The sequence below is a fragment of the Paenibacillus sp. SYP-B3998 genome, from assembly GCF_010820665.1.
In the GTDB taxonomy this organism is placed as follows: Bacteria; Bacillota; Bacilli; order Paenibacillales; family NBRC-103111; genus Paenibacillus_E.
Window position 1 is genome coordinate 1,631,187 of record NZ_JAAIKC010000001.1, and the last position, 56,876, is coordinate 1,688,062.

Consider the following 56,876-nt stretch of genomic DNA (forward strand, 5'->3'; position numbering starts at 1 on the left):
TTGTCCCCATAATGGAATAACGCTTATTTGGGCCAATTGGGACAAAACTTCTATCAAAGGTCTTACATGTTCCTTGTAAAATGAATAGAGTACTTTCTTACACCAAGCATCACGGTCCATGTTCGGAATTTCGATAAACCGCACTTCGTTGATTTTAAATGAAAACAAGGGGTACTGAGCACCGGCATATAGTTGTACGGATAAATTCCATAATGACAAATCCAAAATTACCCCATCACCGCGAAATAACATGTTCTGCATCGCCCCGCACACTCCCGCAAACCAACTGCAGAAAAATGCTGCAGTTGTAGATCGTTCACCTGCTTTGATGAGAGGGCTGTACGTGTCGATCAAGCGCATCATATTTTCTACTTGAATTAGATCGAATGCAGGCATGGTAAGCACGGTATTGTATGGTTCATACAAAGTCAGAAAAAACTTCTCTTCCAATTGTTTAAAGTCCACCGTGTCCATCGCATGTCACCCCATTACTTTCCTTTCTTTTCAAAGGCATGAAGTACATCATCAACGGCATTGCTGTCTGCTAAAGGAGACATGCCCAAACTAAACCATTCTTTGCCTCCCATAATATAAACCTGATTTCTCTTTACTGCCGTCATATTCTTCCACAACGAACTATCTATCATTTCTTTATACCTCTTTTGAACCTCTTCGCTGGCTTCATCATCGAGCTGTAAAATGATATGGTCAGGATTATATTCAGGTATTTTCTCTAAAGAAATCGAAACGCTCAATTCATTCTGCGGATAATCTTTAACTAGTTTCAAGCCTAACTCCTTATGGATGAAGCTGCCCCGATCGATATTTTCTCCGTAAATAACCAGTCCCTTTCCCATAACCATCATATACATCACTGTCTCGTCTCCAACAAGAGCATGGAGCTTTTCCTTGGCTTCAGCTTTTTTATGTTGCAAATCTTGAATGACCTTTTCAGCCTGATCCTTCTTACTGAAAACCTCACCAATATCACGCAATTCATCACGCCAATCATCCCGCTGTGGCAAAAGCACGGTTGGCGCGATTTTGGAAAGCTGATCATAATCCTTATCGGCCCACCATGAGGGAGCAATAATGAGATCCGGCTCAGCGGCTAAAATCGCTTCAAAATTAGGTGTTTTGGCAAGCCCCGTCTTCACCGTATTTTTAAACGCTTCTTTTAGATAGGAAGGGAATTCCTGATGATAGTTTTGTACCACAACTGGCGTCACGCCAAGTGCATACAAAAACTCCGGATAAACCACAGAAAGCCCAATGACCCTTTTGGGGTCGGATGGAATGCTGATGTCTCCTTTTAGACTTTTTACTACACGCTGCTTATTGGATACACTTGTTTCGGATATACCGGAATCTCCAGATGCCGTTCCAGTCTTGTTCGGCTCAGTGTTCTTGTCTGAACAGGCAGTACTCAACATGAGTAACAATACGATAACTATTCCCACAATCAAACGTCCGTTTCGCTTCATTTTCCGATGCCCCTCTTGAAAAATATTACAATAAGATTGATTATCATTATCATATAAAAGGAGTATAAATGATTTTACGATTTCGGAATATTGACGATACTGACAAATTTCTATGCACGATTCCGCCAAAGCTTCAGTGCTTCATCAAGTATCAGCTCATGAGTAAATGCCGTATATTCTACCCAAGGATACGGGGGAAGGAAGTCAACCCGGCCATTTCTGACTGCTTTCAAACCGCGCCATGGCTCAGAGTGCATGAGCGTTTGCCAACTAGATTTTGATAGGGCATCTTCGTCCAAAATGAGCAATAACCGATCCGCATCGAAATCTGCCAGTTGAGCAGGTGTTACCTGCTGATCCGGTTTCATGCGATCGACACCACGCGCGGGCACAATGTGCAAATCGTCGTAAAACACCGTGTCTAAGCTTCTACAGCCCAAAACGTTGTACCGATCTCCAGTGATTCTCAGGATGAGGAGACTGTCATCTTTGACGGTGTATTTTACCTGTTCACTTACAAAACGGGCCTTTCGCTCATAATTTTCAAGCCAGGTTTCTGCTACTGTTGTTTTGTCCAGAAACTGGGCAATTAAGCGTAAATGCTTGCGCCAATCGTTCTCCATCCAAGGCACAAAAAATGTGGGCGCGATTTCCTTGATCTTTGCCTGTTCCTCGGCAGACACTAAGATGTCGATTCCGATAATAAAATCGGGATCAGCAAGCCGAAGTTCTTCCCTCTTTATCAAATCATCTGAACTTAACGGTAGTACCGAATCCGTTTGATACTTTCTCTGGTAATAATCGGTCCAGGGGTGATCAGCTGGTGCGGCACAAGGAGTGATTTGGAGCGGAATCAGTTGTCCGATGTTAAACATATGGTAAGCGACGATTTTTTGCCTATTGTTTCTCATAAATGTCGCTGGAGGTATACCTGATATCTGTTTAAATTTACGTCGAAAATAAATATCATCCTGATAACCTACATGCCGGGCGATATCCTGGAGACGATATTCTCCTCCCGTCCTCATAAGCTGTTGCGCCTGCTTGATCCGGAAAACTGTCAAATAGTCGATCGCGCTGCGGCCATACCTTTTCTTAAATAACCGCATAAAATGACGGGAGCTGATTCCCGCTACCTTAGCCAAATGTTCTATCGTCAGTTCTTGTTGATAATGCTGCTCTATATAGGCTTTCACACCTTCAAGTACCGCTTCCAAGTCATTCCCTTGTACAAGAAGAGCATCTTGCAAGATGTTATACAGAACTTCTTGAAAGAGAATTTGACTGCGAAATCGTTTCAATCGGTCCTCGCCCTGGAAGCAGTCACAAATGGTTTCGCACAAAGCGTTAACGGAAACCGGAGAAGAAACGATAACTTCTCCTTTTACCGGGAACCGACTATCTCGCTTGACAATCTGTATAGGATTGTTTGATGATTCGACATCTCCAATAACATCGAATCGCAAATGATAGAACCCACGTTCATCAAATGAGTACGCTGCGGCTTCGATAAGTTGACCGGGTGTACAAACATAAACACTGCCTTCTCGCAACTCGATGAATTGCCCATCAACGGTTATCCAACCTTGACCGCTTGCTGCGACAATAAGCATGTGCGATTCGATGAACTGAAGTCTTATTTCCCATTCATTCAGATTGTTCTTGATATGACTGATCTCCCGAAGCTTAAACCACATGTCTTCGAGCGAAATATATGTGGTATTTTCAATGTTTCTATCTATTTCAATCATGTAAAATCACCGTCCTTTTACTAAGGAACATTCTAGCTCACAATCGTTCTCCTCGCAATTGTGTATGTGTGCTTTATTCACCAAGTTGCTGGATGAATTTGAAGCAGGGGGACTGAGAAGTGAAGTCAAAGTTGATCAGCGACTGGTCCAGCCTACCGAGTCTCTTATCGAGCCATGGATTGGGCGGGAGTTAGTAGTTCTGCACTTTATTGCCCTAGGACTATCGAATCGTGAGATTAGCGAGCGACTTTTTCTCGTGCTCAGCACGGTTAAAGGGCATAACCGGAGGAGGAAACCCATGAGAGCGATTGTATGCACAAAATACGGTTCACCAGATGTCCTGGAGCTCAAAGAGGTAGACAAATCTAATCCGAAGAACAATGAAGTACTGGTGAAAGTTTATGCGACAACAGTTACATCAGGGGACTGTAGAATTCGAAATTTCGTAAGTCCTATGTTGTACTGGATTCCTATGCGAATAATAATAGGTCTCAGAAAACCAAGAAAGTCTATTCTGGGTGTGGAGTTAGCCGGGAAAATTGAAGCAATAGGAAAAGATGTGAAACGGTTCAAGAAAGGTGACCAGGTTTATGCTTTAACGGGGATGCGATTTGGTGCTCATGCCGAGTACACATGTCTACCAGAAGACGGAGTAGTGGCACTAAAACCAGCGAATCTGACCTATGAGGAAGCCGCTGCCGTTCCTTTTGGGGGAACTTCAGCATTGTATTTTCTAAAAAAGGGAAATATTCAGAACGGACAGAAAGTTCTTATCTATGGAGCGTCTGGAGCGGTAGGGACCTCCGCGGTTCAGCTTGCCAAGTGCTTTGGGGCAGAAGTTACCGGGGTATGCAGTACCACGAATTTAGAATTGGTGAGATCTCTGGGAGCCGATAAGGTAATGGATTACACGAGAGATGATTTTACGAGAAGAGGAGAGCTTTATGATATCATCTTTGATGCAGTTGGGAAAAACTCGAAATCAAATTGCTAGAAAGCACTATCACCGAATGGGACATACGTGTCAGTTGAAGGGCAGGGGATAGCAAAGGTACGTACGGAAGATTTAATTTTCCTCAAAGAACTTTTGGAGGCGGGTCAGATAAAATCGGTCATAGATAGATGCTATACGCTGGAACAAATTCCTGAGGCTCACAGATATGTGGAAAAAGGGCGCAAAAAAGGTAATGTAGTCATCACGGTGGAACCCCATGGGTGGTAGTGCGGAGAAATGGCGAGAAAACGGCAGAGATGCCGTTTTTTTCATTTATTTGTCCATTTCAAATGACGTTTCAAAACATGGAGGTCCCATACATATGTTCTTGACCTCCGACATGTAGCAATGACTATGACTGGATAATTCGAGGCAAAACAACGCGCTGATAAGCAAGCACGTAAGCAGTTGCGGCGTAATGTACAAGTCGTTTTTCAGGATTGTTACTCAGCAGTAAATCCACGATTTTCAATCAAACATATTATCTCAGAGCCACTTCGAAATTATGAACGTTTGTCTCCGCAGGAAGAGATTCGTAAAGTATCGGAACTGCTTGAAGTTGTCGGTCTCCGTTCTGACGATATGAATAAGAAGCCTCAACAACTGAGCGGCGGTCAGCTGCAACGGGTTAATATCGCTAGAGCTATTGCGCTAGAGCCGAAGCTAATTGTGTTGGATGAACCGGTAAGTAGTCTAGATATGGTTGTTCAGAAACAAATTCTGCTCCATCTCAAGGATTTGAAAGAGAAGAAAGGTCTATCCTATCTGTTTATTTCACATGATGTATTGCCTGTCAGTTTACTGGCCGATCAAGTGGCTATTCTTGACGAAGGCCAGATTGTAGAGAAGATGGAAGTTTCTCAAATGCTTTCATGTTCGCATCCTGCTTCCCGTCGTCTTATGGGGGACATGATATTACAAAAGAAATTAATAACGTAATAATGGATAGGAATACAAAAGCTGAGGAAGTATTCATTCACCTAAATCCATGGTACGAGAAATCGGTGATTGGCAAGTGATGACTATCCATCGGAAATCAAATGTTTAATATCGGGGCTGCCATGTGGTAGCCTTTTTTCACGTTGAAGGGATGAGCGGGGGAGGTAGAGCCTGCCATCACACGAAACCAGTATTTATCTCGTTAAATTGCAGGTAAACGGATAAAGACGGACTATACGGGTAAGGGGTGCTATCTGTTATTTCGAATACACTTCGCCACTTGTGTTGGTGCCTATGTCAAACACCTATAAACATTCATAGTGTGTAGTAAACTGGGTAAAGGAGTTATTAAATGAAAAAGATACCTGTTACTGGGCTTGTATTTCACTCAAACGACTCATTATCAGATCATTCGCATGGATTGTATATTACTTCTTGGGATGGCATGCCCTACCCACACCAGCACATGTTTTCGGGCACCACGTCAATTAATAATGGGCATGTACATGAATACATTGGCGTTACTGAACCAGCCCCGACAGGTGTCCCTCACTTTCATCGTTACCATACGGTTACTTCCATGAATGACGGTCACACTCACATTATTGATGGGGTAACAGGTCCAGCAATTGATCTTCCCATAGGAGGGCATGTTCATTATTTTGAAGGATATTCAACTGTAAATGGTATGCATCCACATTCTCATCATTACAAAGGAAACACAGGAAATGAGGTTGGTTAAGCATACATTGGCTTTTATGCTGTATTCATTTGTAGAATGATGAAAAAACCGATTTGCAAGAATTGTTAACTTATAGCAGGTGAAAGGAGAGGCACTAAAATTCTCTTCCTAGTAACTGGTGAACTGTCGAGAGCAATCTCGGCAGTTGTTTTTACCTTCATATTCCATTAAATTACAATATAAAATAGCTAATTCACTGCGCGAGGTGTTCTATACTCTCAAAATAGGCTTTTATAAACTGGCATTTGTCCACGCATTTCAAATGCCATTGAAATATAATAAACCATCTGATAGCAGAAGGGAGCGAGATGGAATGGGTTATGCTGCAGGAGGTTGTTATAGCGGTGGTTTGGGTACAAGTACGGCTGTTGTCTTGGTTCTCTTCATTCTTTTGGTTATTATTACCAGCACATTTGTGTGGTAATTCGTAACACACCTCAAGCTTTTTAAGAGAAAGCAACAATCGGAGGCTATTGGAGCGCCAATCAACAAAAATTGGCTAAAATCTCTCATGGACTCACATGTATACCTGATGAAATTACGATGAAAGGAGTGACTGAATATGGGTTATCCAACAGTAGCAACAGCAGGAGGCTATAGCGGCGGTACTAGTTCAGCAGCTGTATTGGTTCTCTTTATTTTATTGGTTATTATTACAATGACTTTTGCAATATGATACGCAGCAATAGGTAATATATTATATTGAGATCCACAGCACGTTGCTGTGGATCTCTTTCTGTGATTGGAACGTATCTTAGGATGAGCTTTTGGGAAACTTTTCAAAGTTTCAATGTACCAAAGGGAAGATCGGCTAAGTCGGCTCGAGCAACTTTGCGAGACGTGATCTGGTGAAAGCGTAATATGAAGCTAAGCCCGTGATCTTCTTGGTTTTGTCATGATTGGGGGATTGTAAGAAGACAAGAAAATATATCATTTGCCAAGCATGTGATTAAGCCCTTTATCATTGGAAGAAAAAATTGGCTATTTGCAAACACGTCACGAGGGGCTTGTAGTACAGACTGGAGCGATTTAGGCTTAGCAGCTCCACTTGTACGAGGATAGAGTGTTCGGAGTAATCTCATTTCAACAAGACCATTTAATTTGACGGTAGAGCGCAGGATGGATACACCGATCGATGTCATTTTCGGAGCATGGACGAAGCAATTTGATCTTTGATTTCGGCAGCAGGGAGCGTAATAATGTGACTTATTGCCCCAAATTTTAGAGAGGACAAGAACATTATCTCTTGCCCGATATAGTCATGGTAAATACAAAAAGGTTGCTTCTCAAGGCATCCCTTCGCTCAGCTAACGGGAATGTTATGCGTGTTGTGTTTACGATTGTAAGAACCATATGATATCATGAATTGATGGGATAAATTCCCATATAGTGGATAGCCCACTTATTTTACCTGGAGCTGAGCTGTCGTTATCATCGTAAATGAATAATGAAATAATGTTACAACACAGACAGGATGGACGGTGGGGTTTACCTGGTTGACTAATGGATTTAGGGGAATCTCAAGCTGAAACTGCTGTAGGGAAGTTTTTGAGGAAATGGGATTATGATTAACAATAAGGAACTTGAAGTTATTGGATATTCTTTCTGAACGAGATTATTTTTATAAAATAGCTAACGGTGACGAGTTTTACTCGGTTACAGCATATACCTAAAGGCAAGTAAAATTTTATTCGAATCTGCGGAGTGCATTTTCAAGGAAAGGAGGATACCATGCAGCCGATTCAAGTTTTCGTGTGCGATGATGATCCGTTATTTCGTGAGTTAATCGTCGATTATTTGTCTCGTGAGCCCGACCTGTTTATATCCGGATCAGCCGCCTATAAGGACCAACTGCTCAAAGCAATTGAAGAAACCTCTATTGACATCTTGCTCCTAGACATCAATTTGACGGGAAAAAATTATGACGGACTGGAAGTTGCCATCGAATTACAATCAACGGAGCCTGACCTGAAGATTATCGTTCTCTCCTCACTGGATGATGAGGAGGTCATGACTCATGCCATCGCATACGGACGTGTTAGCAATTATATTACAAAGGCACATTACCGAGATATACCGGATGCCATTCGTGGCATTGCAGCAGGTAAGGGAAACCTGCATCACTCTTCTGCTGGCAAATTAATGAGACGGGTGGCTTCTTCCTATGAAGAGGAGCTTAAAAGGAAATTAACCCCGCTCCAAAAAGAGATTTTACGCTATCTTCAACAAGGCAAAAGCAGTAGCCAAATTGCGGAACTCTTGTTCTACAATGAACAGTCCGTAAACAACGAGCTATGCAAGATTACCAAGCTAATCAAAGGTAAGTTCCCCTATTTGGAGTGGCTTCGAATCAAAAAACACAATCGCCAACACCTCTTGGAGATAACGATTCAGCTGCGGTTGTTGGAATAGAGAAATAAACCAGACGCAAAACGTCCGGTTTATTTCTCTAAACCAAGCCTGGAGGATCTGGCTGCGGATTGAAGGCAAGTAAGGCGGAAGGGGGTAATGTGATTCCCGGGGGATCGGGCTGTGGATTAAATGATGGCGAAAGCATGACCCCTGCAGCAGCAACTAGTAAGGTACACAGAAAAGTGATTTTTTTCATCGGGTTAACCTACAGGCTGAACGATGACTGTATAATAGCCCCACATTCCAGTACTATTTGTAATTTTCACAGTTACCGTTGTTTTGGCCCCGTCAGATCTGAACAAGATTTTGGATCCGAAATTAGTAATTTGTGCATGAACGAATTGGCTCAATGGACCCGTGATTTGAATGGATTGCACATCATACTTAAAGTTTGTTGGCAAATCCTTTTCAACTGGACCGCTAGCACCTGGGTGCAGATACACCGTACCCAAGTTATGGATGTAAATGGGTGGCAACTGCCGGATCACCGTTGTTTGCGGAGTTGTGGACAAGAACTCCTTTGGCGAAGAAGTTTGGGCACTCGCCGCTACCGGTAAAGCCAAGATAGCAGAAGCTACAGCACCTAGTAAACCTAATTTGATTGTCTTATTCATTATAAAACGCCTCCTGATTTTTTTCCCTTTGGGGGTTCTTTGCAACAAATTCATCATAAGCAATTTCCAAGAGGAAAAATATACTCATAAATCAGAGTATAAGAGTCAACGATCGATATGATAGGGAAGGGTTGGACGTGGCGCTTGACGGCGGCATCTAACCCAGTACCCCGAATTACTTTCGAATAAGTCGGAAATTCACCATTCCTTAGCGAACAAGATGGTTCTTGCGGAAAAGCTGTTTGATACGGAACAATAGGTCAGGTAGTTGAGGGTGGGAAATCAATGATCATTTCAGCCATTATTGATCTTTTATTCGCTGTACTGCTTTATTTTTACGGACGTAAACAGGAAGCGACGAAGTGGATGATATTATTTTTTATTTTCGCAGGTTTGGGCAGCCTTTCCGATGTAGTTGTTGAACCTGTTTGGCACAGCATTTTTTTCTTTTTACTCCAAGCATGTACCCCTTACGGATTCCTCATGTTCTCGATCGTGTATTCCGTAACCACAACTCGACGAGTCAAAAATGCGCTCGCTTGCGCGCTTGTTCTGCCGATTATCATTACACTCCTTATTACTCCGATGAAGCATGGCATTCAGATAGATTTTCTCATTTTGTTCTTCTGGGCGGTTCCCTATTATCTTATTGGATGTTTATTGGTTATTTATTCTTATAGAAGGGAAACAAATTGGGTAAGAAGAAGAAATCGTCTTATTACAGTCTTTTTTGTTGTTCCTCCTGTCCTCGGTATTGTTGTGATAAACCATATGGAAAGAGCGATTCGTACATTTGACGGATATGGGTACATCAGTATGTTCGTAGGGATGGCTTTTGTTATTTTTATTGTATCAGCGATCCGATTCGGGGCGCTTGGCGTGAGAATTAAATTTGAAAAGCAGTTGTACGATCAGACGATAAAAGGGATTGTATCGGGTGCGGCAATGCTTAATCATGCGATGAAAAATCACATTACCAACATTGATATGCTGACGGGCCGAATGAAGGAAAACATACAATTCCGACGACATGAACAAGCGGAGCAAGACATTGCGCATATCCAGGCGGAGACGAGACAAATGATGTACATGGTAAATCGGATCAAGAAGCATATCGAAGATATAGAGATTGTAGAAGGCCCCGTCAACTTGACCGATATTGTGGCTCAGGCGATTCAATCCAATCACTATTTGCTTGACGATAAAGGAATTTCCGTTGTTACAGATTATACCCCAACTTACCATTTGATGTGCGATAAGCTTCACATGCAGGAAGTGTTCGCTAACTTGATTCGCAATGCGATCGATGCTGTGGAATCTGAAAACGGAACGATTGGGATAAGAATTCACGAGAACAAGAAAGATATTTTGATTGAGTTCTCCAACAATGGAAAGGGAATTGATAAGGAGACTGCCGGCCAGCTATTCGAGCCGTTCTTTACCACTAAACAGCAGGAGGATAATTTCGGGCTGGGGCTGACTTATTGTTATCTGATCCTGCAGAAGCATGGTGGAAGTATTGAAGTAGTAAGCGAACAGACCGGCGTGACTTTCACCATTCATTTGCCGAAAAGTCGCAAAATACTATGTAATAACAGCTTAGATATAGGTCAAAGAGATCAAAAACATTCTATATAAAAGTCCGAAGTGGAGTAACCACTAGGACTTTTTTTGTTTATAAATCATTTCTAATATGAGCTGTCAATCATCATTATTTCAAGTATATTTCTGCGAGTAGAATTCGATTACGATAAGGATCGAACCAACCAAATGAGGGAGGTATACAATAATGAATGTGAATGGAAAGTTACACGAAATCACGAATATACCACTATTTATTTCCAGCTACTTAGCGAATCCCGCACATCCGAATCCGGCATCGTTCAAACCTATGTCTGAGGCTCAGATATATCTGGGAACCGACTTTCCCGCGGGCTTTACAAACAGTTTTATACCGGGATTTTCCTTTCAAGCGAAAACCGATGCAACCGGCGCATTCACAATATTCGTACCAGATGGATTCCCTGCTACGATCAAGGCTTTCTTATTGGCAACGCATATGATCATGAAAGTGCTCCCGCCATTAAACGTTCCCATCTTTGCGCCGGTGTACCGGTCACAAACCTTCCAATTCAGTCAAATCAATTCCAAAGTGCAGGATATTTTTGTTATTCGAACGGAAGGAACGACGCAGCAAAGCTTCTCGCAAGCACAGATTAACGAAATGACTACCAACATCCGGCAACAAATGCATCTGGATAGTCTTTCCGCTTTTATTAACGACGGGTTTATCGGCATCACTGGTCAAGACCAAGGAGCAACACTCAAAGCTGACCTATTTCTAAGTCCGTTTACAGGACCAGATCTGAATAGTTTTATCAGCGAAAAGGTCGATAATATCGATATCGATCTGCCCGGACCTGATTTTATCGTCGGACTCTTCGTAAGTAAGGACGAAATAGCGAAACAATTCCGGCAAGGCATTCATAATATGATGCCTTCGTTGAACACACAAATTATAGACAGAATTCAAAAGGACTTCGGCATGTTGATCACCCAGCTTGAAAAGAGTACAAACAGCAAAGTGACTATGACGTTCGAAAAACTGCGGTTCCCTGTAGTAGAAACCAGAATAATCGGTCCTTTCACCATAAAAACCCGAGCTATTGTACCAGATCTTTTCGTTGGCATATCTCGAAAACTGTTCAGTTAGAAGTTTATTAGGATAGACGGCCAAAATCTTGTATGAGAAAATTGTTGAATCAAGAATTTTTATACCAAATCCCAAAAAAGCGCACACTCGTGATCGAGCGTGCGCTTTTTTTCCAGACAATGATGGATGATTTGTCATGTGCTCAATGGTTATAAACGAGACAAAAATGGAGGTTAAATCAATTGTATGAATGATACAAGTAGCCTTGTCATGGCCTATAACGATTGGCTCGAGGACACTTGGTTCGGCAAGCGTATAGATTTAAACATTCACAATCTTGGATATTACAAATCGTAGAACTCTTTCCAATGTTCTATTTATGTGAGGAACCTAAAAATGATTAAATCCCTCGACCAATTGGTTAAGGGATTTTGTTATTCTATTGCAAAAATCAAAGGTGGGGACAATTAGTCATTAGTGAAAGTTTACGTTAGTGCTTAGCCTAGGTAAATGCCGTGTGCAACCAAGGTGCTTCATCATAGACTGTTGTTGTGAGCCAAAAATCACAAAAAATGTAGATAAGTGAGATCCTACCTCTTACCAATGGAAGCACTTGAGAAAAAGAAGAAAGGCTCTAATCCGTATTAATCTAGTCGGGATTAAGAGTGCGCCTCTCTGGTTTCAAAAGAAATGAAAAAGGTAATTCAACAAATGAACAAAGGAGAGAGATGAATGTCTAAAGAATTCCATTTAACTACAGCTCGAAGAGTGCCTTTGAATACACAAAAAAGGATAAAAAATATTTCCCCTGGTTTGATTGGTAGAGTTGTTGTTGTTCGAACACTATTTAATACTTTTACAGGATGTTTATTAAGTGTTGGGCGAAACACTATCCGTTTACGGATTTTTAGCGGGATTGACAGATTATTTATAACGATTCGAATTCCAATTGGCATCATCATTGATATTTTCCGTTTTCCATGCCCGTGACAAGGCAAATTTAAATCGAAAAAAGGAGCCAATGTGGCTCCTTTCCCATTTCTAAGTTGAAAGCATACCATTCTGGTAGCAAGAACTTGTTAGCCACTGAAGGATTAAAGTGAATGTTCTACATACATTTTGTGACAATACATCAAAAACTGAAATAATTGAAATACGGAAGGACCATCGAAAAAGAAGGGGTGATAAAAAAATATGAGGTTTGAACAATAAAAAGGCTCCTTGGCATGATGTTAAGGGGTTCCTGCTGCTGGCTAGCGACTGATCCAACACGTTAATATATCGGTATTTTATTTGAACTTGGATGGTTGAAGTCGTATAAAAGTGGATGGTTACTTAGCAGCTATAAATCGGTATGATGATATCAATTAGCAATGCTAGAAGTCGAAAATGGATGGACTACGAAAAACTGGGGCATAGGCTACAATTAAGTCCTCCCTAAGCTCAATCTAGTCTGTGGGTTTTTAAATTCAGTTCTTTGTTTGAATCAAAGGGGGATTCGTTTAGAAATGGAAAAATTAGAAGGCAAAAAAATCGTTATTGCTGGGTCCAGAAAAACAGAGGAAATGTGCTTATTAATTGCGAAGCAGGGAGGCACCCCAATTGTACGTCCTTTACAAGGTCTAGTCTACTTTGATGAGACGGCGATTGAGAAAGAATTATTGTTTTGCACAAATAACAAGGTGGATTGGTTTGTGCTCACAACAGGCACTGGAACAGACGCGCTACTAGGTGCAGCCGAGCAGTTGGGCATTCGTTCAGTCTTAATTCAAAAAATGAAGGAATCAAAAGTAGCGGCACGCGGATATAAGACGTACGCCTTGCTTAAAAGTTTGGATATACAGCCAGATGTCATCGATGAAGACGGGACTACTCAAGGATTAATTAGAAGTTTGTCATCTTACTATTTCTCAAATGAAACCGTTGTCGTCCAGTTGCACGGAGAACCACAGCCGACGTTGATTCAATTCTTGGTGGAGCGAGGAGCTAATGTCATCCAGTTGCTACCATATCGGCATATAGAACCGGAATCTTCAACTCTTGAAACATTATCTCATGAACTTATGAACGGTTTAATTGATGCGGTTTGTTTTACAACTGCGGTGCAGGTGAGATATTTATTTGAATATGCGAGACGTCAAGGGATTCTAGATCATGTTCAAAAAGCGTTTTCCACGAATGTAAAAGCAGTTGCAGTTGGCAAAGTAACAGTTGGGGCATTGAAAGATGAAGGTGTGAATCATATCATCGCGCCTGAAAAAGAAAGGATGGGAGCTATGATTATAGAGTTAGTGAAGTACTATACCAAGATTCAATCAGAAATAAAAACGCAATAGGGGAAATCTATATGGATGAAGTATAAAGTTCTATACTTTTCTATTGGAGGTACTATTTTTTTGTGAATACTCAAAATATTATGAGCGGAATCATGTCTGCATTGTTGGCATGCAGCGGTGGAGCCTTGCTGGTTATCCATGTTGCAGAAAGTGTAGGGTTAAATCGAAGTGAAACTGTTACATGGATGTTTGCTGTTTACTTTCTTGGTGGTTTACTTAACCTCGTATTGACGATCTGGTACAAGATTCCCTTTGGTGGAGCTCATTCTATCACGGCAGTCGCTTTTTTGACTTCAACAGCCGCTCAGTATTCACTTAGTGAATTAGCTGGCGGCTTTATTATGTCGGGATTGATAATAACTTTTCTTGGTTTTACTGGATTGTTCAATAAGGTCCTGAATGTTATACCAAAGCCTTTCATAGATGCACTGCTTGCAGGGATAATCTTAAATTATGTTGTAAAAATAGTTCCAGCAGCAAAGGACATGCCATTTGTGGGATTACTAGCTTTTTTTGGATTCTGTATTACGTTCAAAATCTCAAAAAGAATCCCACCCTTTATAGGTGCGCTTGTTTTTGCGATAGTAGGTTTATTAATTAGCTATGATTTTCCAATTATGCAATTTACAAAGTTTGTTTTACCTCATACAGTTTTACCTTCTTTTTCTATGGGAGCTTTAGTGTCCATTGCCATTCCTATTTCCATATTAATTCTGAGTAATGATATTGCTGTCGCTTTAGCTGCTTTGAAAAATAATGGGTATGATCCACCAGTGAATAAAACACTCATTTTTTCAGGTTTGTTTTCAGCTACTGCTGGACTATTTTCTGGCCATGCTGCCAATATAGGAGGAATGATGAGTGCGCTTTGTAGCGGAGAAGATGCGGGCACTAAAGATCATCGATTCTGGGCGGCAATCGTTTCAGGAACACTAGTTATGTTATTTGGTATTTTCGCTTGGAAAATCATTGATCCCATAGAGTTACTTCCTTCTTCGTTCGTCACATTAATTACAGGATTTTCTCTAGTAGGCGTATTGTTGAATAGCTTACAATCCACATTTTCTGCAACAAATTTCAGATTCTCAACGATGTTTACGTTTATTATTTCGGTTTCAAATATTTCAATATTGGGTATATCTTCTCCTGTTTGGGCATTAGTCATAGGCGTTGTTACTGCGAAGCTCTTTGGAGAAAGGACAGAAACTCTATAAAAGGTAAGGGAATGCAATGAAACAAATAAATATGGTGATCTGGCTTAGAAATTGATGAGATAAAAAATAAGCACGATTCACAATAAAAGGAATTGAAGATGAACTAGTATAAAATTCAACCTAGCATTGACAAAGTATGTCCAGAAAGCTATGATATCTCTTGTTGATTTATGCAATGAACAGGAGGTGTTTTGAATATGGCTGTTCCTCAAAGAAGAACGTCCAAAACACGTCGCGATAAGCGCCGTACTCACTTTAAACTGGTTCTGCCAGGAATGGTGAAGTGTGAACAATGTGCAGAATTAAAAATGGCACATCATGTTTGCAAAAACTGCGGTTCATATAAGGGTAGAAAGATCGTAAAAGATCAATAATAATATGAACTGCATCTTAAATGACACTTCTAAACAATTAGAGTGTCATTTTTGTACTTTAAAGAATATAAAAAGACTGGAAAGACTGCTTTCACCTAAGGAGGAAATGGTGATTGTAGTCTTTTTTTTGAGCTTAGTAGTAAGGTCATCCTTGCGGTTCGTCGTCTTCATAGAGGCTACAAATGTAGCTTCGCAAGAGACTTTCCAAAAATCTTTATCCACTGAAGCAATATCTAAAAAAATCTGTAACAACAGCAAAGGAGAGGAGACATACAATGTACTCATTTATTTCAAAAGACGGCACCAAAATCGTCTATGACAAAATTAGTCAAGTGCCGGCACTTATACTGGCAGGGGGGTGCGTTCAACACAGTATTCACGCTGCGGTCGCTCCGCTCCGCGCGCCGATTGCGCAACCCGCTCTATGAGTGCGCGAGCCACCCCATGCCCCCGGGCAGCCTCGTTGACAAATAGATCTTGCAGGTAGCAGGCATCTTTCATCCAGATAGTGCGATGGAATAGGTAGTGAGCTATACCAACCGTTTGTCTTGTCAAAAAAGAAAAGAACCATCCACGAAGGGATGGCTCTCAGAACTGGATATCGGATTATTGTTCGTAAATGACGACAGATTGAGTTTCGGACTCCCATTTAACAGCTGCTTTCAAAGCTTCGCTGACAAAACGAACCGGCACAACCGTGCTGCCCTTTTCAATCGATGCTGGAACCTCAAGGGTCACTTCTTTCCCGTTGACAGTAGCTGTCTTACTATCAATAAAGAGTTTCACAGTAATGCCATCGCGTGTAACAGTAACTGAACGCTCTTCTTCGTTCCATGTAACTGTTGCTTTCAAAGCCTCAGAGATAGCGCGGAATGGGACTAATGTATTGCCTTCGCGGATAAATGGAGCTACTTCGAAGGTAGGCTCTGCACCGTTAACGTATAATTTTATTCCCTTTTTCCCTAGCTTATCATACAATTTACCGAGTTTTTTGTAAGAATCAAGATTTGAAACGTTGGCGATAATAGCTTCTTTTTGAACATACACCGCGTCGGTTACGCTACCGTTTTTATCCAACAGATCGGCAGCCGCCGACAAAGCTGCGTCCTTATCTTTGATAGCCTCAAGCTGCGCTTTCATTTCAGCCGTAAGATGGGTCTCGTATTTTGTCAAAAGAAGATCTGCGATAACAACTCCTGCAGGCTTGTCCTTCACATTGTTGATCGCGTTAAGCAGTCCCTTGTATCCATTATGACCTTGGTTGCCATAGGTATCGGATGTGACAGTCTGTTCTGAACCAGATTTTACCTTAAGATCAAGGTTAACTTTCACAGTATCTGACTTGCCCTTATTAGAATCACCTTCTGATTTTGCATATACCGATCCTGCCATCAGACTCGTTGCCAGGACACATGAGGCAAGTACCATCCATCTTTTTTTCATCTCTGTATTCCTCCTCGAATTTATCACTAATTATATTCGGTTTCTCTATCGGATTTTGTGAGGGTAGACTCATAATTTAATGAATTGGAATGGCTTAAAGCATCGTATGACAAGAAGAAAAACCGTTCCTTCGAACTTGGAGTAAATACCAATAGAAAGAACAAAGAACTTCACAATCATTTTCTAAAACATAGTACTACAAAGGTTTATAAACCATTGAAAAGGTTTCATAAGCCCTTAAATGATGATCTGGAGGCATTCAAGCACATAAAACAGGATCGTGACGTGGACCGAGTTAGACAGCGGTATATGCAAATGACCAAACCAGAACTGGTTGACTTGACCAAGCAAGAGAAGAATTAATGATCAAATTCGAATATTATAGATTAAACACAGTAGTTGTACCGACCGTAGACACAACATCCACAACATCATTGTTGGTTTGAACTAACGCAGAACAAAAGTTCAATAAACAAGGAAGGCAGCCGATGTTTGGACGGCTGCCTTTTCCTGCTCAGGCAGGAGGTCGTGCAAAAGTAAATATAATAAACAGTAACTACCTAATAATCAACTTCAGTAAAGGGTAGGAATTGGGGGGCACGCAACGACATCAATAATTCTTGGATCAATGCCATAAAACATCCAAAACGCTCCATTCCACCTATAACCTGAAACTTCACCGTACTCTACACGAGTAGGATAAAACCAGAAATTTTCTCCATTCAGAAGCCAGACATATGTGTATTCATATAAACAGTCTACCACATAGGATACCTCAGGTTTTGGAGGGATGAATGCAGGTGGAGGAGATTGCGGTTGCCTCATGTACACCTGCGGTTGTGGGATAAAAAACATTGAGTTCCACTTCCTTTTAAAAAAGTTTAAATTTAATCGTATTTCATGCTATGTGGGTTAATAACAATTTGACTGTACAAGTGCCTAAGACGATGAAGAAGTCAGTCGATCAACAAACAACACATCTGATCTAAATAATCCACCCGCTGTCGGGCCTCTACATATTGTTTTGTTAGCCCCCAAGTGTCGGGTGACAAGAACATTATCTCATTCCCGACGAATCGCTGCGAAATGGATCATATAGGCAGTCTTCCTGAGATTTTGCAGGAGTGAGGTAATAATGTTAATAGGACGTAGACAAGGTTATAAAGTTACAGTTACAGCAGAATATCTTTTGGTGAAACGATGTTGTTACGCGACGGGTACGATAGTTGAGGGGCCTTGCTTCGCGGCAGCTCCTCTTTATTATTAAAGTAACGGGCTGTTATGAGTAACCTACACTTATGGTATTTGGTATGTTATGGATATACAATAAGACCAGAAAGAGTCTCCATAAATTAAGGGTATTGACAGTATGGCCGAATCATTATTGGAGGTTATGTCTTGAAAAACATTATCGATACGTCAGTCCAAATTGAACTTGATCGACACTAGCAAAAGCAGCTCAAGTCATTCGCAATTGGTTACAAAAATAAAAGGTAACGCCATTCCTCTTTAAAAAGATACCCCTAGATCCAGTGCAGCAATCTGCCGGTTCTAGGGGTATTTAGTATAGTAGAACAAGATGGCGCTCGTTGTGCCACATACAGTGCTCCGAAATGGAATTAAATATCCACTGAAGAAATTTTAGATACATTTTGTTTACAATCTAGAGTGCTTTTATTAACATCTTTGTTTTATAACTAATAGGTACAAATGAATTTATGATGAGAGTCTCGATGTGGCGAAACTGATTCAGAATCGGGTTACAACTTATTTGAATGAATAGCAATAGTGGGAGATAACGCCATAGGCGAAATCAAGATTGGCATGTATGCTCTAGAAGAAATTCCAACGGTAGGCTCCTAGTAACGAGATTAAGTAACTTCGCAGAACGGAACTCCCCATTGTCAACAGACGCTAGTAACTTAACATTAGAATATGCTAACATGAGTTTAGAATGAGGTGGGCTTGTGAAGAAGACTAAAATTCTGATTATTGAAGATGAGAAGGCCATTGCGGATTTGCTTGTTTATGGCTTGAATAAAGAAGGATTTCACACGATTGCTGCCAATAATGGGGCAGATGGACTGAGAGAGGTGGAGCAATTCAAGCCGGATTTACTCTTGCTCGATTGGATGCTGCCTGATCTAAGCGGTCTTGAAATTTGCAAAAAAGTAACAGCCTCCACTCATATACCGATTATCATGATCACCGCAAAATCGGATATAACGGACAAAATTGTTGGCTTGGAGTTCGGTGCAGATGATTATATTACCAAACCGTTTGATTTGCGGGAGGTCATTGCCAGAATTCGCACGATACTTAGAAGAATGGTACAGGTCAATAAACCGGATGAGGAATCAACAGAAAATAAACTGTATTTTAAAAATATTGAAATCATCAAAAATGAAAGAGTGGTCAAAAAAAATGATGAAATCATCGATCTGACCCCAAAAGAATTCGACCTCCTGATCACTTTATACAGCTACAGAGGTAAAATTTTTACCAGAACAGAATTACTGGATTTTGTATGGGGGTACGATTATTTCGGAGATACAAGAACAGTAGATATTCATATTCAACGCTTGCGCAAGAAGCTGGATGCCAATGATCTGATTATCACTGTATTCGGAGTGGGATATAAATTTGAAAAACAGGTGGATTAACGGAATTGATCCTAAACATTAAAGGATTTATTATTTGATTTACTTTAAGCAAATTGCCAATGAAATAGTGTCGATGAGAACTTTTGATAATCCAACAGATGAAAATAAAGCGTTTCGTAATTACGTAGATCAATATGTAAACAGACTGACAATATAAATCCAAAAGCTGTAACACGATAAAAAAACATCGCCCCTAAATTCACTGGTATCCATAGACTGGACGCTTTGAAAAAGTGTTCAGTCTGTGGATACCTTTTTTGTATACTAGAGTCAAAGGAATTTACGTAGAAAAGATATTCCTGAAACCAAATTTATAGGGGGGGAATCTGTTTTCTGTGCACAAAAGCTCCATGTTGGACATTATCATGATACTCAAATCACCCTTCAAGAAATATATGATTTTGTTAAGGAACAAGGGTATAAAGTAAAGGGGAAACACACTGTATTTTTAATACGAATAATCCAGTTGGCTTTTGTGAATGATACCCATGAAAAATTTGTAATGGAGTTGATGTCATGCCAACAACGAATGTAACACTTTATGAGAAGCTGGGCGGGGAGGAAGCGATCGCCCAAGTAGTTGATTATTTTTATTCTTTGGTTTTAGCGGATAAAACCGTGGAGACGTTTTTCCTTAATACCGATATGGAGAAACAACGAAAGCACCAGACCAAATTTATTAGTTTTGCTTTGGGGGGTCCCAATCAATATTCAGGTTCGTCCATGATGAGAGCGCATGAAGGGATGAATATTCAACCTGAGCACTTTGAAGCCATTGTGAAACATCTTCATGATGCTCTGGCTCATTTTCATGTAAGTGAAGCAGATATTAAAGAAGCATTGAGCCATGTTGCGCCTTTAAGAGATGATATTCTTTATAAATGAACAAACAAGGAATGGAGAGGGAATGTAACCTCCATTCCCTTATTTTTATGAGGTGAGCGAATCTTTTATATAATGTGATTTTTTCCAAATATAAATCCTTTCCTGCAAGCTACAATAAAAACATAAAGGAAAAAAGAAATGGTTCAGATGATGAAGTGGTTAGGAGAGAATAATTACTCGGCAATGTTACTTACAATTATTCGATTATATGTAGGATGAGAATGGATGGTTGCCGGATGGCCCAAAATTACAGGTGAAAAAGCATTTGACGCTACTGGATTCCTGAAAGGCGCTTTTGCTAAGCCATCTTTTTATACACCAAGTCAAGAGATGAATATAATTTAGAAGAAAGATTTACTCGTGTAGTCAATTATATGCGCCAAACGATTTGATAACCTGGAACAGGAAGCAGAAACGGATCCGCTTACAGGACTTGCTAATCGAAGAACACTGGAAACAGTATTTGCAAATATGAAGGAGACAAGTGATCGTTTTTCTATATTGATGATAGATATTGATCACTTCAAAGTAGTCAATGACACGTTTGGACATGGGTTAGGTGATTGAAGTATTATATTTCATTGTACAAATGATGAAGAGCGCTTCGCGTGAAGAAGATTTGTGTTGTAGATTTGGAGGGGAGGAATTCATACTGTTATTGGAAGAAACGGAGGTAAGACTTTCGAACACCATTGCAGAAAGACTTCGTGAAAAGATTGCTTCAATGCGAAGTCCTACTGGGAAATCTATAACCATTTCAATTGGAGTGGCAGATAATTCAGATCATCCTGGTCGAAACCGAACAGTTATTGCGCCTGCACCTGTAACCGATTAATTCGGCAGGTGCAGTTTTTACATTCTGCAAATGTCTTTAGGGCAATTCTCGCAATGGCAAATATCTCGGAGATACTGAAGATCTTCTACAATAATGTGACCATTTTCAATTTTTATTGCATTAGCTTTACGAAGTTCACTTAGCATACGGTTTACACTCTCCCTAGTAGCGCCAATCATATCAGCGAGTTCGGTGTTCGTGTGTACTTTTGAAATACATATATGATTTACTTGTTCAATGCCATAAGTGTTGGCCAGCCTAATGAGCAATGAACATAGCGCACCATGCTTGCCAAACATCATCAAGTCACGGAATTTAGTCTGCGTCATCCGATGAATAAGCCCCATCCATTTCATGAACTCAACAGCTAAATCTCCGTTCTGCCAAAGTAATACTTCCAGATCCTTCTGAAGAATAACCCCGACGACACTATCCTCGATAATTTCCGCGTTAAAAACATGAAAGGACTTACGAAAAGGATCCACTTGGCCAAACATATCGCCTTCCTGATACATGTATAAGATGAATTGTCTGCCTTCGTCCGAAGACTTTGTAATTTTTACACGGCCGCTTTTGATGAAATACAACTTGTCAGTGGTGTCGCCTTCCCAGAATAGATGCGAACCACTGGCAACTTTGGTTTCATACATAATTTGCTGGAGTTTAACTAAGTTATCGGCGGAGAAGCACTCTGTATTGCGGACATTACATACATTTGAAGAATTTATTGTACTCATTCGTGCGATCACTCCATTCTCAAGACTTCATCAGTTTATATAGTATATCCATCTTTCAAACAGTTCGATGTGATTTATGTCACCAAAGCACTTACGGGGAGTGTGACATTATTCACTTACAGACCAAGTTATTTTGTCTAATGTGGAACTATATAAAAATTTGAAAAGGAGAAGTGATGGTCATGCTTTCAGGAGTTATTTTGGCAGGTGGAGCAAATCGTCGAATGAAGGGAGAACTGAAGGCATTACTTCCATTTGGCGGAAAGCCTTTAATAGCTCGACAAATTGACCGTATGAGGGAATTATGCGATGAGTTGATTGTTGTCACTAATGATCCCAAACCCTATTTAAATATAGTTGATCGTTCAGTTCGCATTATAACCGACTTTTTTGAAGGCCATGGCCCTCTTGGAGGGATGCACGCAGCATTGTCTCTGGCGAAGCATTCATCTGTGTGGGTAGTCGGATGCGATATGCCTTTTATATCCAGTAAAGCCGCTAAGTTATTGCTGAACAGAAAGTTGGATGGCTTTGAAGCAGTTGTACCTTTGGTGGCTGGTGAGATTCATCTATTGCACGGCATCTATGATCGGGCTTGCGCCCCCCACATCGTACCACTTTTAAAACAAGGGGAGACTCACATTTCGGCTTTGCTTAAGCATGCTTTCTGGAGTGAACTAGGTGATCAGTTCTTATATGAGAATGGTGTGGATTTGAATTTTGTTTCCAGTATCAAAACGTTGGAGGATTACGAGGCTATGCTTCTTACGGAGAATTTGCATAAGTAACGTAATGTTCAGGATTGGAACCGTTTAATGTGAGGGAAATCACTCGAACAAAGCATTCGCAGGCATCTGAACTCAACATGAGAGACCAAGAGCCTTTATTGAATGGAACGTTTGCCGCTGTATTGCTGTTGGGACTCTTTTGGGCTGTAAGTTGGGTTGCGGTAAATATGCATATTCATAAACTTGAGAAACTCTGGTTGATGATTGGAGTCGCCATGCTGTTTGTGTTTCTGGGCGTACTTGGGGTCTCCGCATTTGCGATGGGGGTAAAGCCACCTAGCGAGCACCATCACCAAATCGATCCGTCCAAGGTAAAGGATACTGCACCTTTTGACAAGCCCGGACTTCATCAAAAATTTGACCTCAAGGATGGCATCGGTGAGATCGTGCATATCGATGAGCAGAGAATTAAGGATATTGAGAAGCATTCCATCTTTCCTAACTTTTTGAATCTAAAAACAAAGTAGTGCCGGAATGAATCCGACACTATTTTTTTTGTTCTTTTAAAGAATAACTCACAGTAAGTACTCCTCCTGAAGGCCGATTTTATGCAAATAGTCCAAGGTAGTTACAATGTCTACTTCGATTTCATTTTGCGGGTTTGTAGCTTCTTCAACCTGAGCAGGTAAACCACAGACCTGTTCAGCGAATACTTGACCATACTCGCAGCAGAAGTCATCACGTAAAGTTTCAAGATCCTTGTTTTGCAGGGTTGTCATAGAAATCACTCCTTCTCTTCTTATGATTTCAGTATATACTCTTAATGTGTATAAGTATGTGATATATTTCACGTACTTTTCTGCTAAATGTGAGCATTTAATGGCACGATCAGAAAAACAAAAAGAGGTAAACATGGCACTGCACCATTGTCTACCTCTGAATCATTCTATTGGATGATTTGATCCGCAATATCCAAATATAACTTTCCTACCGTGCTGTCTGCCTTGTAGATGGATGGCGAATAATCTGGCTCCGATGGATGATTGTCTGGCGCGCCCAATGGGATTTGGGCAAGCAGCTTTGTCTGTAATTGGTCAGCAAGGGCTGTCCCACCGCCGCGGCCAAAAACATAATCTTTGGTTCCACATGTATGGCAAGCTAAGTAGGACATATTCTCGATGATGCCCATAATTTCGTGGTTTGTTTGCTTGGCCATTGAGCCTGCTCTTGCTGCCACATAGGAGGCGGTTGGATGAGGTGTGGTGACAATAATTTCTTTGCACTCAGGCAGCATTTGATGCACGTCCAGTGCGATATCGCCAGTGCCCGGCGGCAAGTCCAACAGCAGATAATCAATTTCCCCCCAAGCTACATCGGTAAAAAACTGCCCTAGCATTTTACCGAGCATAGGCCCTCGCCAAATAACCGGTGAATTGTCTTCTACGAAGAATCCCATTGAAATGACCTTGACGCCCTGATGTTCTACGGGAAGTATTGTGTTGTTCATAATCTTTGGCTTCGTTTCGATTCCCATCATATCTGGGATACTGAATCCATAGATGTCAGCATCGATGATGCCTACTTTTTTACCCCGTCTAGCAAGAGCTACAGCAAGGTTTACCGTTACAGTGGATTTACCGACCCCGCCTTTGCCGCTGGCAATCGCAATAAAGGTAACGTCGGTTCGTTTAAGAAGTGGAGTAGCTTCATTATTTAAGCTAGCCGCTGAATAGTCTTGGCTGCTGCTTTTTTCCATTCTCGTTTCGATTTCCGTTCTCTCATATGAAGTCATTGTACGGAAGCGAAGATGAACATTTTGTACGCTTTGATGGAAATGCTGTTCAATACATGTAGTTATTTCTTTTTGTATATTCTCTTTAGCTTCGGTACGAAGATCTTTGAGGGTGACAACTGTTAAGGAAATGTTGTTATCGCTAAGCATAATATCACGAATAAGATTTAACTCGACCATGCTTTTATTCCATTCTGGCTCCTTAATGCCCTTTAGTGCTTGTAGTACATCTTCTTTCGTCCTCATATAGGCACCTCCTGCTTACTCATTATATCGATCAACCTTTTCAATAGATGTGATGTCTGTCACAGTATCTTGTGTCATTCAAGGTTGGAAGCTATGACAGGACGCCGTCCATATAGGGTAACACGTAGCTGGGAGGATGCGCGATTACTAAGAAGTGGTTAATTGTATGACCTTCTCGGCAAGTTCATGGAATTTAAGACCGGTATCAGAAGAAGAAGAGTAGACGCCTGGCGCAGGCGACCCTTTGCCGGGTTTCTCCAGTGGCTTCCACGGTTTTCGCTCGTTTTGTACCATATAGACCGTCGTTGTTTTTTCCGGGACCCACATCCACTTGTAAAAAATCTCCGGTTTTTAATTCATATTCGAGTTGAATTTTCATACCAGCCGTATGAGAACTTCCTCCTGATCCCTGGTAAAGGTCGGCATAGGGATCGGGAAGTTGAAAAAACAGTCGAATCCAGAATACGGATGCGATGAAAATGGGAGCTAATTTCACAAGGCAACGAGAAAGAAGCCGCGATTTTTTCTCGAAGAAGAGTTGAAAAAAGGGATTGAAGAAAGGCTACTGCAGAAGGATTGAACCGTTGGTTTAATCCTTCTGAGCTCATCGAAAGGCGGTTGGATGCATCAAGTTGGCTGCATAATCGTGCAAGTGGAGTTACAGATACATGATCGTTTAAAAAGACACATAAGAAGACCATATCTTATGCGGTATATTTGCTTTTTCGTTGGATAAAACCAGTTTGTCTAGCAAGGACTTCAAGCTTGGAAGGAGGAAAGTGACGCTGTAATTCTTGTGCTAGTAAATGCATATCTTCGCTGATAGAAAGAGGAATAGATTTCATGGGAAACCATCCTTTCTATGGAATAATGCCTATGTAAATAATATAACTTGTTTTTCCTGTTTGGGGTATAGTTTCATGCTAGCTTGACGGGCATGTGGCGGGACCCAAATAAAAATCCCCCTGTGGAAGTAGGAGGATAGGAGCTTCGACGGAATTTTCCAATGCGATAACTAGTTGCCAGTTACCTGCTGAGTAGTTATTGCGCAATCATGATGTTTTCTATAGAGCATCAATGCTGCGACAATAATTCCGGCCAAGAATACGGCTGTAGCAACCAGACTTCCTTCAAGGCCAAAAGCGCCTCCCGTCAGCCAATCAGGCCCGGCGAGAGAGATAGGGAACAGACGCCCTCCCTCTGGTGTACCACCCCCGACTTCAGCACCGAAGATGTTAGCTAATGCCCAGTTCCATACCGTATGCCAAGCGCATACTCCCCAGAGTGAGCCATCGGCGATGCGATAGAGCGCAAGAAACAATCCGAATAGAAATAGATTGCACAGGACAAGAGGAGAGAAGCCATTGTTCAGAGAATGAGCACATGCAAAGCACAGCGAAGAAAGCAGTACCCCGATCCATGACTTAGTGCGCACGCTTAAGTTCTGAAGCAGAAAGCCACGATATAAGGTCTCCTCGGCAGAAGCCTGAACCGCCCATCCCAAATAAACGAGCAAGATCCCTCCTAATGCAGGTAAACCTTCCATAGGACCGTTTACTGGAACAAAATGTACAACGTCTAAGATGGCAGCAAATCCGACCATTGAGCCAATCATAAGCAGTCCGCTGCCTAAACCGTATAGGTAACCAGTGAAGCTTCCCTGACGCCAAAAACCGACTGTCCAGAAGGCACGACGCTCAAACCCTACCAGCCAACCCCACAGTAAAAGGTAGACGGGTATGAACGAGAGCCATAAGCTCAGTACTTTCGCAAAAGCGGAGAAAATAACAGGCTGATGCGACAGCAGTTGTTCAAGCGACAAAAGAACAGGCTTTAGAGGCAGCAGCTCAGCGAGCACGATACTGGTTAAGAGGATAAAGAATGAGAGCAGCACACCTAATGCCGGATGTGTCACTCGCTTGCCTTGTTTAGCTAATATAAACATGGATGCTTGAGCCTTCAAAAAAGTTTTCATAAAATGTTTCTTGCTCCCCCTTCTCGTACGCTCGAATCGCGGTTTTCTCCTTTTCTGGTATTTACCGGTTCCGTCTCGGCATCCACAAGAACATCATAGCTGCACAAACTAAACTCGTTATTAACAGATGTAAACCATCTCTAAAACTATTCTAAAGTTTTTATAATTGGGATCCCGCCATATGCCCATCAAGTTAGTAAATATCTTCACCCCCAAAATGAAAAAAATTATCTATTTCTTATGTCGAGGACGTTTTTTCCTGTTTGGGGGTATTTTAAAATCTTAGCTTGATGGGCATGGGGTTTAGCCAACCAAATTGCGTAAAACCCACGGTATGACATTATTTTTCAATCAAACCATTGGAATTCCTACGCTAAGGAATTCCAATGGTTTAGTTAAAATAGCTATCAGCAAAAATCTTCCATATCATTTACTTCTTTAATGATAAAGCGAAAATGTTTAAAGGGGCAAAGTAAGCTAGAAATCCCTTGATACCTAAAGGGATTTCTCTTATTTTCTGAATTCCCCCAGACCCTCTTATAACCGTTATTGTTCACTACTCCCACACCCCAATTTCAGTTGCAAATGCACAGATGCCGATACTGTATGCCCGAAGAGGCATTTGGCCCCGATTTTCGCTTTCTTCCGCATGAAAAGCTGCTTAGTCTTCCAGAATTGGAAAGATTAACGCGGATTTTTGTATCGCTTGGTGTAGAAAAAATTTGCATTACTGGTGGAGAACCGCTGTTAAAGAAAAATATTGGCGAGATCATTTCCCTGATCCGCGATATTGAAGGCGTCAGGGATATTGCTGTTACGACCAATGGATCATTGCTGAAACAAAAGGCGAGGGAATAAAGGGAGTCTGGGTTAGAGCGTATCACAGTAAGCCTGGATAGTCTTAATCATAAGCGATTTTGCGTTGTGAACGGGAGAGGATTTCCTGTAAGAAGCGTGCTTGAAGGCATCGATGCCGCGGCTTTGGAAGGATTATCCGTGAAGGTGAATATGGTTGTCCAAAAGGGCGTGAACGATCAGGATATTATCCCCATGGCCAAATACTTCAGGGAGCTAACAATGACGAATTAAGATCATTCATTGCTGAAGTTTGGGGAAAGCGCCAGGATCGATATTCGGAAACGAGACTCATGCAAACGACACCCGTACCGAAGGTTGAAATGTCTCACATTGGGGGTTAGTGTGATGTGTGGCACAGCGTGAACCCGAATAAGGAGCTATACTAAAGACACAAAGAGAACGACAACTACTATATGAATAAGCCTGAGAACATCGAAGAAGCAATTCTACAAATGAATTTGCTGGATCATAATTTCCATTTATTTTATAACAGAGATTCCAACAAAACGGAACTGGTTTACCGGCGAGATGACGGCACTTATGGTTTAATTATAACAGTATGAATGAGAGCTTAGTAAAATATGGCGACCATCTTTCGGCATTTAATTAGAGAGATGGTCGCCATATTTTATTGCAAGAAAGCACTCTATTTTACTTCGATAGAAGGGAATGATATAACCACTCTACATTCAAGGGTGTCAGTTGTTAGGGCATGTGATAGATTTCACTGATTGCTAAGCGTTGTGACATATATTACATCATGTGTGAAATCAAACCATGTAATATGAAGAAGTTAAGGGTAAAATGATCGTTGGAGGTTAAAGACATTGAACATTTCACAAATGCAAATTGCACATATGAATCCAAGGGTACCGATTATACAGGGGGGGATGGGTGTTAGAGTCTCTATGAGCGGATTAGCTGCTGCTGTTGCAAATGCAGGAGGAGTTGGTATTATTTCCGGTACGGGTATCCCTATTGAAGAACTGAGGACCCATATTCGTAAAGCAAGGGAACTTACAAATGGTTTGGGCTATATTGGGGTCAACGTATTGTTTGCAATGAACAATTTTGCTGAAACCATTAAAGCGGCTATGGAAGAAAAGGTGGATTTTATTATTTCCGGAGCTGGATTTTCTCGAGATATGTATGGCTGGGGAAAGGAGTACGGAGTACCTGTTATTTCTATTGTATCGTCAGCTAAGCTTGCAAAGTTAGCTGAAAAATTAGGCGCGTCGGCAGTGGTTGTGGAGGGTTTTGAAGCCGGTGGTCATCTCGGGACGGACAGGCCTTTATTTGATATACTTCCTGAAGTAGTGGAGGCTGTAAATATTCCTGTTATCGCTGCCGGAGGTATCCTATATGGGGGGGATATAGCCAAAGCGATTCAAATGGGAGCAGTTGGTGTACAGATGGGATCTCGGTTTGTAGCAAGCGTAGAATGCGATGCTCATCCGTCCTTCAAGCAATATTATCTGGATTGTAAAGAAGGTGATACTGTACTTGTAAAAACCACGGTTGGTTTGCAAGGTCGGGCGATTAAAAACAACTTTACTGAGGCAATCAGTGGGGAAAACAAATTAAAAATCGATAAGTGTTACGATTGTCTTAAACATTGCTCTTATCGATTTTGCACCTTGGATTCTTTAATCAAGTCGGTCGATGGGGATGTTGAGAATGGGTTAATATTTGCAGGTGCAAGAGTTGATGAAATAAATGAAATTTTACCCGTGCAAGTGATTATCGATAAGATAATGGAAGAATATAAACGATGCTGAAGAAGTGATGTAATACAGATGGAAATGGGGGATTGAAGTGCTACACATCGAGTAATGTTGCATATCGACTTAATAGTCATGATGGAAAGGTGTAGCCCCGTCGTTATTACCGGGTTACACCTTCGTCGTAGCTTATAAATATGCTGATGTTGTAATTCAACAAAACAATGTTTAAATTTTCGACCGCTACCACATTCGCAAAGATCATTTCTTCCCCGCAGTTTTCCTTTTAAATATACTTTCACGCCATATTGAAACAACTCTCTTCGTAAGGAAACTCCCAATTGCTTCATTTTTTCATGAGCATGGGAATAAATCTGCTTAAAGCTTTCACAAAAGTACTCAGATATATTTGAAACCCATGAATGCTGGGAGGATGAGGAGGTTTTACCCATCCTTGCCGGGTATGCAAGTCAGGGAGCGGTGCCAACGTTTTTGGTCTCAACTTGGGTTCTAGAAGAGGATCTTAAGCAAACGGAACGTTTCGTTCGCTCATTTCTTGAATATGCGGATCACTTTGAAACTTTCAATAGTCCAAAGCTGAAGACAACAATCTCGTTGCTAAGTATGGTTTTTTCCGTATTAGCTGAGCATCTGCTTGCGGAAGAAGAGATGATCTTCCCAGTAGCGGATCAAAACTATTACGTAGCCTTCATAAATAGACAATTGAGAATCATTTTCAGAAATGTGATGACAATCACAAACTCTTTTACAACGCTCAGGTATAGTTGATATCGAGTAGAAACACAAATGATGTGGAGGGTTTTACCATGGGAATGAACATTCAATTAATGGATCGCGTAGGAGATATTGTAACGAACTATCCCAAAACAGCTGAGGTGTTCAAGGAATTCCGCATTGATTTTTGCTGTGGGGGCAATAAATCACTTCTTCAAGTGATTCGCGACCAACACATCGAGGTAGAGATTTTGTTAAAAAGTCTCAGAGAGGCGGCGGTATCCCCGAAATCCGAGGAATTGAATTGGAATGAATTAAGCTCGAGTGAATTAATTGATCACATCGTTAGCATCCATCATGGTTATTTGAAATCTGCACTGCCGCAATTAAGCGAATATGTGAAAAAGGTGGCTCGCGTGCATGGACCGAATCAACCTGAGCTCTTCCAAGTGCACCAATGGTTCGAAACCTTGCGAAGCGATATGGAGCATCATATGGAAAAGGAAGAGCTGGAAGCCTTCCCTGCTGTGATTGCCTATGGAAATGATCCGACGGAAGCAAAGCGGGAACGTCTGCTAGAAATTCTGAACACGCTGGAGCACGAGCATGAAGGCTCAGGCGATCTATTAAAACAAATCCGGGAGATCACGGGCGACTACGAGCTGCCAAAGGATGCCTGCACAACGTTTCAGCTCACGTTTTTGAAGCTGGAGGAACTGGAATCGGATATGTTTCAGCACATCCATTTAGAGAACAATATACTTTTTAATCGCGCATAGCGAACTTTCATCGTCTTAATAAAGGGGGAAGTTATATATGTTTAAGCTTCCACTGTTGTTCATAGTGACTGGGATTTTTAGTTTTCTAGGATTCCATGTGCTATCTCTGTTTTCTCTTGGATCATGGATGGGAGAGCCTCCACGGAATCCAGAGGGATGGTTCCGCATTCACTTGATGGTACTGGACTGGGGTACGATGATTGCGATGGGGGCTGTATATCAGCTGATGGATGTAGTTTTACAACGCAAGCTGTACAGTCGCAAATTGGGATACCTTCATTATATATGCTTCCTTTGCGGCTCATCCATCCTATTGATTGGATTCCTTCGTTTGGAGGTCAGCTTGATTGCCGCGGGCGCTATACTAACTTGGGTGGGCATTTGCCTGTTTGCCTGGAATATCGGCCAAACGATGCGCCTAGCCGCAAAGTGGAATGCCATCACGATAAGCACGGCTTGTGCCGTGGGGTATCTGGTACTGACAGGATTCCTGGGAATCATGATGGGCATTGACTTCGTTCATCCGATCTGGGGAGGCATTCATGATCGCTTGCTCTCGGCTCATATTTGGATGGGAACGATCGGATGGTTCGGCCTGCTTATTTCGGGCTTCAGCTATAAAATGCTGCCTATGTTTTACTTGTCCCACGGGGAATCAGCCAAGCGTCCGTCTACCATTGTTGTACTTTGGAATTCGGCGACACTCCTTGGGGCACTTCATTTCTTGCTTGGAGGCTGGGTTTACTTAGGCGGAATCGTTATCGTCCTGATGCTGGCTGCACTCATTATATACGAGATCCACATGAGAGATATACGTAAGCATCGTCATAAAGGCACCCCGGGCTCCGGGATTCGCTGGACGATCTACAGCACGCGGGGGCTCATTGTTTACGTGGTAATCTTTCTTAGTATTTGGTTGGTGAACCCGGATATATTCGAAAATGAGAGAATCCTTATCGTGACAGGATGGATGTATCTATACGGTTGGGTGGCCATGACCATACTTGGCTATTTGTCCAAAATAGTCCCTTTCTTATGGTGGACGCATAAGTACGGACCGCTGGCAGGGAAAAAGAAGGTTCCCGTCATGAATGATCTGATTAATGACCAATATGTGAACTATGGAATGGCAGGCATGTGCGGCGGTCTCCTTGTCCTCCTGCTGGGCATAGGTATAAATGGCATGCTATTGATTTGGATCGGCGGATGCCTGCTCTCGGTATGTTCACTGCTGTATATGAGTTTAATCGTCCGTGTATTCGCACGTTAAGTATGAATCGCATTGTGGTGGCAATGGCTTTCCCTGAGATCTAACAAGATCTGAAGGAAAGCCATTTTTTTGTCAAATCGATGACAACTGAAAAGGTGTGCTCAGATCACATTTACGGAGGCTGTTAAAACGTATATTAGGAACAAGATGACTTGTCGATTATCGTTGTAGCATTGAAAATATGATTAGTATCATTTGCACTTGCTGTTACAGTGATTATTTAATTCGCAGGCTGCGCATTTTCCTTGTTTGCTTTTTTTATAATATTTAACTAATGCCCAACCGGAATAACCAAATATTAAAAGACCAGCAGCGATGTTGAACAGCATGATACAAGCTCCTTTCCGTATTAAGCGAACCCAAGTAATGTGCCAATTTTAAAAATAATAAATGTAAGAAAGTATGCAACACAGAGAGAATACGTAACAGCGAACCATGTCCATCGACTTGAAGAAGTTTCTTTCTTGATGACACCTACAGTGGCTAAGCAGGGTACATATAGCAATATAAATGCCATAAAACAGTACGCTTGCAGCGGTGTGAAAAAATTCGATAAAATGCCTTGCAGTTGTTCCTCAGAGGGTGCTTTATAAATAATATTCATTGTAGAGACAACAACTTCTTTAGCAAAAAATCCGCTAATCAAAGATGCGCCAGCCTGCCAGTTCCCGAATCCTAACGGAGTGAGGAGAGGAGCTATTAAATTGCCGATTACGTGCAAAAAGCTTTTTTCCATTGGTAAGTTCCATCCGCTAGGTCCACTGTAACTCAATAGCCATATAGTAACTGAACCTCCAAATATAAATGACCCCGCCTTCTTCACGAAGCCCTTGCCTTTCTCCCAAGTTCCGCGGAATAACGTTGTCCATTGTGGGAGCCGGTAAGGAGGCAATTCGATAACAAAAATAGATTTCTCTTCTTTGAAGATCGTTAGTGAAAATACTTTTGCAAGCAATAATGCGACTAGTATGCCAATTACATATAAAGAAAGGACAATAATGGCTTGATTCTTGGGGAAAAATGTCCCCACAAATAGGCTGTACACCGTAAGTCTTGCAGAACAGGACATAAGTGGTGTAAGTAGAATTGTTAAGAGTCGCTCCTTTGGTTGTTCAATGCTTCTCGCTGCCATAATCCCCGGTACATTACATCCGAAGCCAATAATCATAGGAATAAAGGCTTTGCCGTTCAGGCCGACCAATTCCATTAATTTATCCATTACTGTGGCTACACGGGCCATATAACCGGAATCTTCGATAAAAGAAATAATTCCAAACAGAACAAAAATCTGTGGAATAAATACGAGGACTCCACCAACCCCTGCAACAATTCCATTTATAATTACTGAATGTATAGCTTCGGAAGCCCCAACCTGATCAAGGAAGATGTTCAGCATATCATTGACTTTGCCATGTAAGAATCCATCCAAAAGATCTGAAAGTGGGCCGCCCACCCATTCGAATGTGAGCTTAAACGTTACATACATCGCTGCAAGGAATAGGGGAATACCTAAATACTTATTCGTTACAATTTGATCGATACGTTCTGAGAATGGAATAGCAATCTCATTCTTTTGTTGGACGCATTTGTTCATTAAAGAATCGATTGCTTCGCTTCTTACATGCTGAATATATTGCCGTGGAGATACCCCCGATAACTTTCTGATAGCATTTTCTGTTGTCAGCTGTAATTCCGCGAGCCATTCTTTTGGGAGCTGAGACTCTAATAAGGCCCTTACGATGGAATTCTCTTCGAAAAATTGTAATGCCAACCAACGTTTGTATTTGGTTTCTTCTGGGAGCCTCTCTGACAGTTCAATGATGGCTTCGTCAATGATGCTTCCATATTGAAGTTGAAAAGAACGAGATTGATTGGGCTGGTAGGTTGCAATATGTTGGGAAAGCTCATGACAACCCGCACCTGATCTTGCCAAAACTGGAGCTATGGGTACCTGGAGCATTTCTGATAATGCTTTAACATCAATTTGCAATCCTCGTCTTTTAGCAACATCAATCATATTCAAGGCAATGATAAGGGGCTTTCCTACCTCTAGTAATTGTAAAGTTAAATGCAGGTTTCTTTTTAATTGCGACGCATCAATTACATTAAGCAAGAAAGAATATTCTTCCTGAAGTAAGTATTGTGTGGTGATGCCTTCATCTTTAGAGAGAGGACTCAAAGAATAAATACCTGGTAGATCAACTAACTGGCCTTGTTTATTCTTTAATAGGCCGACCTTTTTTTCAACGGTAACACCAGACCAATTACCAACATACTCGTATGAACTTGTTAGTGTATTAAATAGAGAAGATTTACCCGTATTAGGATTTCCAATGAGTGCAACAGTTAACATACTTCCTCCACCTGTATACGTGATGCTTCGATACGACGAATTGCAATCCATAGTCCACTTACTTCTATTGTGCACGGACCTTCGAAAGGAAGCTTTTTCTTCAAGCAAATGATGGTTCCCTCTATAATTCCAAGATCACATAAACGTCTGCGAACCAAATGATTGACACTAGCTAAATTGCTGATCCGCATTTTTCGATCAATGATCATATCAGTTAGTTGCATAGTCATCATCCTTTTAAATGAAAATGGTTATCAATGAGAAAATTATAAAGCAAACGCGCCATTTTCGATGTGACATGAATCACAAATGCTTATTTCTAAATGAGGTCACTTCGCAAGTGTGATTTAAATAACATTCTTTATTCTGAACCTGGGGTAAACTGTAGGAGAGAAATAGGTTTTCTATCATGTGTAGAGAGGAGACTGCTTCATGGAGATGTATGATTATATTGGTGGAGAGACTGCAATACGAAATATTGTGGCTGCGTTTTACCCAAAAGTTCTGGCACATCCTAATCTTGCACCCATATTTCCTGAGGATATGGAACCTTTGATGGATAAGCAGTATCAGTTCTTAACGCAATTTTTTGGAGGTCCTTCCTTGTATACAGATAAACATGGAAATCCAATGATGAAAGCCCGTCATGCTCCATTTCCGATTACGAGAGCTCGAGCAGATGCCTGGTTGGCATGCATGGAAAAAACGCTTGAAGAAGTAGTCCCAACAGAAGAAGTGCGTTTCATTATTTTAGATCGTTTGAAAGGACCTGCTTACTTCTTTGTAAATAAAGAAGAGTAGTAAGAAAGTGTAAACTAATTGGAAAGCGAGGAGATACAAGTGGAACATCAATGTGCAAGTAAAATGTTTAGCGAGGGAGCTAATGAGGTGCTTTGCGAGCCTCTAGCAAGGTTAAAGAAGGAACATGATCCACTACGTAAGCACATGGATGATTTTGCACTGTCAGTGAATACGATTGTTTCAGATCATGGAGCCGAGCATTGGCGGTTAGAATTAGTTGATCTGGAAATTAAGGTTGACGCTTTTATGAAGGAACTGGGTCCCCATTCTGAGCGGGAAGAAGGAGTTTTGTTTCCAATGATGGCTAAATACATCGGTCGTACTACAGGGCCAATAGCTGTGATGGAATATGAACACGATCAGGCCAAAGAAAATATAAAAATCTTTCAGGATTCTATGAATAAGCTGGATTTGAAATCAATAGATTTGAATCAAGCCAAAGAAATCGCGTTGTATGTGCATAAGGCTTATACGATTCTAACAGATCACTTTTTGAAAGAAGAAAATGTCCTGTTCCCCATGGCAGAAAAAATGCTGTCAGTGGAGGATAAGGAACAATTGGCTCTATCCTTCGGTAAGCTGTGATCTTCTTAAAGATCGCGGGATAAGGCTCCTGGGTTCTTTCCTTGCAAATGTTAATGTCGGAGAGAACCCAGGAATACATGTACAGAGATACTACACGAGCGACTCCTCCACTAGACGTTTTCGCGTGTTCCAGTCGAATCGCCGCGCGTTACTCCAAAAGTTAAATTCCCCTTTGTAATAACCATTTGGGTCAACCTGCAATTTTTTCCGGGCAATCATCTTTACATAGCCGATCACTCGGCTAAAGGTAGCAATGTCGTCACTACCGCAGATAGGGCATGTCAAGATATTTTTTCCATCCACCGCAACGATTTGCTGGCCGCAGTCGAGACAACTCGTTAATGTTGGAGTTAAAGTGATGTATTGGATGGGCTTCATAAATATTTTTTTTATATAATTGGCCAATTGTGTGGGCGGCACTTTGCTTTCAAGGAAATGGTGCAAAATACTTCCGGAAGTCGCATAAGCTTGAAATTCCGCGCTATTTTCAACTTGCCGTATAAAATCGTCTTCGCTGAAAGGAAGCATGCAGCCAGATGTCAAATACACGTTTTCCCCGGTTCCCTGAACGAATATATCGCGCTTATTACTCTTTGCCCATTTCACATCGTGACGTGCCAATTTGATTGCAGCATTCTCGCCAGGAGCATACTCAATTCCGCAGGCCACTTTGTCTCTCATAATAAAATGATTGATCCTATCGGTCATAAACTGCATGATTCGGTGCGCCAACTGTTTCCCGTCTTCGTTGTTCATTCCGCCGGAGTAACCTATGTTGATGAGTCCTTCATGCATGCCGGTAACAGCAAATACATTAAAATAGTTGGACAAATCCCGGTTGAAGGCAAAAAAAGTAGGGAATAGCTCTTTGTTACACTCGATCCACCCGCGCTTGGCCATATGACCTTCCTGCATGATATTCAAATACTCTTCAATTTTTGTGAACAGCAAAGCTTCATCATGACCATGTTCCATCAAGGTCCGATTTAAATTCAAATTCAATACTTGCACGGCACCGGTCGAACCCGTCGAACTGCCAAATATGCCGCTCCCCAGCCTTGACAACAAGGTCAAATCGATTTGCAATCTACAGCACAAACTACGGCTTACTTCCGGGTCACGCGGTTTGATGCAAGGATTTATGTTCCGATAGTAGTTGTTCTGGAAAGGCAGAGTTCGGAAGTTCTCGAAGTATACGCCGCCCCAGCGGTACATGCCGTCCAGCATTTCGAGAAACAGATGATTATTATAATCGAATGCGTCATCGATCGGTACGGTTAGAAGCGGGAATGTGAATGGGATGCCGTTTCCGGTACCCTGTTTCATCACTTCAATAATGGCTTGGTTAATCCGATCGAAGTAGGAGGAGGGGATGTCCCTGTACTGGAAGTCTAGGGGTAAACCGCCGATGACCACGAAGTCTTCTTTTATTTCGTCAGAAGGTTTACCGAATTCCAACGTGATGTTGGTGAATGAGGATTGCGATCCGCCGCGTAATGGCATGTTCATTTCCCAGATCAGGCTTTGGAACATTTGATTCAGTTCTTCTGTAGTGTAGCAGCGTCCGATGACTGTTTCCTCGTAATATAGGTAGGAAGCGGAAATCGTTGTCATTTGAGACAGCATGACGGCGCCAGATACTTGCTGAGACATCAGCACGACGACATTGCTGAAATGTCTGAGCAATGTTTCAAGCTTTCGGGTTGGTTTTGATGACAGCATGTTTTTGGCCAATGTGGGAATTCCTGAAGTAGCGATGTCTTTACAGGCAACACTTAGACAGTAGGGGCTTAACTGCTTATCGTGAATGTAGATCACGCCATCCCGATACAGTTCAGTTAGTTTATCCGGTAGAATGTGATGCAGCAAATAGTCTTCTTCCGTAAAGTTGGTTAGATTATGCCTTAACAATGGCAAGGAGTAAACGAAATTGCTGTTCTCCCTTTTTAAATAATCGGCTTGCTTGGATTCCGATTGTGAAGTGAAAGTGTGAATAATTTCCGTGGAATGACGAAACATGGTTCTACCTCCGATGTTGAAAAAACAGTTTTTATGCTACCTATGACGGCATTTGAAAGGGATTTATGTAATAAGGGACATTACTGCTGTGTTTCCTAATTAACTCGTTCACATACTCCTGGATTCGCTCAAAGTATTCATTGCTCAGCAGGGGGTATCTCACAGTTCTTACTTGACTCAAGCTGCTGTTGTGGCGAATTACGATTTCCACTGAATCAAGGATGTCCTGACAAAAGCGTTTAGAGGGCACAGTTCCGATGATCGCTTCGAACAGGTCTGGGTTATCCTCTGGATCCAAACAATGTAAAGGCAGCTTTAAGTCGATATGGACACCATCAACCCAATTGTTAGCGAGAATTCGCTGCAATTTACGGGGAAACGATCCATTCGTAAAAATGATGATTTTCCCTCTAAAAATGCGACGTACATGTCTAAGGAAATCCTCAATCGCTATGGCCTCGTTTATCAAAAACTCTCCCCCGCTGAAAATGACCGCATCGAACATATCACTGCAAGCTTCAATACGGCGGATCGTTTGATCAGAGGTTAAGTGGCCTTTCGGTTTTTTTGCGATTAATTCATCATAATTATGACAACCGTAACAGCGCATATTGCAGCCGTTCCAAGCATGAATGAGCAGGGACAAGTGCCCAGGCAAATCAACGAATGTACGTATAAACTGCGGATAAAAAAAGAGCATCATTTTCTCCTTTCCGAAATATGAGGCACTATATATAGTTGTCCTGTCGAATGATAGTACAATATATTGAATAAGTAAAGTGATAATGATCACATGGAGTGCAAATTTTTCCTATCGTCTATGAACATAATTGGATATTTTGTAAATTGTGATTGACGTCACAAACTACATCCAGAGTCTATGTTATGTTTTTTGAAGTTAAGGGGGAGATTGAATTGAGCTTCTATGAAACTTATCGTATTTTAAATCAGATGGATTTTAACGAAACTTTCCGACAAGTTAAAATGTCGGCCGGTTCATCCACAGTGGTCGGCGGCTACTCAGGCTTTGAAGAGGGAATACCACAATTTGAAACAGCGGATGAACGCAGTGTCGAACAAATACGATCTCACTTGCACAGTGAAGGTTATCAATGGCTCTGAGTGGATGTTGGGTTCCTTCCCGCTATACGATTAGTACGCGAGTGAAAGGTAAAGGAAGTGTGCTTTACAATAGCTATACAGGTGCCATAGCCGCAGCCGATTCGGAAGAATATGAGACGGTACTGGGTTTGTTGGATAAAGAAACGTTGTCGGTAGAACAATCAAGTTTGGTCGATAGCTTGTGTGATGCCGGTTTTCTAGTCCCTGCCGGGACAGATGAGCTTCTAAAAGCGCAAGCGCTGCACAATGCCATGAAGAGTTCGAAATCTATGCATTTGGTAATTATGCCCACAGAAGCGTGCAATTTTCGCTGTACGTATTGCTATCAAAAGTTTTCCAACGGCGCCATGTCACGTCAGACGATAGATGGTCTAAAAGCATACATTCGTCACATTGCCTCTGAAATCGATCATCTTGCTGTCAGTTGGTTTGGTGGCGAGCCGCTGCTCGTTCCTGAAATCATTGCTGAATTATCTGATTCTTTCCTGGAAAGCTGCAGTCGTTACGGAGTCGGCTATTCTGCGGACATGTCGACAAATGGATATTTTCTAACCATGGAGAGATTCGCAGAGATGCTCGAACGGAATGTTTGCAGGTTTATGATTACTTTAGACGGTGTGGGAACGATACATGACAACAGAAGGAAATTGCGCGGAGGCGGCAGAACCTATGAGGCGATAATCAGTAATTTGAAAACAATTTGTTCGGTTGATGCACAGTTTAAGATCGATATTCGAGTCAACTATGATGAGGACAATAAGGAAGAAGTGCCGGAGTTGCTAGACGAGCTTTCCACATGGTTTGGCGGTGACGAACGGTTTCAAATTATGGTTAGGCCGGTTGGCCGTTGGGGTGGACCTAATGACGATCTCATTCCTGTCTGCGACAGAACAGCGGCGGAAACGAACCTTTGGGAGCTGACAGAATACGGATTGCTAAAAGGGCTTCCACTAAGTGAGTCGATCGTGGATGTTCTTATGCCTGCGGGGGCGGTTTGCTATGCAGCGAAGCCTAATTCACTTGTAATCGGGGCTGACGGACGGTTGTATAAATGTTCGGTTGCGCTTGACGATGAAGTCAACCAGGTTGGCTGGCTGCTCGGAGATGGGAGTCTGGAGCTCGATATGAACAAGATATCTCTGTGGACCAGCTCTGGCGAAGAACGGGATGTGGTTTGCCGAGCATGTCACTTTCGCCCTGCATGCCAAGGCAATCATTGCCCCTTATACCGAATGAGAACGGGGAAGCGCCCATGTCCTCATGAGAAAAGAAAAATTAAGAGGGTTCTAGAGCTGCTATGGAAAAACCACGATCAAAGGGAAGGAGGTGGAGATCAAGATGAAGTGGATTCGGCCTGCCGTATCTCCGGAACAAGTCGTGAAGACGGGTAAAATATTGAAGTCGGTACCTGGGAACCTGAAATAATAGGTGTCTCCTCCACGATGAAGGAAATGGTAAGGAGCGCCTTCGCTTGAGGGGCGCTCCTTGTTTTAATTTGTGTACGATTCAACATGGAGTTGCTGAAACAATCGTTCAGCTGCATCCTTACCTTGTGCGATACAATCTGGAATTCCAACGCCACGATACGATCTTCCAGCAATAATTAAATTCGGGTAAAGGGTATGCAGCTCCTCTTCGATATCCCGCAATCGCTCCATGTGACCAACTAAATATTGGGACATTGCTTCTGTATGTCTTGTGATTTCTGTGAATAGGGGAGAAACCCTTTCCCCCAGTATGCGAACCAAATCTTTTATCACTCTTTGTTTCAACTCAAAATCATTCAACTGCAGGTGTGTCTGATCACCCCAACGACCCAAATATGCTCGTATTAATACCTTACCTTTTGGGGCGGTGTGGTTCCATTTCACAGAAGTCCAGGTACAAGCAGTAATTAGGAGACCTTCATGTCTGGGGACTACAAATCCTGATCCTTGCAGAGGTTTTTTGAATTGTGCTTGATCGAACGCCATGACCACATTGGCGACGGAAACACTTGGGATTTGCCTCAATGCTCCGAATATTCGCTGGGATGCGCCCTGAAGGACATGTGAGGCTTGTTCAGCCGGAGCAGACAGAATAATGCCATCTGTAGTTAACTGAGCTCCACTCGCAAGACGAATTTCATATCCTTCCTGTTGAAGTGATATTGTCTCCACAAGACTGTTGAGGCTTATTAGGGTACCCGCTCTTCTCAGCTCCTCATTTAAGTGATCAACTAATGTGCAAAGTCCTCCTTTGTAAGTAAGAAACATACTGCTACGAAGATGGGGAGGCAGTTCGACACCGACGGAATTTGGAGTTTTTGTCTGTTGCTTGCTACGAGAGGAGAGCATGCCAAGAATGAGGCTGCGATGTTTTTCTTCCATATCTAGCAATTGGGGAAAAGTAGCTGCCGTGCTTAACAAATTCAAATCGCCAGCGTAGATGCCTGCTAGGATAGGGCCGACCAAACGGTCTGCAACCTCTTTACCCAGTCTTCGCTCAATCAAACTACCGAGGGATTCATCCCCAGGTTTATCTTTCCTAGGTAGTAGAAAATCTAAAGAAGCCCGTGCTTTCCCAGATAGTGAAAGTAAACTTGTTCCCACAAAAGGTTTGATTTGTGTAGGGATGCCCATAGCGAGCCCTGCAGGCATCGGATGAAGTTTTCCATTCATGTAGATGGAACTCTTTGAAGCGGTTGGAGATAGTCCGGTCAAATCGTTTACCAGCCCTAGTTCCTTAGACAAATTTAACACCACAGGCTTACGAGCCAAGAAAGAGTCAGGGCCTTTCTCAATAACAAAGCCGTCGCGCTTTAAAGTTTGAATGGCTCCACCGAGTTTATTGCTTTTTTCCAAGAGGGTGATTTGGATCGCTTGTCCGATTGATGCAAAACGCTTGTGTAATTCGTAAGCTGCAGTAAGTCCAGTGATGCCTCCGCCAATCACAACGATATGTTTGGCTTTCATATATAATTCCTCCTGCCTTGAGCTTTTTTTACACTATAACATGGGAAAGAATGTCCAGATATGATGTAGATCACTTCTATCTTTTTTATATAAACGTGATTTCCATCACAATCTAGGGCGCAGCATACTCGTATAATGAAGCTGTGATTGAGAATGATTATCCTAGGAGGATGGCTGATGATGGACCAATTTAGAACAATTATTAAAGCTCCTGAGTATCCACCGCAGTTAAAACATAAGGTTATTTTTGAATCGTTCGATCAGTTAGCACCTGGGGAGGCTATGCTTCTGATTAATGACCATGATCCACGTCCACTGCGTTATCAATTTGAAGCTACACGAAGCGGACAGTTTTCATGGGAGTACCTGGAACAAGGACCGGAGACATTTCGAGTGAAAATCGGGAAACTGGACTAAAGGGGATCTAACAGATGGCAGAAGTGGAAGTGATTAACCCTACAACGATCCGCATAACAGCTACATTGGAAGATGCGCTAACGATGATTAAAGAAGCCTCGGATCATCTAGAGCAATATGCCGAGGATATCATAACCATTTGCGATAAGATGCCTGAATTTGACTACACTTATTTTTGCTTCTATGCATACGATTCAGCTTCATTGTTTGAACAGATGCTTGGAATCGATCCTAAGCAGTACTTGTCTTTTAGTATGAATGCTCCGGATGCTTTCTTTTATACGCTTTATGGAGGCATGAATGGCTTGTATGACCTGGCACGCAACTATTTGGAAGGAAGAAAGCTCGCATAAGTTAGGATGAGGTGAAAGCGATGATAAAGAAAGCAAGGATCGTTGTATTAGATGTACGGCCCTACTTAAGAAAAAAGCTGGAACCTTTTAAGCTCATAATGGATGCAGTATCTTCCCTAGAACCAAAGGATATATTAGTTTTGCACGCTACATTCAAACCTACTCCCTTGTTTGGTGTTATGAAGGTAAAAGGATATACACATAAAGTAGAGGAAATCGATGAGCAATATTGGATTGTTGCTTTTGCTCGCGATGTTGGGGCAAAAGAACAGTTGGATGTTTTGCAGTTGCGGGAGCTAGCCATATGGGAGGAGGAAGAACGTCCAGATGAATACAAGAGTGGTAGAACTTGATAATCGCGGATTAGAACCTCCTCAGCCAATGATCCGCACGCTTCAGGCGTTAGAAAGTAGCATAATTGGGGATCAGGTGAAAATTCACAATGATCGGCTACCCATGTTTCTTATTGAAGAATTGCAACGCTTGGGGTATCCGTATCAGGTGGAGCACCAAGCGGATGGCTCCGTTAAAGTAATCATCGACAAAACAAACTGAAAAGTTAGAAATTTGGAGAGTGATGGCATGATGGAGCAAGTCATAACTATTGAGCAAACTCGAGAGCATCTCAAACAGGTATTTGATCCAGAACTAGGCGTAAATATTGTAGATTTAGGTCTGGTATACGACATCGAATGTTCGGAAGGAAATGTGTCCATCCGTATGACATTAACAACCCCAGGTTGTCCCATGCACGATACAATTGTGGGCGGAGTTCATCGAGCATTGGAAGGGAACCTAGGTATTACACATGTAAATGTAGATGTTGTGTGGGAACCACGATGGACGCCAGAGCATATGTCAGAAGCTGCTAAAAAACAGTTAGATTTTTTTTAATATAAGGGCAATTTGAGCCGGAGTAAAAGTCTGGCTCTTTTTTTGCATGTTTGACACAAGCTAAATGCAAAGAAAGGAAAGGGACATAATAATGAAGGGAAAAACAATAGATATCGAGGAACTTCTTCGTCAAGTTCCGTTGTTTCATGATTTATCCGAGGAAGAAATAGCAGGACTTAGCAGGATTATGATTCAACGTTCGTACCCTAAAAAAACAATTGTATTTACGGAAGGTAGTGAAAAAGAAGCGGTTTACTTCATCCAGAATGGCTTGATCAAAACGTATAAGACGGATGAAAATGGTCATCAACAAATCGTATCGTTTCTGAAAACAGGAGACATGTTTCCTCATACGGGGTTGTTTCATGCGAATTATTATCCGGCAACCGCAGAGACGATTGTTCCAACAGCGCTGTTTGCTATGCCGATCAAACCCTTTGAACTCCTTCTAAGTAGTTACCCTGGAATTGCGGTTAAGCTCATGAGGGTAATGAGTCAAAAAATCCTTGAATTACAGGAAAAGCTGCAAGAGTTGACGGGTCAAGATGTGCAAAACCGTGGTCAACTGTTCTTGTTGAAGCTTGCAGAGAATAATGGGAAGGTGAAGAATGGAAAGCTTCTTATCGAAATCCCCATGACCCATCAAGATATTGCCAATGCGATCGGGACGACAAGAGAAACGGTTAATCGAATGCTTAATCAGCTCCGAAAGGATGGTATTGTAGAAACGGACCGTTCTGGTTTTATGATTCACGATTTGGAGGCTCTTAGACATTGGAGAGAGAATTAAGCCTAACAATACCATGTACGATTCATATTCATTCATATTCGATGGGTAGGGATAGGGTTTTTCTTATAAGCGGTGGTCAAGCTCATATCGGGGCTGCGGCAGTTGCATATCCAAAGGATCATCAGATCCTTTGTGAAACATTAACGATACCAGGACATCGAGAAGGACAATTAGCTGTAGAGCTCGCAAAGTTGGCAGCCTCTAGGTTGAATCGAACGGTAAGTGTGCTAATGGGCATCCACGTTGAGCAAGCAACCAGGAAAGATATTAATGAAATAATAAAGAATGTACAACATGCAATGAGGCAAGAACTTGAACGGATTGAGGCGCTTTTATGAAAAAAACGCTATGAGTGATTGAGAATGAGGAATGATAAATCATCCTAAATTCTCGATAACTCGTAGCGTTTTCTAATTACTGGCAGTATGCATGGTTACTTGTTTTTCTTAAATCCATTCAATCCAAAAGAAACGATACCGAACAATAAAAGCATACTCGATGCCAATAGAATTTCAGAGCTAAATGGAAAATTAGTTGACCGCGTCCAATTCATTAACCCATCTAGGAAAAGTACGAACTCATTGCTAATAAAACCTACGATAAATAAAATGCTTCCAAAGATTCTCCATTTCCTAGCGACAGAGATCCATTGCATTTGCATAGCTAATGCTAATATCATACAGCTGACAAACCCCAGCAACACTAGATGGAGATAACCGATTACGACACTTCGTGTAGAAAATATGAGCGGCTCTAATGCTGGAATAGCTGAACCGAGTTCCAACAACATTTTGATAGCAAGGGCGGTAAGTGAAAGGTTAAGAAAGATTCGGGACCATCCTGTGAATATCAAATGCGAAAGAGTTCGATTGCGTAACCACAATATGAAAAAAGCCGAAACGGAAGCCAACTGTAGGAGTCCGGAAATAATGGCTATTCCATTCCAAACGGGTGATAGTTTCATCCAGAGCAAAGATAACAGGAAAGATGGCAGCAAGGACAATGTATAAACCCAGTAATGAAAGCCTGCCAGTTTTCTTGGCAGTGCTATTTTTGTTTGTTCAAGTAAAGAATACAGTAAGGAGAACAAACCCAGTGTAAACCAGCCATTATATTGGCAATGCAGGTAAAAGTAGAGCGAACCCTGATACCATGGGCTATCTGTGAGATGTTTGGCGCTTAAAACGGCTAAGCACCAAGGACCCACAGAAGACAATACCATGAAAAACAAACTTGCTTTAGCAAACCGAATGGACGTTTGTTGGTATTCTGTCTTTTGAAATTTTCGCCACATCCAGATAGTCAGGCTGTATGATAACATAATGTGGACCGTAGAGAACAAAATGGAGTAGAAGCCGTAGCTTTGTAAGATAAAGGCAATGAACATCGAAACAATTGTTAGTTGTGTCAGTAACCAATTGACGCGAAAGAAGCGGGAATTCCGATCCTCTGGTGACAGAAACCGATACACAAGCAGAAGAATTAACGCTGTATATCCCCAACCAAGCAAAGCTAAGTGAGAATGGGCATGAAGCAGTGATTCATATCTAGACTGCCAAGCTGGTAGGAAGGCCATTCCTCGCAATACGGCACCAGCAGCGGCTGTAAACAGAAAGTAGAGGAGCGGGTAGCGAAACCAAATCTTTGGCATGGAAAGCCCTCCTTCAGCAAGCAAGGTTTTGTTTATATGTTTTACAGCGAACACTTCGGAAAATCCTTTCACCCATAAGTGAAGTACTCACTAAAATTGATAATTGAGACTGTTGTTTCTACATCAAGGTCCATGAGAACGCCCCCCTTTCCAAATTCATGATTGGTCGATGCCTATCATGATAATGAAGATCGGAGTGCTCTGATGTGAGGGAGATCACATATTCTTTAATAAAAACGTAAAATAAAAGAGAAAGAAATGTGTCCATTTTCAACAGCAAATAAGATGTGCGTCCTATCACATTTCTTGTGAATAAAAATGGGTATATTGAATGTACAGAGAACTTAGTATCAATAATTATAAACAATCAATAGGGGTGGATAAAAATGGAAAAGTGCAACATCGATCATTTTCATTGTGATATTATTCGAAAACTTGAAAGTCAACAAGCATTTTTACCGAAACTAATAGTTGAAGAGATGCATAGTTTTTTAAAGAACACACAATCACAACAAACATTAAACGAACTATTTCACCTTCTTAAAAAATATGATCTAGTATCTAAAGAAGAACAGGAAGAGAAAAATCAAAGATTAATACAGCTTATAAGCGATCAACTTATATAAATGTGAAAAATGTCACTTACAAACCAATTATATTCAATTATAATTAAATATGTCTAATTATAACGAATAGGTGAGATTGTTGACTTTTTGATGGTAAGTTCAAAATGTTACAATCGCTCAGAATTTGGAGCTTTTTAGACAATAATTGGCGTTGAAAGGATGTTGATTGGATGGCTGGGATCATCAATTGGGAGAGGATACTTGAATTAGCTAATGGCAAGACAACAGATGATAAAGACGTCAATCCAACTGTGTTTTGGGATCAGTTCGGATATATGTATGACAAAATGTCCAGAATGGAGAAAAATTTTACGAGAAATCAAGTAAATTCAATGATTTTGGATCCACAAGATCGTGTATTGGATGTAGGTTGCGGGACAGGAAGATTATGTGTGCCAATTTCAAAAAAGGTATCTCATGTTACAGCAATTGATGCATCACCGAACATGTTAAATTATGCAAAAAAATATGCGAATGAAGAGAATGTAGATAATATTAGCTTTCATCTGATGGATTGGAATAATGATAACGAAATTAATAAACTGGAAAAATACGATGTGGTTTTTGCGTCACGTACAGTTGCGTTAAAAGATGTAAAAAAACTCAATAAACTTGCGAAAAAATACGTATTTCTTCTAAGTTTTGCCAATGGCCCCTCACTAAGATCAATACAATTGGATTTATTTCGTGGTGTAAAGGGGAATTTACAGCTTGACTTCAAAGATGATCGTCAACTTGGTTATAACATTCGATTTAATATGTTGTACGACTTAGGAATTGATGCGAGTGTCATAGTCGTTAAAGATGGGTTTGAAAAAGACTATCAGAATCCCAAGGAAGCTTATGATGACTTAAGAACTTTAGGAACAGTGGACGAAGATCAGGAAGAACTATTTAGGGAAAATGTAAATAAATATTTGCTGGAAAATCAGGATGGTTCTGTTAAGTTTTTAAGAGAGACCTCCTCTTATGTAATGTGGTGGAAACCTGAAGATGTAGATTTAGCAAATACATGCAGAGGAGTCTAGTTATGAAAAAAAATACGATAAACATCATGTTATTGTTCCTTGCCATGATGATCATTTTGTCAGGGTGTGGAAATTCAGTCGCAACTAATCCTGCAGTCACTGACGCTAAAGTTGGAGCATCCAATCAAGATGAAAATCAAAAGAAAACAAAAAAAATCGTTGACATGTCGGGGAAAGAAGCAGAATTACCGATAAAGGTGTCAAAAGTCGTTAATTCCTGGCCATCATCAGCAACAATGATGATCTTCTTGGGAGCTGGAGATAAATTAACCGGCATACATAAATATGTTAAGACATTGCCATTTAATGAGCTTATTTATCCGAACTTGCAAAAAATACCATCATCAGAAAATAATCCGGAGGAATTGTTGAAGCTAGCACCGGAAGTAATTATAACAACTGCAGATGAAGATGTAATAAACTATGCCAAAGTTGGTCTAAAAGGTGCAAACCTAATGTTTAATGATTATAAAACTATGAAACAATCTGTTTCTATTTTAGGTGATATTTTAGGCGATGACTATAAAAGTAAAACAGACAAATTGGTTGCATACATTGATGGGAATCTAAAAAAGGTTCAAGCTGCGTTCAAAGACTTACCAGATAAAGATAAGCCGTTAGTCTATTATGCAGTTGGTGACATGTATTCAACAACAGGTGCAGGAACAATTATGGAAGAATGGGTTAATTACGGTGGAGGGAAATATGCAACCTCTGATTTGGGGAAAGGCATGCGCGTGAAAGTAACCCCGGAAGATATCTTAAAGAAGAATCCTGACATCATCGTAATTAGTGGCGGAGAAGGTAGTGAAGACGTAGTAAAAAGCTTCAAAACAACGCCAGAATGGAGGGAAATAAATGCAGTAAAAAATAATAAAATATTTGTGGTACCATCCGGATGTTTCGCTTGGGATCGCTTTGGAGCGGAAAGTGCATTGCAAATTTTATGGGCAGCATCTACGTTCCACCCAGATCTGTTTAAGATTGATATGAAAGCCGAAACCAGAAATTTCTACAAAGAATATTCAAATTTCAACATTACCGATTCTCAGTTGGAACAACTTTTAAAAGGGAAAGTTGTTAAATAAACAACCAGGTGAGTTGATAATGGAAGAGATCGAGAAAAAGGCTGGTTTATTCAGTAAGGGTAGAGATTACATGTTTATTTTAATGTTATGCATACTGCTCCTCGCCCTTTCGATCGTAGCACTTTGCTTAGGGCGATATGGTATTCCGATTACAGATGTCATGGATGTTTTATCATCCAAGCTGTTTGGAACGCCATCAAATGTAAATCAAACAATTGAAAATATCATTTTAAATTTAAGATTACCAAGGATTATCGCTTCAATTCTTATCGGAGGTTCATTGGCATTGGCAGGGGCAGCGTACCAAGGGATTTTTAGAAATTCCTTGGTTTCTCCAGATATTTTAGGTGTTTCTTCTGGTGCGGGGCTTGGGGCTTCCTTAGCAATTCTATGTAACTTTGGGATATTCGGTTTACAAATATCCTCCTTTATAGGCGGCATATTGGCAGTTATTATAACAAGCTCGGTTCCAAAATTATTGAAAAATAGTTCAACAATCATCCTCGTCTTAGGAGGAATCATCGTTAACGGAATGATGATTTCCTTATTAGGGCTGGCTAAATATATGATGGATACAGAGAATAAGCTTGCCGAGATCACCTATTGGCTTTTGGGTAGTTTAGCCAAAATCTCTAAGGGCGATGTTATGGTTATTTCAATTCCCATGGTGATATCGATTATTTTGCTGCTAGCAATCAGATGGAGAGTCAATATCCTTGCTTTGGGAGAAAATGAGGCCAAAAACCTCGGCGTAAATACAGAACTCTATCGCGGTCTCATCATTGTATTATCTACAATCTTAACTGCTTGTGCAGTATGTGTTAGCGGGACAATCGGTTGGGTAGGATTAATCGTTCCACATTTGGGCCGGATGTTGATCGGGCCGGATAATAAAAATCTATTTCCCCTTACTATTATAATGGGGGGAGGATTTTTGTTAGTTATTGATACACTTTCAAGAATCGTTTCACCAGCAGAACTACCAATAAGTATATTAATGGGTCTTCTGGGAGCACCATTTTATTTTTGGATTTTATACAAGCAAAGGATGAACGTTTCATGAAGCTTGAAGTGATAAATATGAGTTTTTCATTTAATAAAAATAAAAAAATATTTTCAAATGTATTTTTCAGTCTAAACGAGGGGGAAATTCTTTCGATTCTAGGACCCAATGGGTCGGGAAAGTCTACGTTGTTAAACTGTATAGCGAGATTGCTTAAAGCAGATCAGGGGGATATTTTCCTCGATGGGAAATCAATTTTTGACTATACGATGAATGAATTTGCAAGAATCATTGGATACGTTCCTCAAAGCCATGTGCCTGCTTATGCATTTACTGTAAAGGAATTTGTTGTAATGGGGCGTTCACCCTATATCTCAACTTTTTCAATGCCATCTAGCAATGATTACAATATTGCACTTGAGGCAATAGAGATGCTAGGGATAACTCATTTACTAACAAAGTCATATACGGAGCTCAGTGGTGGAGAGAGGCAATTGGTGACGATTGCCAGAGCAATTGCGCAGCAATCCAAAATAATATTAATGGATGAACCGACCTCACAGTTAGATTATGGAAATCAGATAAGAACCATCGAAATAATAAAAAAACTATCCCAAAAAGGTTATGGCATCATCATGACAACACATACACCAGATCATGCAATATTGTTGAATGAGAAAATCGGAATAATGGACAACTCAGGAAATTTTGAATTTGGCAATGTTGCCGATGTTTTAAATGAAGAGAAGCTGAAAAAAATATACAACATTCCTTTAAAACTGTTGTACTTAAAAGAAATCAATAGAATGGCCTGTGTGGCAGGAGGGATATAAAAGTATCTTCCGTGAGTCATTGTAATACACTTGATTTTCTGACACATGAAGTACTAACCGCAGAAAAGATGAAAAAGCTTCTAGGCATACGGAAATTGGTAAGGAATAAGAGGCTCGGAAAGAGTTAGATACAGGAGAAACAGCTATGAACCATTAGGTTCATAGCTGTTTCTATGATAATGTCTCCAGCTTAGTGGAATCCCCCATATCCGTGAGGTAAGCCGAATTTTTTATAAGCCATAGTTATTTTCCGCCAGTACTAATTTTTTGGGCACATACGAACAGGCAGGATCGCTTTCTAAATAATCGCCTGTTACTGCATAAGCCCGGGCTCTGGAACCACCGCAAATTTCTTTGAATTCGCATGCTCCGCATTTGCCCTTAAGCAGTGATTTATCACGCAATTGACGCATGATCGGCGAATTACGATAGATATCGAGAAGCGGTGTCTGTCTAACATTGCCGCAGGAGACAGGGAGAAAACCACTAGGGTATACATCTCCTGTGTGACTGATGAATACGAAGCCGTCTCCGTCGTTTACACCTTTGGGAGCCCGTCCCAATCGGTCGAAATGCTTAAGGGAAACGGGATTCCCTAAGTTCTTAGCCTGTAGATTTTCTAGGCTCTTTTCTTGTGCGATCACCCTTCGATAATGAGGTGCCTCTGTCGTTTTGATGCCGAATGGCACCTGGGGTCCCAGCCGATACAGCCACTTCATCACTTCCTCATGCTGTTCGGGGGAGATCATATCTTTTTGCATGCCTCGGCCTGTGGGGACAAGAAAGAACAAGCTCCAGAGAACGGCTCCCATTTCTTTAACCTTTTCTGCGGTAGCCGCTAAATCGTTCAAATTGTATCTGGAGACGGTTGTGTTGATCTGAATCGGTATTTTTTGTTCTTGCAGGTAAGAGATTCCTCGCATCGTCATATCGTAGGATCCTTTTGTTCCCCGAAAATGATCGTGTATTTCAGCGGTAGAGCCGTCCAGGCTGAATGCCCAACGTGAAAGACCTACTTCTTTAGCTTTAATAATAGCTTCTCTCGTAACCTTCGGGGTCGCACTTGGCGTCATGGAGACTGGCAGTTGCTTTTCGTCTATGGCATAATCAGCCAGCTCAAATAAATCATTCCGCATTAAAGGGTCTCCACCAGTGAAAACGAATAATGGATGCTGCATGTCGGCGATTTGATCAATCAATCTTTTCCCTTCCTCGAAAGTCAGTTGCCTTGGATCCGATTTGTACTGTGCCTCTGCACGACAATGTAAACATTTCAAAGCGCAGGCACGGGTCACTTCCCATATAACGATAAACGGGTATTCATGGTAGTCGCGGACTTGAGGTATAGCGGCCTCCATGTGAACGCCCCCTTTCCAAATTCATGAGTGGTCGATGCCTATCATGATAATGAAAATCGAAGTATTCTAATATGAGGAAGATCACATATTCAAATAAAAATGAAAGTGACGAACAAAGAAGTGTCCATTTTTTAACAGTAGATAAGATGTGCGCTCTATCACATTAGGTGTGAATGAAATTGAGTAAACTAAATGTACAGAAACTCCCCTGTTAAAACGATGTGATGGGAAATTCGGTAAGTTCGCTGCAGATAAATAGATTACAAGGGGGATTTTTTGTAGTTATGTTTGTGATCGATTTCACAAGGTTTGAGAAAATAAGGAGGAATTGAACATGATGAATGAAAGAAATTCTTCGCTCTTCCTGACTTTATCTATCGTTACATTTCTTGTATTCGCTGGTTGCAGTCATGTACAAGAACAACAAAAGGATCTGACAAAGGGGGTTGATACTAACGTAACAGTTTCAAAAGTTAATCAGCCCCCAGTTGAACTTGTTATTACTCGAAAGGGTACGGATGTATTTATCGAAATGACGGCTCAAATTACGGACATTGAGATTTCTAAAGGCGTAATGTATAACGCATGGACTTTCAACGGGATTGCACCTGGACCTGTACTTCGTGTAAGGGAGGGGGATATGCTGCATATGACACTAAAGAATCTTGATCCTTCTGTCCCGCATTCACTGGATGTCCATGCTGTTCATGCGGCACCAAGTAAGAGTTTTATTGATGTGTTGCCGGATGAAACGGGAACATTCGTGTATCCTGCTACTTCACCCGGCGTATTCATGTATCACTGTGGTACCAAACCAGTGCTACTTCACCTTGCGAATGGCATGTTCGGAGTCATTATCGTGGAACCCAAGAATGGATATCCTACAGATAAAGAAGTCAATAGAGAATATGTCATAACCCAGAATGAATGGTACAAAGAGAATGATTACCAAGCGTTCCAAAACGATCAGCCTCAATACGTTGTCTTTAATGGGAATGACTTTGGACTAAAAGAACACCCACTTCTTGCAAAAGTGGGAGATAAAGTAAGACTATACGTGAATAATTTGGGTCCGAATCATGTTTCTTCTTTTCATGTCGTTGGAACGCTACTTGATACAGTCTATGTGGACGGAAATCCCCGAAATGTACATTATGGCTTGCAAACCGTTATGCTACCTGCCAGTGGTGGGGCAGTTGTTGAGTTTTGGGTGACTGAGGAGGGAGATTATCCAATTGTGACTCATCAATTCAATGATGCATCCAAAGGAGCAGTAGCCATTCTAAGGGTAACGAAAGATGGGTTAGATACAGGAGAACCAGCTATGAGTCATTAGATTCATAGCTGGCTATAGGAAAATGTCGTGAAAATGACTTTCTTTCCAATAAGGTTAGGAATCATGTTCTGAATATAGGTGTAATGTCCAATGATACAATTCCTAGTTTTTTGGGAATTTAATCAAATCGGGATCGAACGTTGATAATTCTTGGGTTTGATAGCTGATGGATTCACATGTTAGGCAAGCTACTGGGTATTGCACCGTAGGTGGAACCGATGGTTGTGTGCAGCGACACAATTATAGTCTTTATTAAATCACTTATGCAGAGCCGTTTTTTTACAATATAGGGAGCAGATTTGTATCGTAACTTTTATGACACCGGACACCCGATTAATCTCCAGAGCACGGGCGATGCCTTTGTTAGCGGTTTCTGATTGCTAAAGCAACCTGATGCTCGAAAAACCTTCATTAGTGGAATCTAATCCCGCCTACTGATCATTGAAGAGTTCGACGAGCTTCTATGCGCGGTGGCGGTTGATAAAGTCATAGTCATGTCGGACAGCAAGATGGTATTCAGGTCCAAGGTCTGCTCAGAAGTTGAGGGTTACATTGCGCAAATTACTACATTCATACCGATGCCTACACCGATGTATAAGCCGGAGTGGGCATCGGTATATTTATGTTCTTAATGCTGGCTGATTTCATGTATGCAGAAACTTTTCCACGACTTACTCCTTCAGCTCAAATTAGATAAAGCACGAAAATAGAGAATGAATCCGTTAGATATCGTTATGAATATATACTATGCTTTTCGAACAAAGTATTTTATTTGAAATACTACCTTGACAGTCATAGTAGTGTGTCGTATTATAAAAACACGGAGGTGATGAAATGAGCGAGAACAAAATTACATCCGACTTGCTTCGCGGACATACCGATACGATGATTTTACGGCTCTTATCCGAAGCTGACCGCTACGGGTACGAGATTGTCAAACTGATTGCCGAGCGCTCGGGCGGCGAGTATGAATTAAAGGAAGCCACGATGTACTCCAGTGTCCGGCGGCTTGAAACTGACGGCGATATCGAGTGGTATTGGGGCGATGAATCTCAGGGTGGACGACGCAAGTATTTTAGGATTACCGAAAAAGGCAAGAATGCTTACGCACGCAACAAAAACAATTGGGAGTACTCGAAGCGCGTACTAGAAAACTTATTATAAAGGAGACTGGATAAGATGAATCAGAAATTAACGAACTATTTGAACGGCGTTTTCACGCCATATGATGGGGTAAAAAGCGTCACCGAACTAAAGGCGGATCTGCACTCCGATTTGCAAGAGCGATATCGTGAACTCAAAGCCGAGGGCAAAAACGATGAAACAGCGTTTCGTATGACTATTGAGAGCATCGGTGACATCGAACAAACGATACTGGAGGTCTCCAACCTCTCCCGCTCGCTGGAACGGCAAGTAGTGACAAACTTTAGCGCAAGCAACCTGGCGAAAAGCGACTTTGCAGGCGTTAAGGCCCATAAAGGACAGTTTAAAGGTAGCGCGTTGCACGGTTCCGACTTTTCGGGCGCAGATTTGACCGGCAGTACGTTTAAGGGCAGCGACGTACGTGAAGCTAATTTTGACGTAGCGAATCTGACGGACTGCAGCCTATCCGCGCTTGACCTGGCAAAAGCAAGCTTCAATAAGACGATCCTTGTACGAACCAATTTCAGCAAGTCGGGACTTGACGGAGCCAAATTCACAGGAGTAAGACTGACCGACGTAACGTTAACGATGACCGATCTTAGAAAAACGATTTTTGAAGGTTGTTTATTTGATGGGGTTGACTTCAAGTACTCCGATCTGACCGGCCAATGTTTTGACGGACAGACGTTTATCGGCGTTAAGTTTGACAAAGCGGCATTAACCGAAGTTTCGTTCAAGTGCGCTACACTTAAAAATGTGTCTTTCCTGTCGGGGTTTACCTTGTCTAAGAAATATTACAGAGCTATCAAAAGCATCTGCTTTGACGGCGCGACGATGGATAAGTTGACCTTTGCCGCGCTTAAAGGCATGGAAGCTAATTTGTCAAAAGTTACAGTCATTTAATTTAAGGGAGGGAATCCGATGCAAACCGTGCAAACCAAGCCCATTCAAGTAATAGGCCTGCAAAAGTCCTACAAGCAGCATCAAGTGCTGAAGGGTGTAGATTTTGAGGTTGAAAAAGGTAGTATTTTCGCCCTACTTGGCTCCAACGGGGCGGGCAAGACAACGGTTGTCAAAATCCTCACCACGCTGCTCAAACCGGACGGCGGAACTGCCGCCATCAACGGATTCGATGTCGCGTCAAAACCCGATCATGTACGGCAGGCGATCAGTCTGACCGGGCAATTTGCCGCCGTGGACGAAATTTTGACCGGACGGGAAAATCTTATCATGATTGCCAAGCTACGGTACCTCAAAAATCCGCGTCAGGTTGCGGACGACTTGCTTAAACGCTTCGGCTTGACAGACGCCGCCGACCGCAGGGCGTCTACTTATTCGGGTGGTATGCGCCGCAGGCTCGACATCGCCTTGAGCCTTGTGGGAAAACCGCAGATCATTTTCCTCGACGAGCCGTCCACTGGGCTTGACCCCGAGGCGCGTATCGAGGTTTGGAAGATTGTCAAGGAGCTTGCCGACGGCGGCACGACGGTACTCCTAACCACGCAGTATTTGGAGGAGGCTGAGCAGCTTGCCGACCGAATTGCCATTCTGCACGAGGGTAGGATTATCGCCAGCGGCACGCTCTCGGAGCTAAAAAAGCTGTTCCCATCCGCAAAGGTGGAGTATGTTGAAAAACAGCCGACATTGGAGGAGATATTCCTCGCAATCATCGGCAAAAAGGAGGGAAAGTAAATGGAGGCGGCAAAGAAACACTTTTTCAGCGATATGGGCGTTATGCTTGGACGTTCCATGCGCCATATTTTCCGCAGTATGGACACCATCGTCACGGTCACCTTCATGCCGATCGCGATGATGTTGCTGTTCGTCTATGTGTTCGGCGGTGCAATTCAAACCGGAACGGATAACTATGTGAATTACCTGTTGCCCGGTATACTACTGATTGCTATTGCTAGCGGCATATCCTACACGGCTTTCCGCTTGTTTACGGATGTGCAACGAGGCATATTCGAGCGGTTTCACACCATGCCGATTTCACGTTCCACCTTACTGTGGGGGCATGTGCTGACCTCGCTGGTATCCAACGCCATATCGGTTCTCGTCATCATTCTCGTAGCGTTGATTATGGGCTTTCGTTCGCCGGCGGGGATATTGTCATGGCTTGCAGTAGCCGGCATACTCGCGCTGTTTACGCTGGCATTAACTTGGGTCGCAGCAATTGCCGGACTGACCGCAAAGTCGGTGGATGGCGCAAGCGCCTTTTCCTACCCGATTATCTTCCTGCCGTTTATCAGCTCGGCCTTTGTGCCGACCCAGTCGATGCCGTCGGTCGTTCGAGCCTTTGCCGAAAACCAGCCGGTGACCTCGATAGTGGAAGCCATCCG

Annotated in this window: 60 protein-coding genes and 6 pseudogenes (2 of these 66 cut by a window edge); 45 read left to right on the forward strand and 21 right to left on the reverse strand. The window is 41.7% G+C overall.

Annotation, left to right across the window (positions count from 1 at the left end; genetic code table 11):
- The 3 genes from GK047_RS07485 to GK047_RS07495 form a co-directional block, all read right to left on the reverse strand.
- Positions 1 to 474, reverse strand: partial view of a hypothetical protein gene (locus GK047_RS07485; protein WP_163943283.1) — the 5' portion only. Its footprint begins 315 nt before the window's first position; only the first 474 of its 789 coding nucleotides appear in the window; the start codon lies at positions 472 to 474; its stop codon lies beyond the left edge, outside the window.
- A gap of 14 nt (positions 475 to 488) precedes the next feature.
- A complete protein-coding gene (locus GK047_RS07490) occupies positions 489 to 1,484 on the reverse strand; it encodes an ABC transporter substrate-binding protein (RefSeq protein ID WP_163943286.1) in 996 nt (331 codons plus the stop codon).
- Positions 1,485 to 1,594: 110 nt separating this feature from the next.
- Positions 1,595 to 3,235, reverse strand: a complete 1,641-nt coding sequence (locus GK047_RS07495; protein WP_163943288.1) for an AraC family transcriptional regulator — start codon at positions 3,233 to 3,235, stop codon at positions 1,595 to 1,597.
- 64 nt (positions 3,236 to 3,299) lie between these two features.
- Between GK047_RS07495 and GK047_RS30535 the strand changes: the two are divergent.
- The 7 genes and pseudogenes from GK047_RS30535 to GK047_RS07515 all read left to right on the forward strand — a co-directional run.
- Positions 3,300 to 3,509 (forward strand): annotated as a pseudogene (locus tag GK047_RS30535) (LuxR C-terminal-related transcriptional regulator); the annotation flags it as partial.
- A 24-nt stretch (positions 3,510 to 3,533) separates the two neighbouring features.
- A pseudogene (locus tag GK047_RS07500) lies at positions 3,534 to 4,457 on the forward strand (NAD(P)-dependent alcohol dehydrogenase).
- A 168-nt stretch (positions 4,458 to 4,625) separates the two neighbouring features.
- Positions 4,626 to 5,168, forward strand: a pseudogene (locus GK047_RS07505) (ATP-binding cassette domain-containing protein); the annotation flags it as partial.
- A 352-nt stretch (positions 5,169 to 5,520) separates the two neighbouring features.
- Entirely contained in the window at positions 5,521 to 5,910 is a 390-nt protein-coding gene (locus GK047_RS07510; RefSeq protein ID WP_163943295.1) for a YmaF family protein, read from the forward strand.
- A gap of 313 nt (positions 5,911 to 6,223) precedes the next feature.
- Complete coding sequence (locus tag GK047_RS29165; protein WP_205516540.1) at positions 6,224 to 6,334, forward strand: sporulation protein YjcZ; 111 nt, start codon at positions 6,224 to 6,226, stop codon at positions 6,332 to 6,334.
- A 138-nt stretch (positions 6,335 to 6,472) separates the two neighbouring features.
- The gene (locus tag GK047_RS29520) at positions 6,473 to 6,586 is read left to right on the forward strand and encodes a YjcZ family sporulation protein (protein ID WP_240343787.1); all 114 of its coding nucleotides are present in this window, start codon (positions 6,473 to 6,475) and stop codon (positions 6,584 to 6,586) included.
- Between the two features lie 1,055 nt (positions 6,587 to 7,641).
- Positions 7,642 to 8,322: a response regulator transcription factor gene (locus GK047_RS07515; protein WP_163943298.1), complete on the forward strand. Its 681-nt coding sequence runs from the start codon at positions 7,642 to 7,644 to the stop codon at positions 8,320 to 8,322.
- A 200-nt stretch (positions 8,323 to 8,522) separates the two neighbouring features.
- On the opposite strand, the gene GK047_RS07520 is transcribed toward GK047_RS07515, so the two are convergent.
- Positions 8,523 to 8,936: a hypothetical protein gene (locus tag GK047_RS07520; protein ID WP_163943301.1), complete on the reverse strand. Its 414-nt coding sequence runs from the start codon at positions 8,934 to 8,936 to the stop codon at positions 8,523 to 8,525.
- A gap of 285 nt (positions 8,937 to 9,221) precedes the next feature.
- Between GK047_RS07520 and GK047_RS07525 the strand changes: the two genes are divergently transcribed.
- The 6 genes from GK047_RS07525 to rpmF all read left to right on the forward strand — a co-directional run bounded on the left by GK047_RS07525 (position 9,222) and on the right by rpmF (position 15,513).
- Positions 9,222 to 10,574, forward strand: a complete 1,353-nt coding sequence (locus GK047_RS07525) for a sensor histidine kinase (RefSeq protein WP_163943304.1) — start codon at positions 9,222 to 9,224, stop codon at positions 10,572 to 10,574.
- Positions 10,575 to 10,725: 151 nt separating this feature from the next.
- The gene (locus GK047_RS07530) at positions 10,726 to 11,649 is read left to right on the forward strand and encodes a hypothetical protein (protein ID WP_163943309.1); all 924 of its coding nucleotides are present in this window, start codon (positions 10,726 to 10,728) and stop codon (positions 11,647 to 11,649) included.
- A gap of 672 nt (positions 11,650 to 12,321) precedes the next feature.
- Positions 12,322 to 12,579, forward strand: a complete 258-nt coding sequence (locus tag GK047_RS07535) for a hypothetical protein (protein ID WP_163943312.1) — start codon at positions 12,322 to 12,324, stop codon at positions 12,577 to 12,579.
- Positions 12,580 to 13,097: 518 nt separating this feature from the next.
- Positions 13,098 to 13,925 (forward strand): uroporphyrinogen-III synthase, encoded by an 828-nt coding sequence (locus GK047_RS07540; protein ID WP_163943315.1) that lies wholly within the window; start codon positions 13,098 to 13,100, stop codon positions 13,923 to 13,925.
- A 62-nt stretch (positions 13,926 to 13,987) separates the two neighbouring features.
- Positions 13,988 to 15,139 (forward strand): benzoate/H(+) symporter BenE family transporter, encoded by a 1,152-nt coding sequence (locus GK047_RS07545; RefSeq protein WP_346010292.1) that lies wholly within the window; start codon positions 13,988 to 13,990, stop codon positions 15,137 to 15,139.
- Positions 15,140 to 15,336: 197 nt separating this feature from the next.
- A complete protein-coding gene (rpmF, locus tag GK047_RS07550; protein WP_163943318.1) occupies positions 15,337 to 15,513 on the forward strand; it encodes a 50S ribosomal protein L32 in 177 nt (58 codons plus the stop codon).
- Between the two features lie 342 nt (positions 15,514 to 15,855).
- On the opposite strand, the gene GK047_RS07555 is transcribed toward rpmF, so the two are convergent.
- A complete protein-coding gene (locus GK047_RS07555) occupies positions 15,856 to 16,068 on the reverse strand; it encodes a GNAT family N-acetyltransferase (protein ID WP_275901636.1) in 213 nt (70 codons plus the stop codon).
- A gap of 51 nt (positions 16,069 to 16,119) precedes the next feature.
- On the reverse strand, positions 16,120 to 16,956 hold the full coding sequence (locus GK047_RS07560) for a copper amine oxidase N-terminal domain-containing protein (RefSeq protein ID WP_163943322.1): 837 nt from the start codon (positions 16,954 to 16,956) through the stop codon (positions 16,120 to 16,122).
- Positions 16,957 to 18,923: 1,967 nt separating this feature from the next.
- On the opposite strand from GK047_RS07560, the gene GK047_RS07565 reads away from it, so the two are divergent.
- The 4 genes from GK047_RS07565 (at position 18,924) to GK047_RS07580 (ending at position 21,339) form a co-directional block, all read left to right on the forward strand.
- Positions 18,924 to 19,619, forward strand: coding sequence for a response regulator (locus GK047_RS07565; protein WP_163943327.1), 696 nt, complete (start codon positions 18,924 to 18,926; stop codon positions 19,617 to 19,619).
- Between the two features lie 516 nt (positions 19,620 to 20,135).
- Entirely contained in the window at positions 20,136 to 20,504 is a 369-nt protein-coding gene (locus GK047_RS07570) for a group I truncated hemoglobin (RefSeq protein WP_163943330.1), read from the forward strand.
- Positions 20,505 to 20,954: 450 nt separating this feature from the next.
- The gene (locus GK047_RS30540) at positions 20,955 to 21,071 is read left to right on the forward strand and encodes a GGDEF domain-containing protein (protein ID WP_481855944.1); all 117 of its coding nucleotides are present in this window, start codon (positions 20,955 to 20,957) and stop codon (positions 21,069 to 21,071) included.
- The gene (locus tag GK047_RS07580) at positions 21,064 to 21,339 is read left to right on the forward strand and encodes a diguanylate cyclase (RefSeq protein WP_205516343.1); all 276 of its coding nucleotides are present in this window, start codon (positions 21,064 to 21,066) and stop codon (positions 21,337 to 21,339) included. The genes GK047_RS30540 and GK047_RS07580 overlap by 8 nt, the downstream gene beginning before the upstream one ends.
- 17 nt (positions 21,340 to 21,356) lie before the next feature.
- Here GK047_RS07580 and GK047_RS07585 read toward each other — a convergent pair whose 3' ends face one another.
- Positions 21,357 to 22,076, reverse strand: coding sequence for a Crp/Fnr family transcriptional regulator (locus GK047_RS07585; protein WP_163943337.1), 720 nt, complete (start codon positions 22,074 to 22,076; stop codon positions 21,357 to 21,359).
- Positions 22,077 to 22,258: 182 nt separating this feature from the next.
- Between GK047_RS07585 and mobA the strand changes: the two genes are divergently transcribed.
- Positions 22,259 to 22,864 carry a molybdenum cofactor guanylyltransferase gene (gene mobA / locus GK047_RS07590; protein WP_163943340.1) on the forward strand — a complete coding sequence of 202 codons (606 nt, stop codon included), beginning with the start codon at positions 22,259 to 22,261 and terminating at the stop codon, positions 22,862 to 22,864.
- A 77-nt stretch (positions 22,865 to 22,941) separates the two neighbouring features.
- Entirely contained in the window at positions 22,942 to 23,331 is a 390-nt protein-coding gene (locus tag GK047_RS30545) for a hypothetical protein (RefSeq protein ID WP_205516345.1), read from the forward strand.
- A 48-nt stretch (positions 23,332 to 23,379) separates the two neighbouring features.
- Here GK047_RS30545 and GK047_RS07600 read toward each other — a convergent pair whose 3' ends face one another.
- The 5 genes from GK047_RS07600 to GK047_RS07620 form a co-directional block, all read right to left on the reverse strand.
- Complete coding sequence (locus tag GK047_RS07600) at positions 23,380 to 23,583, reverse strand: hypothetical protein (RefSeq protein WP_163943343.1); 204 nt, start codon at positions 23,581 to 23,583, stop codon at positions 23,380 to 23,382.
- Positions 23,584 to 23,750: 167 nt separating this feature from the next.
- Entirely contained in the window at positions 23,751 to 24,842 is a 1,092-nt protein-coding gene (locus GK047_RS07605; RefSeq protein WP_163943346.1) for an Mrp/NBP35 family ATP-binding protein, read from the reverse strand.
- A 205-nt stretch (positions 24,843 to 25,047) separates the two neighbouring features.
- A complete protein-coding gene (locus GK047_RS07610; protein WP_163943349.1) occupies positions 25,048 to 25,338 on the reverse strand; it encodes a transposase in 291 nt (96 codons plus the stop codon).
- 208 nt (positions 25,339 to 25,546) lie between these two features.
- Positions 25,547 to 25,687: a hypothetical protein gene (locus GK047_RS07615; RefSeq protein ID WP_163943352.1), complete on the reverse strand. Its 141-nt coding sequence runs from the start codon at positions 25,685 to 25,687 to the stop codon at positions 25,547 to 25,549.
- Between the two features lie 170 nt (positions 25,688 to 25,857).
- Positions 25,858 to 26,817: a CPBP family intramembrane glutamic endopeptidase gene (locus GK047_RS07620; protein WP_163943355.1), complete on the reverse strand. Its 960-nt coding sequence runs from the start codon at positions 26,815 to 26,817 to the stop codon at positions 25,858 to 25,860.
- 591 nt (positions 26,818 to 27,408) lie between these two features.
- On the opposite strand from GK047_RS07620, the pseudogene GK047_RS07625 reads away from it, so the two are divergent.
- From GK047_RS07625 to GK047_RS07635, 3 genes and pseudogenes are all read left to right on the forward strand, one after another.
- A pseudogene (locus GK047_RS07625) lies at positions 27,409 to 27,888 on the forward strand (radical SAM protein); the annotation flags it as partial.
- A gap of 194 nt (positions 27,889 to 28,082) precedes the next feature.
- Positions 28,083 to 28,238: pseudogene (locus tag GK047_RS07630) on the forward strand (sigma 54 modulation/S30EA ribosomal C-terminal domain-containing protein); the annotation flags it as partial.
- Positions 28,239 to 28,517: 279 nt separating this feature from the next.
- A complete protein-coding gene (locus tag GK047_RS07635) occupies positions 28,518 to 29,453 on the forward strand; it encodes an NAD(P)H-dependent flavin oxidoreductase (protein WP_163943807.1) in 936 nt (311 codons plus the stop codon).
- Positions 29,454 to 29,617: 164 nt separating this feature from the next.
- On the opposite strand, the pseudogene GK047_RS30550 reads toward GK047_RS07635, so the two are convergent.
- Positions 29,618 to 29,848, reverse strand: a pseudogene (locus GK047_RS30550) (SEC-C metal-binding domain-containing protein); the annotation flags it as partial.
- 375 nt (positions 29,849 to 30,223) lie between these two features.
- Here GK047_RS30550 and ric point away from each other — a divergent pair.
- Both ric and GK047_RS07650 read left to right on the forward strand, forming a co-directional pair.
- A complete protein-coding gene (gene ric / locus GK047_RS07645; RefSeq protein ID WP_163943361.1) occupies positions 30,224 to 30,910 on the forward strand; it encodes an iron-sulfur cluster repair di-iron protein in 687 nt (228 codons plus the stop codon).
- Positions 30,911 to 30,947: 37 nt separating this feature from the next.
- Positions 30,948 to 32,180 (forward strand): hypothetical protein, encoded by a 1,233-nt coding sequence (locus tag GK047_RS07650; protein WP_163943364.1) that lies wholly within the window; start codon positions 30,948 to 30,950, stop codon positions 32,178 to 32,180.
- A gap of 191 nt (positions 32,181 to 32,371) precedes the next feature.
- On the opposite strand, the gene GK047_RS07655 is transcribed toward GK047_RS07650, so the two are convergent.
- The 3 genes from GK047_RS07655 to GK047_RS07665 are packed head-to-tail and all read right to left on the reverse strand — an operon-like array spanning position 32,372 to position 34,757.
- Positions 32,372 to 32,509, reverse strand: coding sequence for a FeoB-associated Cys-rich membrane protein (locus GK047_RS07655; protein ID WP_163943367.1), 138 nt, complete (start codon positions 32,507 to 32,509; stop codon positions 32,372 to 32,374).
- A gap of 20 nt (positions 32,510 to 32,529) precedes the next feature.
- Entirely contained in the window at positions 32,530 to 34,533 is a 2,004-nt protein-coding gene (feoB, locus tag GK047_RS07660; RefSeq protein WP_163943370.1) for a ferrous iron transport protein B, read from the reverse strand.
- Complete coding sequence (locus GK047_RS07665; RefSeq protein WP_163943373.1) at positions 34,527 to 34,757, reverse strand: FeoA family protein; 231 nt, start codon at positions 34,755 to 34,757, stop codon at positions 34,527 to 34,529. Before GK047_RS07665 ends, feoB begins: the two co-directional genes overlap by 7 nt.
- A gap of 208 nt (positions 34,758 to 34,965) precedes the next feature.
- On the opposite strand from GK047_RS07665, the gene GK047_RS07670 reads away from it, so the two are divergent.
- Together GK047_RS07670 and GK047_RS07675 are read left to right on the forward strand one after the other, a co-directional pair.
- Positions 34,966 to 35,334 (forward strand): globin domain-containing protein, encoded by a 369-nt coding sequence (locus GK047_RS07670; RefSeq protein ID WP_163943376.1) that lies wholly within the window; start codon positions 34,966 to 34,968, stop codon positions 35,332 to 35,334.
- A gap of 39 nt (positions 35,335 to 35,373) precedes the next feature.
- Complete coding sequence (locus tag GK047_RS07675) at positions 35,374 to 35,919, forward strand: hemerythrin domain-containing protein (protein ID WP_346010293.1); 546 nt, start codon at positions 35,374 to 35,376, stop codon at positions 35,917 to 35,919.
- Between the two features lie 90 nt (positions 35,920 to 36,009).
- On the opposite strand, the gene nrdD is transcribed toward GK047_RS07675, so the two are convergent.
- Together nrdD and GK047_RS07685 are read right to left on the reverse strand one after the other, a co-directional pair.
- Positions 36,010 to 37,938, reverse strand: coding sequence for an anaerobic ribonucleoside-triphosphate reductase (gene nrdD, locus GK047_RS07680; protein WP_163943379.1), 1,929 nt, complete (start codon positions 37,936 to 37,938; stop codon positions 36,010 to 36,012).
- Positions 37,939 to 37,978: 40 nt separating this feature from the next.
- Entirely contained in the window at positions 37,979 to 38,641 is a 663-nt protein-coding gene (locus GK047_RS07685; RefSeq protein WP_240343788.1) for a radical SAM protein, read from the reverse strand.
- A 212-nt stretch (positions 38,642 to 38,853) separates the two neighbouring features.
- Between GK047_RS07685 and GK047_RS07690 the strand changes: the two genes are divergently transcribed.
- A complete protein-coding gene (locus GK047_RS07690) occupies positions 38,854 to 39,060 on the forward strand; it encodes a hypothetical protein (RefSeq protein WP_163943382.1) in 207 nt (68 codons plus the stop codon).
- On the forward strand, positions 39,051 to 40,451 hold the full coding sequence (locus GK047_RS07695; RefSeq protein WP_163943385.1) for a radical SAM/SPASM domain-containing protein: 1,401 nt from the start codon (positions 39,051 to 39,053) through the stop codon (positions 40,449 to 40,451). Before GK047_RS07690 ends, GK047_RS07695 begins: the two co-directional genes overlap by 10 nt.
- A gap of 99 nt (positions 40,452 to 40,550) precedes the next feature.
- Here the strand turns inward: GK047_RS07695 and hemG are convergent, their stop codons facing one another.
- A complete protein-coding gene (hemG, locus tag GK047_RS07700; RefSeq protein ID WP_163943388.1) occupies positions 40,551 to 42,014 on the reverse strand; it encodes a protoporphyrinogen oxidase in 1,464 nt (487 codons plus the stop codon).
- A 180-nt stretch (positions 42,015 to 42,194) separates the two neighbouring features.
- Between hemG and GK047_RS07705 the strand changes: the two genes are divergently transcribed.
- From GK047_RS07705 to lpdD, 7 genes are all read left to right on the forward strand, one after another.
- Positions 42,195 to 42,431, forward strand: coding sequence for a DUF2249 domain-containing protein (locus GK047_RS07705; RefSeq protein ID WP_163943815.1), 237 nt, complete (start codon positions 42,195 to 42,197; stop codon positions 42,429 to 42,431).
- A gap of 14 nt (positions 42,432 to 42,445) precedes the next feature.
- A complete protein-coding gene (locus tag GK047_RS07710; RefSeq protein ID WP_163943391.1) occupies positions 42,446 to 42,784 on the forward strand; it encodes a hypothetical protein in 339 nt (112 codons plus the stop codon).
- A 20-nt stretch (positions 42,785 to 42,804) separates the two neighbouring features.
- Positions 42,805 to 43,137: a DUF2249 domain-containing protein gene (locus GK047_RS29530; protein WP_240343789.1), complete on the forward strand. Its 333-nt coding sequence runs from the start codon at positions 42,805 to 42,807 to the stop codon at positions 43,135 to 43,137.
- The gene (locus GK047_RS29535; RefSeq protein ID WP_240343790.1) at positions 43,112 to 43,339 is read left to right on the forward strand and encodes a DUF2249 domain-containing protein; all 228 of its coding nucleotides are present in this window, start codon (positions 43,112 to 43,114) and stop codon (positions 43,337 to 43,339) included. The genes GK047_RS29530 and GK047_RS29535 overlap by 26 nt, the downstream gene beginning before the upstream one ends.
- Before the next feature lie 30 nt (positions 43,340 to 43,369).
- Entirely contained in the window at positions 43,370 to 43,678 is a 309-nt protein-coding gene (locus tag GK047_RS07720; RefSeq protein ID WP_481855945.1) for a metal-sulfur cluster assembly factor, read from the forward strand.
- Positions 43,679 to 43,769: 91 nt separating this feature from the next.
- Positions 43,770 to 44,468 carry a Crp/Fnr family transcriptional regulator gene (locus tag GK047_RS07725; protein WP_163943397.1) on the forward strand — a complete coding sequence of 233 codons (699 nt, stop codon included), beginning with the start codon at positions 43,770 to 43,772 and terminating at the stop codon, positions 44,466 to 44,468.
- The gene (gene lpdD / locus GK047_RS07730) at positions 44,453 to 44,806 is read left to right on the forward strand and encodes a prenylated flavin chaperone LpdD (RefSeq protein WP_205516347.1); all 354 of its coding nucleotides are present in this window, start codon (positions 44,453 to 44,455) and stop codon (positions 44,804 to 44,806) included. The genes GK047_RS07725 and lpdD overlap by 16 nt, the downstream gene beginning before the upstream one ends.
- A 95-nt stretch (positions 44,807 to 44,901) precedes the next feature.
- Here the strand turns inward: lpdD and GK047_RS07735 are convergent, their stop codons facing one another.
- Positions 44,902 to 46,119 carry a hypothetical protein gene (locus tag GK047_RS07735; RefSeq protein WP_163943403.1) on the reverse strand — a complete coding sequence of 406 codons (1,218 nt, stop codon included), beginning with the start codon at positions 46,117 to 46,119 and terminating at the stop codon, positions 44,902 to 44,904.
- Between the two features lie 386 nt (positions 46,120 to 46,505).
- Here GK047_RS07735 and GK047_RS07740 point away from each other — a divergent pair, with 386 nt between their 5' ends.
- From GK047_RS07740 to GK047_RS07760, 5 genes are all read left to right on the forward strand, one after another.
- Positions 46,506 to 46,745, forward strand: a complete 240-nt coding sequence (locus GK047_RS07740) for a group-specific protein (RefSeq protein WP_163943405.1) — start codon at positions 46,506 to 46,508, stop codon at positions 46,743 to 46,745.
- Positions 46,746 to 46,915: 170 nt separating this feature from the next.
- Positions 46,916 to 47,773: a class I SAM-dependent methyltransferase gene (locus GK047_RS07745; protein ID WP_163943408.1), complete on the forward strand. Its 858-nt coding sequence runs from the start codon at positions 46,916 to 46,918 to the stop codon at positions 47,771 to 47,773.
- Between the two features lie 2 nt (positions 47,774 to 47,775).
- A complete protein-coding gene (locus tag GK047_RS07750; RefSeq protein WP_163943411.1) occupies positions 47,776 to 48,861 on the forward strand; it encodes an ABC transporter substrate-binding protein in 1,086 nt (361 codons plus the stop codon).
- A 19-nt stretch (positions 48,862 to 48,880) separates the two neighbouring features.
- The gene (locus GK047_RS07755; RefSeq protein ID WP_205516349.1) at positions 48,881 to 49,924 is read left to right on the forward strand and encodes a FecCD family ABC transporter permease; all 1,044 of its coding nucleotides are present in this window, start codon (positions 48,881 to 48,883) and stop codon (positions 49,922 to 49,924) included.
- On the forward strand, positions 49,921 to 50,697 hold the full coding sequence (locus tag GK047_RS07760) for an ABC transporter ATP-binding protein (RefSeq protein ID WP_163943415.1): 777 nt from the start codon (positions 49,921 to 49,923) through the stop codon (positions 50,695 to 50,697). Before GK047_RS07755 ends, GK047_RS07760 begins: the two co-directional genes overlap by 4 nt.
- Before the next feature lie 230 nt (positions 50,698 to 50,927).
- On the opposite strand, the gene GK047_RS07765 is transcribed toward GK047_RS07760, so the two are convergent.
- Positions 50,928 to 52,055: a TIGR04053 family radical SAM/SPASM domain-containing protein gene (locus GK047_RS07765; RefSeq protein WP_163943418.1), complete on the reverse strand. Its 1,128-nt coding sequence runs from the start codon at positions 52,053 to 52,055 to the stop codon at positions 50,928 to 50,930.
- A 334-nt stretch (positions 52,056 to 52,389) separates the two neighbouring features.
- Here GK047_RS07765 and GK047_RS07770 point away from each other — a divergent pair, with 334 nt between their 5' ends.
- The 5 genes from GK047_RS07770 to GK047_RS07790 form a co-directional block, all read left to right on the forward strand.
- The gene (locus GK047_RS07770) at positions 52,390 to 53,391 is read left to right on the forward strand and encodes a multicopper oxidase domain-containing protein (protein ID WP_481855936.1); all 1,002 of its coding nucleotides are present in this window, start codon (positions 52,390 to 52,392) and stop codon (positions 53,389 to 53,391) included.
- 834 nt (positions 53,392 to 54,225) lie between these two features.
- Positions 54,226 to 54,555, forward strand: coding sequence for a PadR family transcriptional regulator (locus GK047_RS07775; RefSeq protein WP_163943421.1), 330 nt, complete (start codon positions 54,226 to 54,228; stop codon positions 54,553 to 54,555).
- Between the two features lie 15 nt (positions 54,556 to 54,570).
- Entirely contained in the window at positions 54,571 to 55,437 is an 867-nt protein-coding gene (locus tag GK047_RS07780) for a pentapeptide repeat-containing protein (RefSeq protein WP_163943424.1), read from the forward strand.
- Between the two features lie 18 nt (positions 55,438 to 55,455).
- Complete coding sequence (locus tag GK047_RS07785) at positions 55,456 to 56,226, forward strand: ABC transporter ATP-binding protein (RefSeq protein WP_163943427.1); 771 nt, start codon at positions 55,456 to 55,458, stop codon at positions 56,224 to 56,226.
- On the forward strand, positions 56,227 to 56,876 hold the 5' portion of the coding sequence (locus GK047_RS07790; RefSeq protein ID WP_163943429.1) for an ABC transporter permease. The gene runs 118 nt beyond the window's last position; 650 of the gene's 768 nt are visible here — the first part of the coding sequence; the start codon lies at positions 56,227 to 56,229; its stop codon lies beyond the right edge, outside the window.

Bases quoted from the DNA above. Each gene is read 5' to 3' on its own strand.
- GK047_RS07525 (WP_163943304.1), top strand. From the start codon at position 9,222: ATGATCATTTCAGCCATTATTGATCTTTTATTCGCTGTACTGCTTTAT.
- GK047_RS29520 (WP_240343787.1), top strand. From the start codon at position 6,473: ATGGGTTATCCAACAGTAGCAACAGCAGGAGGCTATAGCGGCGGTACT.
- GK047_RS07535 (WP_163943312.1), top strand. From the start codon at position 12,322: ATGTCTAAAGAATTCCATTTAACTACAGCTCGAAGAGTGCCTTTGAAT.
- GK047_RS07560 (WP_163943322.1), bottom strand. From the start codon at position 16,956: ATGAAAAAAAGATGGATGGTACTTGCCTCATGTGTCCTGGCAACGAGT.
- GK047_RS07725 (WP_163943397.1), top strand. From the start codon at position 43,770: ATGAAGGGAAAAACAATAGATATCGAGGAACTTCTTCGTCAAGTTCCG.
- mobA (WP_163943340.1), top strand. From the start codon at position 22,259: ATGCTTTCAGGAGTTATTTTGGCAGGTGGAGCAAATCGTCGAATGAAG.
- GK047_RS07490 (WP_163943286.1), bottom strand. From the start codon at position 1,484: ATGAAGCGAAACGGACGTTTGATTGTGGGAATAGTTATCGTATTGTTA.
- GK047_RS07605 (WP_163943346.1), bottom strand. From the start codon at position 24,842: ATGAGGACGAAAGAAGATGTACTACAAGCACTAAAGGGCATTAAGGAG.
- hemG (WP_163943388.1), bottom strand. From the start codon at position 42,014: ATGAAAGCCAAACATATCGTTGTGATTGGCGGAGGCATCACTGGACTT.
- GK047_RS29535 (WP_240343790.1), top strand. From the start codon at position 43,112: ATGAATACAAGAGTGGTAGAACTTGATAATCGCGGATTAGAACCTCCT.
- GK047_RS29165 (WP_205516540.1), top strand. From the start codon at position 6,224: ATGGGTTATGCTGCAGGAGGTTGTTATAGCGGTGGTTTGGGTACAAGT.
- GK047_RS07635 (WP_163943807.1), top strand. From the start codon at position 28,518: ATGCAAATTGCACATATGAATCCAAGGGTACCGATTATACAGGGGGGG.
- GK047_RS07765 (WP_163943418.1), bottom strand. From the start codon at position 52,055: ATGGAGGCCGCTATACCTCAAGTCCGCGACTACCATGAATACCCGTTT.
- GK047_RS07510 (WP_163943295.1), top strand. From the start codon at position 5,521: ATGAAAAAGATACCTGTTACTGGGCTTGTATTTCACTCAAACGACTCA.
- rpmF (WP_163943318.1), top strand. From the start codon at position 15,337: ATGGCTGTTCCTCAAAGAAGAACGTCCAAAACACGTCGCGATAAGCGC.
- GK047_RS07530 (WP_163943309.1), top strand. From the start codon at position 10,726: ATGAATGTGAATGGAAAGTTACACGAAATCACGAATATACCACTATTT.
- GK047_RS07520 (WP_163943301.1), bottom strand. From the start codon at position 8,936: ATGAATAAGACAATCAAATTAGGTTTACTAGGTGCTGTAGCTTCTGCT.
- GK047_RS07665 (WP_163943373.1), bottom strand. From the start codon at position 34,757: ATGCAACTAACTGATATGATCATTGATCGAAAAATGCGGATCAGCAAT.
- GK047_RS07650 (WP_163943364.1), top strand. From the start codon at position 30,948: ATGTTTAAGCTTCCACTGTTGTTCATAGTGACTGGGATTTTTAGTTTT.
- GK047_RS07655 (WP_163943367.1), bottom strand. From the start codon at position 32,509: ATGCTGTTCAACATCGCTGCTGGTCTTTTAATATTTGGTTATTCCGGT.
- GK047_RS07720 (WP_481855945.1), top strand. From the start codon at position 43,370: ATGGAGCAAGTCATAACTATTGAGCAAACTCGAGAGCATCTCAAACAG.
- GK047_RS07615 (WP_163943352.1), bottom strand. From the start codon at position 25,687: ATGAAATCTATTCCTCTTTCTATCAGCGAAGATATGCATTTACTAGCA.
- GK047_RS07670 (WP_163943376.1), top strand. From the start codon at position 34,966: ATGGAGATGTATGATTATATTGGTGGAGAGACTGCAATACGAAATATT.
- GK047_RS07600 (WP_163943343.1), bottom strand. From the start codon at position 23,583: ATGACAACCCTGCAAAACAAGGATCTTGAAACTTTACGTGATGACTTC.
- GK047_RS07515 (WP_163943298.1), top strand. From the start codon at position 7,642: ATGCAGCCGATTCAAGTTTTCGTGTGCGATGATGATCCGTTATTTCGT.
- GK047_RS07760 (WP_163943415.1), top strand. From the start codon at position 49,921: ATGAAGCTTGAAGTGATAAATATGAGTTTTTCATTTAATAAAAATAAA.
- GK047_RS07775 (WP_163943421.1), top strand. From the start codon at position 54,226: ATGAGCGAGAACAAAATTACATCCGACTTGCTTCGCGGACATACCGAT.
- GK047_RS30545 (WP_205516345.1), top strand. From the start codon at position 22,942: ATGAGAGACCAAGAGCCTTTATTGAATGGAACGTTTGCCGCTGTATTG.
- GK047_RS29530 (WP_240343789.1), top strand. From the start codon at position 42,805: ATGATAAAGAAAGCAAGGATCGTTGTATTAGATGTACGGCCCTACTTA.
- GK047_RS07785 (WP_163943427.1), top strand. From the start codon at position 55,456: ATGCAAACCGTGCAAACCAAGCCCATTCAAGTAATAGGCCTGCAAAAG.
- nrdD (WP_163943379.1), bottom strand. From the start codon at position 37,938: ATGTTTCGTCATTCCACGGAAATTATTCACACTTTCACTTCACAATCG.
- GK047_RS07585 (WP_163943337.1), bottom strand. From the start codon at position 22,076: ATGAGTACAATAAATTCTTCAAATGTATGTAATGTCCGCAATACAGAG.
- GK047_RS07735 (WP_163943403.1), bottom strand. From the start codon at position 46,119: ATGCCAAAGATTTGGTTTCGCTACCCGCTCCTCTACTTTCTGTTTACA.
- GK047_RS07770 (WP_481855936.1), top strand. From the start codon at position 52,390: ATGATGAATGAAAGAAATTCTTCGCTCTTCCTGACTTTATCTATCGTT.
- GK047_RS07570 (WP_163943330.1), top strand. From the start codon at position 20,136: ATGCCAACAACGAATGTAACACTTTATGAGAAGCTGGGCGGGGAGGAA.
- ric (WP_163943361.1), top strand. From the start codon at position 30,224: ATGGGAATGAACATTCAATTAATGGATCGCGTAGGAGATATTGTAACG.
- GK047_RS07780 (WP_163943424.1), top strand. From the start codon at position 54,571: ATGAATCAGAAATTAACGAACTATTTGAACGGCGTTTTCACGCCATAT.
- GK047_RS07685 (WP_240343788.1), bottom strand. From the start codon at position 38,641: ATGATGCTCTTTTTTTATCCGCAGTTTATACGTACATTCGTTGATTTG.
- GK047_RS07695 (WP_163943385.1), top strand. From the start codon at position 39,051: ATGGCTCTGAGTGGATGTTGGGTTCCTTCCCGCTATACGATTAGTACG.
- GK047_RS07620 (WP_163943355.1), bottom strand. From the start codon at position 26,817: ATGAAAACTTTTTTGAAGGCTCAAGCATCCATGTTTATATTAGCTAAA.
- GK047_RS07540 (WP_163943315.1), top strand. From the start codon at position 13,098: ATGGAAAAATTAGAAGGCAAAAAAATCGTTATTGCTGGGTCCAGAAAA.
- feoB (WP_163943370.1), bottom strand. From the start codon at position 34,533: ATGTTAACTGTTGCACTCATTGGAAATCCTAATACGGGTAAATCTTCT.
- GK047_RS07705 (WP_163943815.1), top strand. From the start codon at position 42,195: ATGGACCAATTTAGAACAATTATTAAAGCTCCTGAGTATCCACCGCAG.
- GK047_RS07495 (WP_163943288.1), bottom strand. From the start codon at position 3,235: ATGATTGAAATAGATAGAAACATTGAAAATACCACATATATTTCGCTC.
- GK047_RS07750 (WP_163943411.1), top strand. From the start codon at position 47,776: ATGAAAAAAAATACGATAAACATCATGTTATTGTTCCTTGCCATGATG.
- GK047_RS07710 (WP_163943391.1), top strand. From the start codon at position 42,446: ATGGCAGAAGTGGAAGTGATTAACCCTACAACGATCCGCATAACAGCT.
- GK047_RS07745 (WP_163943408.1), top strand. From the start codon at position 46,916: ATGGCTGGGATCATCAATTGGGAGAGGATACTTGAATTAGCTAATGGC.
- GK047_RS07740 (WP_163943405.1), top strand. From the start codon at position 46,506: ATGGAAAAGTGCAACATCGATCATTTTCATTGTGATATTATTCGAAAA.
- GK047_RS07755 (WP_205516349.1), top strand. From the start codon at position 48,881: ATGGAAGAGATCGAGAAAAAGGCTGGTTTATTCAGTAAGGGTAGAGAT.